This window comes from Pigmentiphaga litoralis, assembly GCF_013408655.1.
Classification (GTDB): Bacteria; Pseudomonadota; Gammaproteobacteria; order Burkholderiales; family Burkholderiaceae_B; genus Pigmentiphaga; species Pigmentiphaga litoralis_A.
In genome coordinates this window covers 1201299-1257943 of the sequence record NZ_JACCBP010000001.1, presented here as the reverse complement: position 1 = coordinate 1257943, position 56645 = coordinate 1201299, and the positions used below count along the sequence as shown (strand labels likewise).

The following is a 56645-nucleotide window of genomic DNA, read 5'->3' as shown; positions in this document are numbered from 1 at the left end:
AGCCGATGGCGGCGATGCCCAGCGCGGCGCCGGCGCGGCCTTGCTGCGCCATCTTGTAGCCGTCGATGGCCGTCACGACCGACGACGCTTCGCCGGGAATGTTGACAAGGATGGCCGTGGTCGACCCGCCGTATTGGGCGCCATAGTAGATGCCAGCCAGCATGATGATGGACGACGTGGGTTCCAGCGTGAGGCTGAAGGGCATCAGCATGGCCACGGTGGCGACGGGGCCCAGTCCGGGCAGTACACCGACCAGGGTGCCAAGCAGCACGCCGCAGAAGCAGTACAGAAGATTGACAGGATCGAGCGCGGCGCCCATCCCCATGGCGATGCCGCCGAAAACGTCAGTCATGGTTGGTCCGGCATCAAGGCACGGCAGAGGAAGAAGTGGCGCCGGACGACAGCAGGGAATCGAACAGGGCGGGCCAGAGCGGTGCGGCCACGCCCAGACCCCAGACGAACACACCGGCTGCCAGGGCGGTCAATCCGGCGGCGAGCAGCAAGGCGTCACGCACCTTGAACGATTCGCCCGCCAGGGTACTGACCAGCACCAGCACGGCCGTGGCGACAACGAGGCCCAGCGGCATCAGCAAGGCGGCGAACACCACCACGGCCAGCACGATGACGGCCAATGGCCTCAGGGGACCCAGATCAAGCGGCGTGGCCTTGGGACTCCAGCCACGCGCGGCCGATGCCAGGCCCAGCACCACCAGCAGGCCGGACAGCGCGCCCGGCACGAAGGCGGGGCCCATGCGTTCAGCGGTGCCGATGCGGTATTGACCCGAATACACCAGGAAGACCAGGCCGAGCACTGTGAAGAGGGCGCCCGCCCAGAATTCGCGCGTGCCGGTCACGCGTTGCAACGTAGTTGACATCGTCAATCAGTCCGGCCGGATGTTGGCTTTGCGGACGATGGCTTCGTTGCGGGTGGACTCCGCTTTGACCGACGCGCCGAAGTCAGTGAAGCGGGCTCCGCCCGGCTCGGCGCCGACGTTCGCAAGTTGTGCCTTGATGGCCGGGTCGGCCAGCGCGATGGCAAAGTCGTCGGCCAGCTTTTTCTGGATGGCAGTGGGTGTGCCGGCCTTCACATACAGGCCGGTCCAGACCGAGGACTGCGCGGCGTTCCTGTAGCCCAGCTCGGCCAGCGTAGGCCAGTCCGGCAGGTTGGCCAGGCGCTGGGTGCCCGTTACGCCAAGCACGCGCAGCGTGCCTGCCTTGACGTAGGGCAGCGCGGAGGAGATCGCCATGGCGCCAAGGACGACTTCACCTCCCGCGGCCGCGACGGAGGCGGGACCGCCACCCTTGTAGGGCACGTGCTTGAGGGAGATGCCGGCCTCGTCCGAGAACAGCTCCACCGCCAGATGGGGGTTGGACCCGTTGCCTGCGGTCGAGTAGCTGATCTTGCCGGGCGACGCTTTCGCAGCGGCGATGACATCGGGCAAGGTTTTGTATGGCGAGTTCGCGTTGATGGCCAGCACGATGGGATTGAGCGTGGTCTGGAAGACCGGCACGAAGTCCTTGTCGTAGCTGTAGGGCAGGTCATCCCGCACGAAGGGACTGATGGTGATCTCGCTGGCGGCGACCATCTGCAGGGTGTAGCCATCGGCCGGCGCGCGCGCGACCACACCTGACGCGATGATGCCCCCGCCGCCCGGGCGGTTCTCTACCTGGACCTGCTGGCCCCATTGTGCCGACAGGCGTTGCGCAAAGATGCGCGCGGCCACGTCCGCCACACCGCCTGCGGACCAGCCGACCACGATCTTGACGGGCTTGGTCGGATAGTTGGCGGGGGTGGCTGCGGTCTGCGCCTGCACGGCGCCACCGACGAGTGATGACAGGGTGGCGGCCAGCGTCGCCAGCACGAGAGGGTGTCGCATGGAATTCCTTTGATTGGCCTACGGCGATTGGCCTGCGTTGATTGCCTGAGTCGCGTTGCCCGGTGCCGGGCGCCGATGTCATCGGGGCATGCGTCGGCAGGGCGGGACCGCGATGGTAGCCAGCGCCAGCCCCGGATCAAAAGGAATCGATACGTGCTTGCTTATGCGTTTTCTGTGTTTGCCTACGGGGCTGGGCCTTGCTGTCAGGTGCGGTACGACGGCGCGTCTTCGTCCAGCAGGCGCAGCGTGGCCTGCCAGTCACGCTGGTTGACGTCGGGGTAGCCCAGCGCTTCGTGCTCGCTGGCGGCGGCTTCGGCAGCGGCATCGTCAATCACGATCAGATTGTCCAGCCCTGCAGACAAAGCAGCCACTTGCGCGCGACATGACGCTTCAAAAAAGTGGTGCTTCAGAAACGCTTCTGGAATGGTGCGACCGCCGATCAGCACGCCGTGATTGCGCATCACCAGGATCAGCTTGTTGCCGATCGCGTCGCGCATGGCGTCGCGCGTATCGACATGGAATTCAAAGCCGTTGAAGTCGTAATAGCCGACCCGATTGAAGAAGCGTACCGAATGCTGCGTCAGGGGCAGCAGACCCCACTTTTGCACGCTGACCGCCATATTGGCTGGCGTGTGGGTATGGAAGACCGCAGCCAGGTCCGGCCGGCTGGCCATCAGCCCGCCATGGATCACCAGCCCGCCGCGGCTGACCTTGCCTTCACCCGACAGTTTGATGCCGCCCAGGTCGTACTTGAGCAGGGACGACGCCGTGACTTCATTGAAAAACAGGTGTTCGCTTTTGATCAGGAATTGGCCGGGCTGGTCTGGCACGCGTGCCGACAGGTGGTTGTAGGTCAGGTCGGTGATACCGGCCAGGGCAAGTGCACGGTACGACGCCGCAAGTTCGACGCGCGCCTGCCATTCGGCGTGGCTGATTTCGGTAAGGTGGGTGGGGGGCACGGTGGCGGTGGTCATGGCGGCGTGGCAAAGGAAAGGTGCTGCATGCTAACCAGCGGCGGCGGCGTAACTAAGGACCGAATGCGTCATTGCTTATGCGTTTTGTGCCGCTTCGGACACGCGTGAGGCATGCGTCTGGGTCATTCCTGCGCACCAACTATGCATAGTCGAAATGCTTCGTTCAGGATCTCTGCGCGCCGGCCGACCATGCCGGATTCGACTGTTCGGGCTGCCTGTATTCATGACGCTCCTTGTTTCTCCGCATGTTGCGGCCGCGTTCCGCTCCCACATAAGGGAGCACGCCGGGCCCTTGTCCATTCACACGTCGTCGCTCGACGCGCCGCTGGCCCGTGACGACCTTGACCGGCTGGCAGTCGCCTACCTGTCGCTCGATGTGCTGCGCACCGCGCGCGGCAGTGCAGGGCCCCATGCCTTCGGCCACTTCGCCGGGCTGCTGCGAGCGGCACCGCGGCTGGCGTGGGTCCACACCGGCATTGCAGGGGCTGATCATCCGCTCTATGGCGAACTCATGGACCGTGGCGTCAAGGTCACCACCTCGTCGGGTGCCAATGCCGACGCCGTCGCGCACACCGCCATTGCCGGCATCCTGGCGCTCGCGCGCAACGTGCCGCAGTGGAACGCAACGCAGCAGGCGCGCGGCTGGTTGCCGCTGGACGGGCCGTTGACACCGCGCGACCTGCCGGGGCAGCACGCTGTCATCGTCGGCATGGGCCCGATCGGCCTGCGGGTGGCCGAGGTGCTGCGTGCCCTGGGCATGACTGTGTCGGGCGTGCGGCGCCATGCGGAGCCGCTTCAGGGATTCGAAGAGGTTGTCGGTTTCAACGAATTTGACCGGGTGGTTGCTGCGGCCGATTGGCTGGTCCTGACCTGCCCGCTGACAAGCTTGACATCTCGCCTGGTAGGTCGAGAGGTGTTCGACCGACTGCCTGCAGGCGCCCGGCTGATCAACGTGGGCCGGGGCGGCGTCGTTGACGAAGCGGCTTTGCTGGATGCCCTGCGGACAGGCCGCCTGGCCGGTGCCTATTCCGACGTGTTCGAGACCGAACCCCTGCCCGCCGATGCACCGCTGCGCGATGCGCCGAACCTAATCATCTCTTCGCATACCGCAGGCCGGTCATCGGGCGCCGAAGGCCGCGCGACACAGATCTTTCTGGACAACCTGCGGCGTTGGAGAAGAGCGGAACCGCTTGTGAACCTCGTCGCCCGTCCCGCCCACGCTTCAGGAACATGACATGACTTCCCCCTTGACCTCATCCACGATCCCCTCCATCAAACCGCTGTCTGCACGGCCTTCTGTCGTCTCTCCGGCGCCCCGTTCCGGCTCGACGTATCCGTCGGCGGCGCGTGCCTTGTCAACGTCGGCTGGCGCGTCATCGTTGCGCGAGCAGGTATCCGACGCCGAATGGCAAGCCCGGGTCGACCTTGCAGCGTGCTACCGGCTTGCCGTCCAATTCCGTTGGACGGACCACATCTACACGCACTTTTCGGCGCGCGTTCCGGGCGATGCGGATCACTTTCTGATCAATCCGTTTGGCTATACCTTCGACGAGGTCACCGCGTCGAATCTGGTCAAGGTCGACCTGGACGGCAACATCGTGACCGACATCGCCGGGGTGGGCATCAACAACGCTGGCTACATCATTCACAGCGCGATCCATGCCGGCAAGCCCGAGTACACATGTGTCCTGCACACCCATACGCCTGCAGGTATTGCCGTGTCTGCGCAGCGGGACGGCCTGCTGATGCTGTCGCAGCATGCGGCGCGTTTTTTCAATCGGGTGGCGTATCACGACTATGAAGGCTTTGCGGTGGATGTGGACGAGCGCCAGCGGCTGGTGGCCGACCTGGGCGATCACCGGGTCATGGTGCTGCGCAATCATGGTCTGCTTGCTGCCGGGACCAGCATTCCGGAAGCCTTCCAGGAGTTGCACTTCATTGAACGTGCGTGCGCCGCGCAACTGGCGGCGCAGTCCGCGGGCGTGCCGTTGCTGATCATCCCGGACACGCAGGCCGAAGAGGCTGCGCAGTTCATTGAAGGCAGCCGCCACAGTGGCCGTATCGAACGGCACTGGAACGCATTGATCAGGCAACTGGATCGCGAGACCACCGCGTATCGGGACTGATTGCAGCGGTCCCGGCGCGCGGCTGCATCCCGCGCCACGGCACGGGCGTGGCCATGCTCGTTACGGTCGCGCCAGCCCCAGGTTGCCGCGCAGCGTCGTCGACGCGTAGTCGCGGTGGAACAGGCCGCGGTCTTGCAGGACAGGGATGACGAGGTCGATGAAGTCCTGGAACGCGCCAGGAAAGTAGGGGGCCATGATGTTGAAGCCATCGGCCGCACCCTGCGTGAACCAACGCGCCAATTCGTCGGCAATACGCGTAGGTGAACCGACGATCAAATGGTGGCCGTTGCTTGCAGCCGTATGCCGGTACAGCTCACGTAGCGTCAGTCGCTTGCGGCGCGCCACCGACGACAGCAGTTCGATGCGGCTGCGAAAGCCATGCGTCTGGGGAAGCGTGTCGGGCAGGGGATCATCCGGGTGCAGGGCCGACAGGTCCACACCGAATCGATGACTCAACTGCGCAATACAGTTGTTGGTATCAATCAACGATTGCAGGTGGTCATGGCGTTCCTGCGCCTCGGCATCTGTCCGGCCCACGATGGGCATCACGCCCGGCATCACGAAGACGTTTTCCGGCAACCGGCCCTGCTGCGCAATGCCTTGTTTGACGCCCGCATAGAAGGCCTGTGCGTCGGCCAGTTCGGATTGCGCGGTAAAGATGATGTCGGCGATCCGGGTGGCAAGCGCCTGCCCCGGGCCTGATGATCCGGCCTGGATCATGACCGGATGGCCCTGCGGTGGCCGCGAGATATTCAGCGGACCGGCCACATCGAAATGTTGGCCGTGGTGGTCCAGCGCCCGCATTTTGGACGCATCCACATATCTGCCCGCCGCCTTGTCCCGCACCAGCGCGCGGTCATCCCACGTGTCCCACAAGCCCTTGACGACGTCCACGAATTCTTCGGCGCGTGCGTATCGCGCTTCGGGTGCCGGGTGTTCATGCATGCCGAAATTCGCGGCGTCATGCGTGCTGGCTGACGTCACCACATTCCATCCCGCGCGGCCGCCGCTGATGTGATCCAGCGACGCGAACTGCCGCGCGATGTGGAACGGCTGGCCATAGGTGGTGCTGGCCGTGGCGGCCAGGCCGATGTGCCGCGTGTGCACCGCCACCGCGCTCAGCAGTGTCAGCGGTTCAAGTCGCGCCAGCATGGATGGCGGTGTCTTGGCCGTTGCGCTCAGGCCATCGCCCAGAAACGCCAGATGGAACTTGCCGCGTTCGGCGCGTTGGCATAGGTCGGTCAGAAAGGCGATGTCTTCGGTGGCCGACACCGCATCGGGATGACGCCATCCTGCCACGTGGTAGCCCGCGGCATGAAGGAACAGGCCGAGCACCATGGAGCGCGGTGTGGACTGCGTTGTGGCATGCGGGGTTGAAAGCGATGCGCGCGGTGCATCATCACCGGAGGAGGAAGGGGATCGGGACATGCGCGATTCTGGCTCGCGCCGCCGGCGGTGTGAACGACGCTTGTCGCGCTTGCTTATGCGCTTGGTAGTGGCGTATGCATAGCCGGTTTTATTCGTTGGCGCGCGGCAGGCGCGCCGATACCTTGGGGACTTGTCTGCCCACCTATTGGAATCCGTCATGCTTGCCCGAACCTACCTGATCGCGTCCCTTGCCGTGTCGGCCGTGATTGCCATGCTGCCCCTCAAGGCATCTGCCGAGGCCGCCGCCGCGGCCTATCCCGCCAAGCCGATCCGGCTTGTGTTTCCGTGGACATCGGGCGGGTCGCTCAGCGACCTGACACGGTCGCTTGCCGATGGCCTGTCGCAGCGGCTCGGGCAACCGGTGGTCGTCGACTACAAGCCAGGCGCGTCATCCACCATTGCCGCCGGTCTGGTCGCCCGAGCGGCCCCCGACGGCTATACCCTGCTGATCGGCGGCAACCCCACCTACGCCATCAACCAGTTCACGCATCGCCACCTGCCGTACGATCCGGCCGTGGACCTGGCGCCCATCGCGCTGGTGGCATCCGCGCCGTTCTTTGTGATGACCGGCCCGTCGCTGCCCGTGTCCAACTTCAATGAGTTGCTGGCCTACGCACGATCGCATCCGGGCAAGCTGAGCTACGGCACCCCGGGCATCGGATCCGTCCCCCACTTATCGGTCGTGCGCTTTGCTGAGCAGGCCGGCCTGGACCTGGTGCACGTGCCCTACAACGGCCAGAGCCAATTCATGACCGACCTGATGGGCGGCCACATCGACTTGGTCTTCAGCGCTGCCGGATTCCAGTACATCCAGTCCGGCAAGGTGAACGGCCTGGCCGTCACCAGTACCCAACGCGTCGCGAGCGTACCGTCGATCCCCACCGTGGCCGAAGCCGGAGTCAAAGGATTCGATGCCGAAGTCTGGTGGGGCATCGCCGCACCCCGCGGCACGCCGCCCGCGATCGTTGACAAACTCAACGTTGCGATCAACACCATCATCGGCGATCCCGCCTTCAAGAAGCGCTTCGACGAAGCGGGCTACCGCTTCGAACCCGGCACCCCCGCCCAATTCGCCACCCGCATCCAGGGCGAAATCCCCGTCTGGCGCAACGTCGTCGCGCGCGCCAACCTGACCGGCGGGGAATAAGCAGAGCGCGCAAGGAAGTCATAAAGGGCGCACGCACCCGCCCGAACCAAGACACCGCAGATCGAGGGCACAGCAGATCGAGGGCACAGCAGATCGAGGGCACAGCAGATCGAGGGCACAGCAGATCGAGGGCACAGCAGATCGAGGGCACAGCGGATCGAGGGCACAGCGGATCGAGGGCACAGCGGATCGAGGGCACAGCGGATCGAGGGCACAGCAGATCGAGGGCACAGCGGATCGAGGGCACAGCGGATCCGGCTCCGCCGGTCCGCCAGTGCCGCCCCCTGGGGGGAGGCGCGCAGCGCCTAGGGGGGGGCTCTAAACTTACTCTTTTTCTACGCCTGCATCGGCCGCGACCTTCTGCCACCGCACGCCTTCCGCCCGCACGAACTCTGCGAACTCCGCCGGCGTTCCTGGGGCGGCGGCGACGTTGCCGGCTTTTTCGATGCGGTCCATGTAGTCGGGCTGCTTCGAGATCTTTGCCAGTTCCGTATTTAAGCGCGTCACGATCGCGGGCGGCAGGTTCGCGGGAGCGAACAGGCCGGTCCAGGCGTTCACGGTCAGCTTGGGCAGGCCCTGTTCCGCAAAGGTCGGCACGTCAGGCAAAGAGGCCGAGCGCTTCTCGCCCGTCGTCGACAGGGCAATCAGCTTGGCGCCCTTGACCGCGCCCAGTGTGTTCGGGATGGTCTCGACCATCATCTGCACCTGTCCGCCGAGCAGGTCGGGCATGGCCGCGCCGCCGCCCTTGTACGGCACGTGCGTGATGTCCAGGCGGCTTTCCGACTTGAAAAGTTCGCCTGCCAGATGCGAGATCGAGCCGATGCCGGCTGACGCGTAGGCCAGCTTGTTCGGGTTGGCCTTGGCATAGGCTTCCAACTCGCGCATGTTCTTGGCGGGCACGGACGGATTGATCACCAGCACCAGGGGGCCGTCTTGCAGGCGGCCGATGGCGGTGAAGTCCTTGTTCAGGTCGAAAGGCAGCGTTTTCTTCAGCGCCAGGTTGATGGCGTGGGTGCCGATGGTGCCGAACAGCAGCGTGTAGCCGTCCGCCGGGGCGCGCGCGACCTGCTCGGAAGCGATGATGCCGCCCGCGCCAGGCTTGTTTTCGACCACGATGGGCTGACCCAGTTGCTGCGACAGGGATTGGGCCATGCTGCGCGCCAGGATGTCGGACGAGCCGCCGGCCGCGAAGGGCACGACCAGCCGCACCGGGCGGTTGGGATAATCCTGGGCCGAAGCGGCTGGCGCGAAAGCGACGGCGAGCAACACACCGGCGATGGGGACCCACGTCGAGGTCAGGCGGGTCGAGGTCAAGCTGTTAGGTAATCCCATGGTGACTCACTCTGGCAGATGGTAGGAGATGCGTTGCAGCGACTTGTTTCGTATACGGTCCAGTGGTTTGCAGGCGACACATTATTGGTCGTGGTAACAGAGTGTCAAGCCATTTCGGGCCCGGCTGACGATCCACTGGCTGTTCCCGAGGTATGCCGATATTGCATCGATGGCAGCGGACGGTTATGGTGGCGCCTTGTCGGCGGAGTGGCGGAACATGGATTTCAAGCAGCTGGAGTATTTCGTACGTGTTGCGGAGCATGGCAGTTTCAGCCGGGCCGCGGCGGCGCTTGATACCGGCCAGCCTTTCCTGAGCCGGCAGGTGCGCCAGCTTGAAGTCGAATTGCGCAAGAATCTGTTCCACCGGCATGGCCGGGGCATTGTCCTGACCGATGCCGGCGAACAGTTCCTGGCGTTTGCCAAGAGCGTGCTGCAACAGTTCGAGGCCGCCAGCCAGGCGCTGAGCAAGGCCGAAGCCGACATTACCGGCCGGGTGGTGGTGGGTCTGCCGCCGTCGCTGGGACGCGTGCTGACCGTGCCGCTGGTGCGGGCCTTCAGCGCGCGCTTCCCGCAGGCGCGGCTGACGATCGTCGAAGCCTTGAGCACCTCACTGCATGAACGGCTGGTGGCCGACAAGATCGACGCCACGCTGGTGTACGACCCGGTCGCGTCGTCGCTGACGCAGGTGGAACGCCTGGTGACCGAACCGATGTGCCTGATCCTGCGCAAGTCGCCGGAAAACGCCGGGCTGAGCACGGTGTCGTTTTCGCAGCTTGCGGATCATTCCCTGATTTTTCCGTGCGAGCCGCACCCGCTGCGATCGCGGGTGGATGCCGAGGCAAGCCGTCAGGGTTTCGAGCTTGACGTCGCTTTCGAGATCGATGGCGTTGCGTCGATCGAGGCGCTGGTCGGCAACGGGCTGGGCGCCGCCGTCGTCCCGTACAACGTCTTGCGTGCAGGTTTGCACGCGTCGCAGCACGCCGACGAATTGCTGATCTGCCCCCTGGTCGATCCGATCATGAGTTCGACCATCTGCCTGGTGACCGCGAGCCGTCGTCCGCCCACGCTGCTGGCGACCAAGATGGTCGACATGCTGCGGCAGGTGGCGCTTGAGACGCTGGTGCTGCCCGACGACGCGCGGGAAGCCTGGCTGAACGAGGCCAAACGGGCATAAGTGTCGCTGGCGGGCGGCCCGGCGTGATTGCTATGCACCTTCTGCATATCAAGTAGTGGCTTCTGGCGTCTGGCGAAGCAGGGGTGGGGCGCGCATGATGTCGTCACTGAACGGTCATCGCGGGCCGCCTGTTACAGGCGGTGAACGCCAGCCGTTTGCCTTGCAGAGGAAACCATGTCCTATACCTCCATTACCGCCACGCCAATCTCCCCGCACATTGGCGCCGAGATCGGCAACGTCGATCTCACCCAGCCCCTGTCCGACCTGCAGCAGCGAGAACTGCACGATGCCTTCATCCGGTATCAGGTGGTGTTCTTCCGCGAACAGGAAATCAGCTTCGAAGACCAGATTCGTGTCGCCAGCTATTTTGGTCCGCTCGGCAAGCATGTCGGCAAGAACACGATCAGCAAGACGACGGATAACCCGCTGGTGCGGAAGTTCCATTACGACGAGACGTCCAAGCAGATCTCGGGCGAAAACTTCCATAGCGACCAGTCGTGTGCCGCGATCCCGCCGCTGGGCAGCATGCTGTACAACCACACGGTGCCGCCCGATGGCGGTGGCGACACGATGTTCGCCAGCATGTATGCGGCTTACGAAGCACTGTCGCCGCGCATGAAGGTGTACCTGGAAGGTCTGACAGCTACCCACGACGGTACGCGTGTGTTCGGTCCGGGAACCCCGATCAATTCGCATCCGGTGATCACGCGCCACCCGGTCAGCGGCAAGAAGCTGATCTATGTGAACACCGACTTCACATCGAAGATCAACGAGCTGTCGTCCAAGGAAAGCGACGCGATCCTGAAATTCCTGATCGATCACTGCAACCGCCCGGAGTGGACCTGCCGCTTCCGTTGGCGCAATCATTCGATCGCGTTCTGGGACAACCGCTGCACGCATCACAAGGCGATCTGGGATTACTGGCCCAACGTGCGCTCGGGTTTCCGGGTGCAGGTGGAGGGCACGGCGCCGCCGCTGGCGGGCTGAGGCTTCTCGCCCGGCCTGGGGGTACGAAACGGCGATGCTGCGCACTGCGTGGCATCGCCGTTTTTCATTTGCCACGCCCGGTTACGTCCGCCGCGTGTTTGTGACCTGACATTTACCTGACTTGTCGTAAGCTTCGCGTGACAATCTTATGAACCGGATCGCTGGGGTCGGGGTGCCCGGCAGGAGTGGCAAGGCATGTGGAATGAAATCTGGAACACGACCGTCGCGGAGTTTTCCGACCTGCACGACGTCGCCGAAATGACGCGGGTCTGCGTCAGGCTGCTGGTGGCGATGGTGCTGGGCGGCCTGCTCGGGTATGAACGGGAATTGCGCGGCACGGCGGCGGGGCTGCGCACGCATATGCTGGTGGCCGTGGGCGCCGCGCTGTTCGTGCTGGTGCCGCTGCAGGCGGGGACCCAGCTGGCTGACATGAGTCGCGTGTTGCAGGGCGTGATCGCCGGCATCGGCTTTCTGGGCGCGGGGGCCATCATCAAGCTGGGCGAGCAGCAGGTGCGCGGGGTGACCACGGCGGCCAGCATCTGGGCGACCGCGGCGATCGGTATTGCCGCGGGCATGGGGCGCGAAGCCACCGCCATTCTGAGTACGGTGTTTGCCCTGGTCATCCTGGCTGCCGTCCGCAAAGTGGCGCCCGATAAACGTTCGCCGCCGTTGGTGGAAGTGCCGAACGGCGCGCGCCCCGAGGACCGGTCTAGGCTGATGCCATGACCGGCGCGGCCAGGTCGCCGTCTTGCCGCGTCTGACCAGGGCGCGGGCCGATAACGGACCCGCGTCTATCCAGGCTAATGAAAATTGCGGCTTTCGGTATTGAGCTTGCCAAGCAGCCCCGACAGATCGACCAGCCGTTTCGCCACCAGGCTGCGGACGCCCTGGTGGCTTTGCCAGATGCCATAGACCCCCAACAATGACGACCCCAGCAGTTCCTTGCGCTGGGCGTCCACCAGGCTGGGCCAGACGATCACATTGACCGGCCCGGTTTCATCTTCCAGGGTGACGAAGATGGTGCCGTGGGCCGTGCCCGGCCGCTGGCGCACGGTCACGATGCCTGCGGCGCGGGCCAGCCTGCCGTCGGGGAACTGGTTCAGCCGGTCGGCTGCCATGAACCCGCGGGTGCCCAGATAGCCGCGCAGCAAGGCCAGCGGATGACGGTTCAGCGTCATTCGCAAGGACTGGTAGTCGGCCACGATCTCTTCGGATTCCGTCGGGGCGGGCAGGTCGGGGGCCGGTTCATGGACGCCGGCGTCGCGCAGCAGGCCCCGTTCGGGCACGCTGTCGACCGCTTCCCACAAGGCCGTGCGCCGGTGGCCCGAAAGCGCCTGCAGCGCATTGGCGGCGGCCAGCGCCTGCAGGCTATGCCGGTCCAGCCCGGCCCGGCGGCCCAGGTCGGTGGTGTCGGTGAACATGCGCTGCCGGCGCACATCCACAATGCGCCGGCCCACGGCTTCGGCCAGCCCCTGGATCTGATTGAGCCCGATCCGCACCGACGGCGGCTGCGTGGCGTTGTCGAGTTTGGCGTCCCAGTCGCTGATGCACACATCGACCGGCAGCACCTTGACCCCATGCCGCTTGGCGTCCTGCACCAGCTGGTAAGGGGAATAAAAGCCCATCGGCTGGCTGTTCAACAGCGCGGTCAGAAAGGCTTCGGGTTCATGGCATTTGAGCCACGAACTGACATACGCCAGTTGCGCGAAGCTGGACGCATGCGATTCCGGAAAGCCATATTCGCCAAACCCTTCGATCTGCCGGAAGATGGCCTCGGCAAAGTCCACGTCATACCCATTGCCCAGCATGCCCGCCATGAGTTTGGTGCGGTGCTTTTCGAGCCCGCCCTTGCGCTTCCAGGCTGCCATCGACCGGCGCAGCTGATCGGCTTCACCCGCCGTATAGCCGCCGGCCAGGATCGCGATCTGCATGACCTGTTCCTGGAAGATCGGCACGCCCAGGGTCCGGGCCAGGGCCTGCTCCACCTGCGGGCTGGGGTACTCGATCGGTTCCAGCCCCTGCCGGCGTTTAAGGTAGGGGTGGACCATGCCGCCCTGGATCGGGCCCGGCCGCACAATGGCCACTTCCACCACCAGGTCGTACAGCCGCCGTGGGCGCAGCCGGGGCAGCATGGTCATCTGCGCGCGAGATTCGATCTGGAACACGCCCATGGTGTCGGCGGCGCAGATCATGTCATAGGTGGCCGTGTCGTCGGCCGGGATCTGGTACATCTCGAGCACGCGGCCGCGCTGCTGCGACACCAGGTCGAGCGCGCGGCGGATGACCGTCAGCATGCCCAGCGCCAGCACGTCGACCTTGAGCAGGCCGACCGCATCCAGGTCGTCCTTGTCCCACTGCACCACGCTGCGGTCGGCCATGGTGGCGTTTTCGATCGGCACCAGCCGCGACAGCTTGCCGCGCGACATGACAAAGCCACCCGGGTGCTGCGACAGATGGCGCGGAAAGCCCATCAGCCTTTCCGACAAGGCGCCCCAGCGCTGCGCATGCAGCGATTCCGGATCGAAGCCACATTCCACGAACCGTTTGTTCAGGCCTGCCTTGCCGTCCCACCACTGGTGGGTCTTGGCCACCTGATCGACCACGGCCAGGTCGACGCCCAGCGCCTTGCCGACATCGCGCAACACGCTGCGCGGCCGATAGCTGATGACCACCGCCGTCAGCGCCGCCCGGTCACGTCCGTATTTGGCGTAGATGTACTGGATCACTTCTTCGCGCCGCTGGTGTTCGAAGTCCACGTCGATGTCGGGCGGCTCGGAACGTTCGCGGCTGATGAAGCGTTCGAACAGCAGTTCGCTTTCCATGGGCGAGACGGCCGTGATCCCCAGGCAGAAGCACACCGCCGAGTTGGCGGCCGACCCCCGGCCCTGGCACAGGATGCGGTGATTGCGGGCGAATTTGACGATGTCATACACCGTCAGGAAATAGGCTTCGTAATTGAGTTCGACGATCAGGTCGAGTTCACGCGTGAGCTGCGCCACCAGCTTGGGGGGCAGGGCCGGTCCGAAACGTTCGTGCGCGCCGGCCCAGGTTTCGCGGCGCAGATAGCTGCCGGGCGTTTCGCCGGGCGGCACCACTTCTTCCGGGTATTCGTACTTGAGTTCGTCGAGCGAAAACGTGCAGCTGTCGGCCACCTTCAGGGTTTCGGCCAGCACGTCCGGTTTGTACAGATTGGCAAGGTGCAGACGCGACCGCACGTGCTGCTCGGCATTCTGCGACAGCGCAAAGCCGCAGTCGGCCACCGGTTTGCCGAGCCGGATGGCGCACATCGTGTCGTGCAGGGGCTTGCGGGATCGCACGTGCATTTCGACCTGCCCGGTGGCCACGATGGGCAGGTCGTGCAGGGCGGCGATCTGTTCCACCACGGCGCGATGCCGGGTGTCTTGCGCGCGGTTCAGCAGGCACAGCCCGAGGCGGCAGCGCCCGGGAAACACGGCAGCTACCCACGCGGCCTGGGCCGACAGCGTGTCGGGATCGATGCCGTAGTCGACCGACAGGATGATCTGGCAATCGGGCAGCCCCCGCAGGTGTGCCAGGTCTGGCGGAGGCGACGTGAAGTCGTTGGCAATAACCAGGTAGCTGCCCTTGTCGGCGCGCGTGCGGGCCAGGGTGATCAGTTCGCACAGGTTGCCGTAGCCATTGCGGTTCTGGGCCAGCGCCACCAGCGACAACGCGGGCGTGCCGTCGGGCTTGGTCAGGGTGAACTGGCTGCCGACGATGAGCTTGATCGGTGTTTCGGGATCCTTGGCCTGCACATGCGCGCGCACGACACCGGCAAGCGAACATTCGTCGGTCACTGCCAATGCCGAATAGCCCAGGGCAGCCGCGCGCATGACCAGTTCTTCGGGGTGCGAGGCGCCGCGCAGGAACGAGAAATTCGACAGGCTCTGCAGCTCGGCATAGGCCGGCAGCATGGGCGTGAACAAGGAGGCCTGCGCGCTCATGCGAACAACCCGTGCAGGAACCAGCGGATGTCGTCGTCGACCCGTTCGCGGTAGATCCAGTAGCGGACCTGGTTATCGGATTCGGCAATGAAGTAGTCGCGCGAAGCCGGGGCGTCGTCCCACCAGCCGGTTTCGAGCCGGTCGGGACCGCGCAGCATCTTCAGGCGTGACCCGTACACGGGCCGGTGCTGCTGCATGACCAATGCAATCGGTTGTTCGAGCAGCCAGAAGGGCCGGTCGGCAGCAGGCGCCACGGGCGCCGGCCTGGCCTTGGGCTGCGGCGCCGGCTGCCAGCCATTGGCGATTTCCGGCCGGTGATCCGCCTTGGGCAGCGGCTGCAGTACCTTGTCGGCACCCAGGCGCGCCGTCAGCAATTCCAATAGCCGGTTGTGATCGGCGGGCGTGCCGCCCGGCTCGGGAAACAAGGATTCGGACGGCAGGGTACGCGCCGCGACGTCGGGCGCCGACAGGGTGACCGCGATCACGGGCGCCGTCAGCACCAGCTGCGCCAGTTTTTCTTTCAGCAGCCGCACCAGATGTTCGGGATGCCAGGCGGGTTCGGCCAGCGAGATCTGCAGCAGGGTCGGCGGGATGGCATGCCGGCCCCGTTCATGATCCAGGGCAAGTTCTATTCGCGCCACCGCCAGGTGCTGCGCGACCAGCCACCCCGTCATCTGCTGGATCAGGCGATGGGCAACGAACAGCACCGCATCGGCATGGTCGATCCGTTCGATCAGTTCCAGCTTGGCCTGGAAGGTGGAGGGCGCCACGACCCAGTCGAACAGTTCGGGCGCCGCGCCCATGGCCCGATCCAGCGCCACGCTGATGTCCTTGCCGCAGCGGCGTTGCAGGCCGGCCCGCGGCAATTTGGCCAGTGCACCCAGGGTGCGGCAGCCGATGCCTTCCAGCCAGTCCAGATGCGGCCGGGCGGGCGGCAGAAGGTGGCACGACAGGCCGTCCATGCGTCTGGCCAGGGACGGTTGGCGCAGCATGCGTCGATGGCCGCGGCGCGGCGCGCGCGCCATGAGCCAGGCCCCCTGCGCGGTGGGCGCCATGCCCAGCTGCGCATGGAAACCCAGCAGCGCCATGGACTGCCGGATGCGCCGGCAGATGCCCCGCGGCCCGCCAAAGGCGAGCAGGCTGGCGCTGACATCGAGCAGCAGGCTGTCGTCGGCGGCCATGGCCACTTCGGGGGTGTACTGCAGCAGGCACAAGGCGATGTCGTTCAGGGCCGACGCTTCGCGCACCGGGTCGCGGTCGAGCAGCGTGGCTTCGGGCGCGATCGTGGACACGCCGCCCCGGCGCATGCCGGGACGCACCCCCATGGCGGCGGCGGACGGCGTCATGGCGCGCACCTTGTCGTGGTCGAGGATCACCTGCCCGTGGGCAGGCGACTCAGACCAGCTCGGGCACAACACGTCGAGGCTGAGGCGCGTCAGGTACACGCTGATCCACAAGCGCATCGTCGGACTCGATAGAGGATGTGACCGGCAGGCCAGGGACCGCCGGGGTGGCCGCCGTTGCAAGAACCGGGGTGGCAGGAACCGGGGTGGCAGGAACCGTGGCCGGCGCCTTGACGCCGAAGCTGGGCGCGCCCAGAGTCACGAACAGGGGCCGGTCGTGGCTGGGGCCGCGGCGCTTGACGATGTCGATCCGCACCTGATCCCCCGCGGGTTGCAGCAGCAGGCGCAAGGGAGAGGGCGACGCGTCCTGGGCGACCTTGGCGGGGCGGAACAGAAAGAAGAGGGTGTCGGCGGACTGGGCGGCCAGGTGCAGGCGGCGCAGCGATTCGGGACGGATCTGCGGTTGCCAATAGAGCAGGGCGCCGCAACTGCCGTTCTTGAGCACCTGTTCGGCCGCCCACAAGGCATCGGCCGTGCGGTCGGGCTTGAGCCACAGCAATTGCGACGACGACAGCCCCCACGCGCTCCAGCTGGCGACCTGGGGAATGAAGGGCGGCTGCAGCAGCACAATGCGCCGCTGCGGCGGCAGGGTATTGAGCACCGGCTGCAGCAGCCGCAGTTCGCCAATGCCCGGTTGCGAAACGAGCAGGTCGACCAGGGTACCCATGGGCCAGCCGCCGCCCGGCAGTTCGGCCGACAGGGCGTCATGCCCGGTGGGCAGGCAGGGCTGCCCGGACCGCGCCAGTTGCGAACCGCGCCACAAGGACGGGTGCAGGCTTTCGGGGGACGGCGCCGCGGGCGACGGCGCGGGCTGCAACGGCGCGGGCTGCGGCGGTGCTGCCTGCACCGAGGCCGGCTGTCCCTGAGGCGATTGCGGCGCAGGCGTGAGCGGTAACTGCAACGATGGCGACGCTGCGGCAGGCCGCAAGGCAGCCCCCCGGCTGGAGGCACCCGGGCGGACGGACGGCGGGTGTGCAAGAATCTGCATGACGGGCTCCAACCAAGAAAAGACTGTACAAATATACAGTGTTTCGCGGCGGGCCGGCAATGTGGTTCTGTAAGAGATGCTCAAGCCTGAGTCCGTTTGTTATCGGTGCCTTGCCATCCTTTCGCCAGGGTGCATGAGGTTGCTAAGATGCGTTGCGCCCCCTGATTCCCTACCTTCCCAATGTCTGGAGATCCCAAATGACCCTCAACGTCGCCGTTCTTGTCGGCAGCCTGCGCAAAGGCTCCTACACCCGCATGCTGGCCCACGCCCTGGCTGACGTGGCTCCAGACACCCTGAAGCTGTCCATTGTCGAGATCGGCGATTTGCCGCTCTACAACGAAGACCTGGACGGCGATGCGGCGCCCGCGGCATGGACCCGGTTCCGCAAGGAAGTGCAGGCAGCCGACGCCGTCATGTTCCTGACGCCGGAATACAACCGCTCGGTGCCGGCCGCGCTCAAGAACGCCATCGACGTGGGCTCGCGGCCTTACGGCGGCAGTTCCTGGAGTGGCCGTCCGGGCGCCGTGATCAGCTGCTCGCCGGGCGGCATCGGCGGCTTCGGCGCCAACCACCATCTGCGCCAGTCGCTGGTCTTTCTGGACGTGCCCGTCATGCAGCAACCCGAAGCCTACCTGGGCGGCGTCAACAAGTTCTTTGACGACCAGGGCAAGGTCACCAACGAAGACACCCGCAAGTTCCTGACGACGATCATGACAACCTTCGCCAAGTGGGCCGAGACCAACCGCAAGCGTTGAGTCGTCGGCGCTGACAGGGGGAGACCGCATGATCCGATCCGAAACCGTGCACGGCAGGCTGGGCGCAGGCCTGGCCGGCCTGGCGCTCAGCGTCGGCCTGGCCGATGCGTCCGCCCAGGCGCCGCCTGCGCCGGCCGTCCCCCTGTACCAGGAATCCAAGGACTGGATCCTGGCATGCGACAACACCCGGTTCTGCGAAGCCAAGGGTTTCAGCGACGCCGAGTCGGCCGCCATGCGGATCTCGCGCGGCGCAGGCCCGACGGGCACCCTGACCGTCGAGATCGATGTACCAGATACCGCCGAATCGCCCGATGTCACGGCCTTCCGGCTTGACGGACGGCGGCTCGACCTGAAAACCATTGCCTGGGCGCCCGATGACGCGACCGGCCTGGGCCAGGCCACCCTGGTCACGGCCGACGACGATTCCGCCTACCGCCTGCTGCGCCGCATCCGCGATGGGCGGGTGCTCAGTTTGGGCGACACCCGAAGCGCGCCCGCCGTGCCCTTGCATGGTCTGTCCACCGCGCTCAAGGTCATGGACGACGTCCAGTCCCGCTCCGGCAACGAAACGGCCTTGACCCAGCCGGGCCATGGCGGCGCCGCGGCGCTGGCCGCCGCACCCGCCGCGCCCGCCCTGCGCGGTGCGCCACCGCCGCCCGCCATTCCCGCTGCCGAGGCGCGAGCGTTGGCCGCCGGTGTCCGCCAGGCCATGCGCGGCGGCGACGCGCTGGCCGCCTGCGATGCCCGCGCGCCCAGCGACATTGCCGTCGCACTGACCAGTACCGAAGCCCTGGTGATGGCGGAATGCGCCCGCGCGTCCTACCAGAGCAGCTACGTGGTCTTTCGTGTGCCGCGCGCCGACCCGGCTGCGGCGCAGGTGGTGACGCTGGCCCTGCCACCCGGTCTCGAAGCCGGGGCGCCAGCGCGTTCGCCAGCACCGTCTGTCGTAATGGCTGGGCCTGCTTCCGGGGGGGCATCTCCATCCGGGGCTGCCTCGTCTTCTGGCGCTGCACCTTCCTCAACTAACGCAGCCAGGACAGGCAACACAGCCGCCGGCGCCACCCTGCAACTGGCCAACGCGACCTCCGACCGGATGCAGGCGGTCCCCGTCGCCCTGGCTCCCACGGCGTCCGCCGACCCGGTAGGCCGCATGACCGAGCCTACCTACAACCCCCGCACCGCCACGCTGGCATCCGTATCGAAAGGGCGGGGACTGGCCGATTGCGGCATTCGTGCCGAATGGCGGTTCGACGGGCAGGAATTCATGCCGTCGGCGTATCGCCAGCAGATCCGCTGCGGCGGCGGCGCGCCCGGAGACTGGCCGACACTGTGGCGTACCCGGTGATCTGAGTCCGCCACGGCCGCCTGTCTGCGTTGCCTGGCCGACGCTGCCAGTCCCCTTAGCCCGAGGCCTGACCCGTTCCCCGACGCCTGACTCGTTGCCCGACGCCTGACCCGTTTCCGACCTCATCTTCCGACCCGTCATGCTCTATTTGCCCCCACCTGTCCGGCGGCGTGTCGAATCCCTGGCCGCCAATCTGCTGCAACCGTCCGACGGCCCGCAGGTCGATTTTGCGGCGCCAGCGGGCGAACCCGCACTGGTCACCCCGGACTCGGTCTCGTGGCAGGTTTTCAAGAACCCCGCCACGCTGTTCATCGGCGGCGTAGCGGCGGTGATCCTGGAACTGGCGGAACCCCGGGTGCGCACGGGAGTGTGGGAACACACTTCCTTCCGTCAGCAGCCGATGGCGCGCCTGCAACGCACCGGACTGGCCGCCATGATGACCGTCTACGGCGCCCGCACGCAGACCGAAAAAATGATCGCCCACGTAGTGCGCCTGCACGGCGCGGTCCAGGGCGTCACGCCCGCTGGCACGCCTTACCGGGCCACCGATACCGACCTGCTCGACTGGGTGCAGGCCACGGCCAGCTTCGGGTTCCTGAATGCGTACCACGTGTATGCGCGGGCACTCACTCCCGGCGATCGCGATCGTTTCTATGCTGAAGGCGCTGCGGCCGCAAGACTCTATGGCGCCACGGGCGCGCCGATGTCGGAGGCCGAGCAGCAGGCGCAATTCGCCGCCATGGCGCCGCGCCTGGAAGCTTCCCCCATCGTGCAGGAATTCCTCACCATCATTGCGCGGGTGCCGGTGCTGCCGACGCCCTTGCGACGCCTGCAGTCCGTGATGGTGCGCGCCGCGATCGACCTCGTGCCGGCAACCATCCGGCAGACCTTGCAGCTGGAATCGACCGGTGGGCTCACGGCTGGGCAACGGTGGCTGGTGACCCGCGCCGCCCGGGCCGCGGATCGCCTGCCCTTACGCTCCGGCCCCGCTGTGCAGTCCTGCCGGCGCCTGGGCCTGCCCGACGACTATCTGTACCGCCGCCGTCAGGCCCGCAGCGCCCCATAGGCCGGTCCGAACCGGTACTGGCTGGTGCCGCTGCGTTTCGCTTCGTACATGGCAATGTCGGCCGTGCGCAGCAGGCTGGACGGGGATGCGTCGCTACCCGCTTCATAAATGGCAATGCCTGCGCTGGCGCTCATGTTGATCTGATGCGCGCCCAGCACGATAGGCACGCCCAGGGCCGACAGCAACGTGCCGGCCAGCGCGCTCAGGTTCTCCTTGTCCACCAGGCCTTCGGCCACCAGCACGAATTCGTCACCCGCGAGCCGGAAGACCTGGCTGCCTTCGCCGGCCCGGTCACGCAGACGGCGGGCGACTTCCTTCAGCACCATGTCGCCTTGCTCATGACCCAGGGTGTCGTTGACGGCCTTGAAGCCGTCCAGATCCAGGAACACCACGGCCACCGATCCACCGGTCGCATCGGCGCGCGACAGGGCTTGTGGCAGGTGTTCCTGAAAGGCGCGCCGGTTGGGCACGCCGGTCAGCACGTCTTCACGGGCTTCGACTTCGCGCGCCAGTTCGCGCACGTGCCGCTCGGTCACGTCGTGCGCCATGCAGTAGTAGCCTGCCAACCGGTTGTCGACCGCGTTCGGAATCAGGGTCACGGCGGTGTACGACGTCGACCCGTCCGCCATGGGCTGCGCGATCTCCAGCGACACACGGTCATCGTCACCCACGGCGGCCAGGGCCTGACGGATCTGCTGCGTGGCGGCAGGATCCATGACGTCTTCGATCGGATGGCCGATCAATCGCTGCGGATCCTTGCCCAACATCGACCGGTGCTTTTCGTTGGCATATTGATAGCGCAGGTCGGCATCGAAGTACGCCACCAGCGCCGGCACGTTGTCACTCACCATCCGCAGCTGGTCGTTGGCGTGCTGCAGTTCGCGGGTGCGCGCTTCAATGCGGCTTTCCAGGCTCTGCTGCAAGGCCAGCAAGGCAGCCTGCGCTTCGACGCGTTGCTGGATGTCGTCAACGATGGAAATGAAATACAGCGCCGTCCCGTCGACCGACCGGCGGGCGGCCACTGTCAGGTTGACCCAGATCACTTCGCCCGTCTTGCGGATATAACGCTTGTCGATCGTGTAGCGATCCACGTCGCCGCGCACCAGTTCCTGCAGACGATCCAGGTCGATATCGAGATCACCCGGATGCGTGATGTCCTGGAAGGTCAGATGCGCCAGTTCTTCGTGGCCATAGCCCACGATGCGGCACAACGAATCGTTCACCTCGATCCACCTGCCATCCAGTCCGATCAATGCAATGCCGACCGCCGCGCCTTCGAATACCGAACGGAATCGCGCTTCGCCATCCAGGTCGCGCAAGGCGGAGATGTCCCCCCGACGGCTGTCGATCAGGGCTTCCCGTTGATGCAGTTCGTGGCTGACCAGCAGCGCGGCCTGGCTCAGACAGCCAATGTCCGCTTCGTCGAACTCACGGGGTTCCCAGCCCACCGCGCACACGGTGCCCAGCGCCAATCCTTTCAGGCTGCGGATCGCGACGCCCGCATAACTGCGAATGCCAGGCGTGCCGGTCACCAGCGGGTTGTCAAAGAAGCGATCATCGATCAGCGTGTCGGGAACCACCAGGGGCGGGTCCTGCACGATGCAATGCGCGCAGAAGGCGCTTTGCCGGTCGAACTGGCGGATGTCGAAGCCATAGCTGGACTTGAACCATTGGCGATCACGGTCGACCAGCGACACCAGCACGACAGGCACACGCAGTGCCTGCGCGGCCAGACTCGTGATCAGGTCAAACACTGGTTCACGCGGCGTGTCGAGAATGTCGAGCGCGTGCAGCAGCGCCAACCGGTCTTCTTCATTGGGCGCAAGGGGCGCAATCAGCATGGTTCTAGGGCCTGGTGCTACGGGAATACCGGCATCGTACGCCGATGCCCCGCGCTGCGCAGCCCCGGCGTCACCCCTAGAGATCCGTGCCGCAGAAGCGTTCGGTGGCGGCCGGCTGGCTTACGAACGGATTGCCCGACCCCTGGATTTTCCAGATGCGCTGTTCACGTTCGCGCTCCCACGCATCCACCGGATAGGCCTTGGCCCACGTACAGAACAGGCGGCGTTCCTGGTCGCTCATGCGTAGCCGATAGGTGGTGTGCATATACATCTGGATGCGGGCGATACGGCCGCGCACCACTTGCCGCGGTTGCACGCGCCGATGCTTGAAGTCCACTACCGTACGGCATTGGCCGTACATGGGCGTGGGGTTGTTGTCCCACACATTGAAGCCGAAGTTGGACCGGTCACCGTTCACTTCGCCAATGGCCGGAACCAGATTGACCAGGTCCCCCTCGGCCTTGCCATAGATCGGATCCGTGGCGGCGCAGTGCTTGCGGCCGCCTTGCTGCCAGCATTGGCGCTGGTGGCCGATGTTCCAGGCGGGCACCACGTGTTCCCATTCCAGGCGCGATGCGCGCGACGCGTTCTTGCGGGGCTTGAAGCCGCAGGACTTCGCATCGATGGTCTTGCCTTTGTAGTTGCAGCCGCAATAGAAGTCCTGTTCCAGGTTGGCATACAGCCGGGGCAGGACCTGCTTGGCGTGCTTGAAGTCGCGGGGACCGACAGCGGTAGGGCGGGTGACGAGGGGAGCGGCGTGAGCAGGTAAAGCGGTCAACACCGAAAGCAGAAAAAGGAAAGACAGTCGCATGGGGCGGCATTGTATCGGGACCGTCATGCTACGTAGGCGATAATGGGAGGCTGACCTAGACATTTTTTTTAAAGGAAGGCATGTTCCAGGCATTACAGCTCCGTCTCTCTCCCTTTTTCTCTGAACCCTGGGCGCGCATCAGCGCCGCCATGGTGGCACTGGTCCTGGTAGCCGCTCTGGCTTACGTGATCGTCCACCGCGTCGTGCAGCGCGTCATGCGCGAACTGTTGACCCGCCTGTCATTGGGCAACTGGGACGACGCCCTGACCCGTCACGGCTTCTACAAGCGGCTTGCGCAGATGGCGCCGCCCGTGGTCTTCCAGTTCGGCATTCTTGCCGTGCCCGACCTGACAATCGCCGCCACTGAAGTGCTCCGCAATCTTGCCCTGGCGGCCACGCTGCTGTTCGGCATGCTGATGCTGTCGGCGGCCATGAACGCGGCCAACGACGCCTTCGCGACATCGACCCGCGCGCACACCCGGTCGATCAAGGGCTACCTGCAGCTGAGCAAGATCGTGTTGTGGGCCTTTGGCACCATCGTGATCGTTGCCACCGTCATCGATCGGTCGCCCTTGCTCCTGTTGTCCGGCCTGGGCGCCATGTCGGCCGTGCTGCTGCTGGTGTTCAAGGACACCTTGCTGTCCTTCGTGGCCAGCGTGCAACTGACATCGAACGACATGCTGCGCGTGGGCGACTGGATCGAGATGCCGCAGGTGGGCGCCGATGGTTTCGTGATCGACATTGCGCTGCATACGGTCAAGGTCGAAAACTGGGACAAGACCATCACCACCATCCCGACCTACCGGCTGTTTTCGGACAGCTTCCGTAATTGGCGGACCATGTTCACGTCAGGCGGACGGCGCATCAAACGTACGATCCGGCTGGACGCGGGCAGCGTGCGATTCCTGCGCGATGGCGAGATGGAACAGTTGCGGCGCTTTCGCCTGCTGGGCGAGTATCTCGACCAGAAACAGAAGGCCATCACCGAAGCCAACCAGGAACTGGGCGAGCCCGGCCATGATCCGGTCAACCAGCGGCGCCTGACCAACCTCGGTACTTTCCGCGCCTATACCGAGGCTTATCTGAAGCAGCACCCCGGCATCAACACCAGCATGATCCTGATGGTGCGCATGCTGGAACCGGGCGACAAGGGCATTCCGATCGAGCTGTACTGCTTCACGGCCAGCACGGCATGGGTGAGCTACGAACAGGTGCAGGGCGACATCTTCGATCACCTGCTGGCGATCCTGCCCGAGCTGGGTTTGCGGCTGTACCAATCGCCCGCGGGCAACGACCTGGTGACGGCGTTTGCGGACCGGTCGGCATCGCCGTCCATGCATGCGCGGGTGGAAGACCGGCAGGAACGCCTGGCCGGCTGAACCCGGGTCCGATCAGCCTGCCGCGGCCAGCACGTCGCGCGCGGCGGGCAGCGGCAATTCGCGGATTACGCCCGTGACGGCGCCCGTGCGTTTGGCGTGCTCCAGCCCTTCATTGGCCAGCGCGTCGGCGCGTTCGTTGCCGGCATGGCCGTTGTGGCCACGCACCCATCGGAAGCTGACCTTGTGACGCTGCGCGGCATCGATCAGCGTCTTCCAGAGCTCAGGATTCTTCACGTCCTTCCAGTTCTTCTTGACCCAGCCATGGCGCCACTCGGTCATGCCCTTCACCACGTACTGCGAGTCCGTGTAGACGACGATGTCGGTCGGCTCCAAGACCCAGCGCAGGGCTTCGATCGCCGCCGTGAGTTCCATGCGGTTGTTGGTCGTGTCGGGTGCTCCGCCATAGATTTCGACGGCCTTGTCAGGCGTCTGGATCCACGCGCCCCATCCCCCCGGACCGCCCGGGTTGCCACGGCATGCGCCATCGCAATAGATGGCCACGCCCGACGTGGGCGCATCGGTTGATGGCGGGGGCGCATCGGGCACGGCAGCCGGCTGCTCGGTCATCCACGCTTCAAACGGCGACAGGTCGGCCACGTCCTTGACGTACCACTTTTTTTGCGCGGGATTCCAGCGGGCGCCGAGCGCCTTGGCTTGGTCTTTCTCGGCAAACGGGACTTTCAACCAGACGATCATGGCAATTCGCTTTGGAGCAGGAGGGACCTCAGGGGTCGGAACCTTAAGGGCCGGGGCAGGGCGGTGTCAAGCCGGCAATCGGGGATAGCGCCGGGGCACATCGCCCGATTTTGTGCTAGGCCTGTTACGCAGTATCCACAGTGCCCTTTTTTTGTTCGATGTGTTTTGGAGGCCCATTTCATGCGGCTTGCGCGAGCGGTTGAGCCAGCTGTCCCCAAGCTTGTCCACAGGATATGGGGATAACTTTGTCACAGTTTCAAAACGGGTGTTGACGACCCGATGGCGTCCGGCCCAGGCGGCGGGAAACGCAGCGCCTGGCTGACGGCGCTGGCGCAGAACATGACGCGCTCGCCGATGGTCAGCCGTTCGTCGTCGGACAAATGCGGCCGCGCGAGGGTCAGGCTCAGGCTGCCCAGGCAGTTGCCCGCGCCATCCAGGATAGGTGCTGCGACCCCGGTCACGCCCGGCGTGACCTGGCCGCTGGATATCGTGCATCGCGTGCGCCGCAGGCGTGCCAGCAGTGTCTTGACGTCGGCCAGCGTGTGACCCAGGCCCGCATCCACGAAGGCCTCGGGTTGTTCGGCATACAGCCGCGTCACGGTCCGCGTGGGGGTGTAGGCCAGGATGATGCGCGACGCGGCGCCCTTCAACAGCGGCCGCGCATAGCCGCGTTCGTAATGGCTGTGGAAGGCATCGGTGCCAGCTTCCTGGTGCACGCACAAGACCTTGTCCTGATACCGGCGGCAGAGCAGGGCGATACCGGGCACTGCACGCACCAGGTCCTGCATGACCGGGCGGCTTGCGGTGATCAGCGGATCGCGCAGGCGCATGGCGTGATCGAGCTCGGCCACGCGGGGTCCCAACGTGTAGCCCAGTTCAGGCAAGGACGTGATCAACCCGGCCTCGGCCAGCACTTTCAGGTAGCGGTACAAGGTGCTGCGCGGCAAGCCTGAGCGCGCCAGCAAGGCGTCGGCATCAAGGCCGCCAGCGGCTTCGACGATGTCGATCAACGACAGCATTTTTTCCAGGCTGTTCATGGCGCAAGATCGTGATGGCACGGTATCCGGCAACTGCCATGTGTCGTACTGCACTGTGTCATATCGGCGTGCGCAGCGGCTGCCCGGCAGCCTGCCGTTCGGCGTTATCCAGGAAGGACGCCACGGTCGCCGCGATCGCTTCCGGCGACGCGCCCGCCACATGCGGCGTCAGCACCACGTTGTGCAGACCGATCAGGTCGGCCGGCGCATCGGGCTCGCTTTCGTACACGTCCAGACCCGCCCCCGCGATCGCGCCATCCCGCAAGGCTTGGGCCATGGCAGCGGTATCGACCACACTGCCACGCGCGATGTTGACCAGGTAGCCGCGCGGCCCCAGGGCCTGCAAGACGTCGGCGTTGACGATGTGCCGCGTGTCCGCGCCACCCGGCGTGGCCACGATCAGCATGTCGGCCCACTGCGCCAGCGCCGTTGCAGAATCAAAGTAGGTGTGGTCGACATCCGGAAGCTGACGCCGGTTGTGATAGCCGATGGCAAGATCAAAGCCCGCTGCGCGCCGCGCGATCTGCCGGCCTATCGTGCCCAGCCCGATGATGCCAAGGCGCTTGCCGTAAATGCTTGCCGGCGGTGGAAGACCTTCGCGCCAGCCGCCTTCACGCACGCGCTGATCCAGCCGCGGAATCTGCCTAGTCACCGCAAGCAAGAGTCCCATTGCATGATCGGCCACGCACGCATCATTCGCCCCCGCGCCGTTGGCCAGCGCAATGCCCCGCGCGCGTGCCGCGTCCACATCCAGCCGCTCGTAGCCCGCGCCCAATGCGCAAATGAACGCGAGCCTGGGCATCGCATCCATCTCGTCCGCCGTCAGTCCACGTGCGCCGATGGTCAACACGATATCGATGTCGTTGCCGTGGGTCGCAATGGCCTCGGCCTGCTGCGACGTGTCGGGCACATAGATGACGTCAAGCTTCGCTTCGATCTCGGCCAGATGCGTGGCCGAAAATCGGTGAAGGACAAGGCAACGGCGGCGGGGCATCGTCACTGGCATTCCATCATGGGCATTCCAACGTGGGGGGCAGCAGGATTCAGGGTTGAACATGCCAATAAAAAAAGCACCTGGCCCGCTAGGACACAAGTGCTTTTTTCTTCGGCTGCAGTGGCATGTCCTGGCAAAAGTTTTGCTGAACACATACCGCCTGCGGCCTGTCATTCTGGCTCCCCGACCTGGACTCGAACCAGGGACCTGCGGATTAACAGTCCGTCGCTCTACCGACTGAGCTATCAGGGAATTGAGACCGCAACTATAGCAGAAATTTTGGCTGTGTCAAAATGACGGCATGCATTTTTAGCAGGCGCTGCATGCCCGTATACACCCTGGCCGACATCGCTACCCACCGCGAAGAGATCCGCAAAAGCCGGTTCATTGCCCAAGCCGCGCCGGTCACCACGCCCGACGCCGCCATGGCCTTCATCGCCGCGCATTCGGATGCCACGGCCAACCATAACTGCTGGGCCTGGCGCATCGGATCGGCCTACCGTTTTCACGATGCCGGCGAACCGGGCGGCACCGCCGGCCGCCCCATCCTGGCGGCCATCGAAGGTCAGGAATGCGATCGGGTCGTGGTCGTCGTCACGCGCTGGTTCGGCGGCATCCTGCTTGGCGCGGGCGGACTCATGCGCGCATACGGCGGCTGCGCGGCAACCTGCCTGCGGCTGGCCACCAAGGTTGCCATCGTCGACCAGATCGTGTTGACCCTGGCCTGCACCTTTGCCGAGATGCCCGTGCTGCGCGCGCGGCTGCGTGAGCATGCGGCGGAACTGGAAGCGGAAAATTTCACGGGTGAAGGCGCCGTGTGGCAAGTGCGCCTGCCGCGTGAACGGGCGGCCACATGGGCGGCGATGGTGAGCGATCTGACGCGCGGTCGGGTGCAACTGGCGGAGCAGATCAAGCGCGCGACCTAGCCAGTGCGGCGGACATAACGCGTCGGCATCAGCACTTGTACCGCACTCGTACCCGCATTCGTCATTGCGCAATCACCGCAGCGCTTCATTCCGCGCGCGTCTTGCCCACCAGATCACGATGTGTCAGGTATAGCCGCAGATCAAATTCCAGCTGCGCGTACCCCGGCTGCATGCTGTCGCAGAGCCGATAGAACGCCTTGTTGTGATCATGCTCTTTCAGGTGCGCCAGTTCGTGTACGGCGATCATCCGCAAGAATTCGGGCGGGCCTTCCTTGAATACCGACGCCACCCTGATTTCTTTCTTGGCCTTGAGCTTGCCGCCTTGCACGCGAGATATCGCGGTGTGCAAACCAAGCGCCCGATGGATTACATCCAGCTTGCTGTCATAGGCCACCTTGTGGACCGGCGGCGCGCTGCGCAAATAGGTCGTCTTCAGGTCCAGCACATATTCGTACAAGGCCTTGTCGGTCTGGATTGCGTGCCGTTCCGGATACTTTTTTTGCAGGTAATCCCCCAGCCGATTCTGCTCGATCAACTGACGCACCTGGTCCAGCAATTCAGGCGAATACGAAGCGAGATATTTCATGGGCGGGCTCGGCAGAAGGCGCGAAGGGACACGATCAGGCAGCCGGTCGCGCAGCATCGGCGGCCGCGCCCAGCCGCCACAAGGACGTCACTTCCACCGACCGCGCGGCATGCAGCGGGTCGTCCGGATCACTCGCCTTGCCATGCTGCGGCCGGGTGTCGATGCGTCCCAGCACGGTCAGTCCGGCATCGGCAATCCAGCCGTCCAATTCGGCGCGCGACCGCAGCCCCAGATGTTCAGCCAGGTCGGACAGAATCAGCCAGCCTTCGCCCCCGGCCGTCAGATGCGCCCGCAGCCCGGCCAGAAAGCCGCGCAACATCCGGCTTTCGGGGTCATAGACGGCATATTCGATCGGCGAACTTGGCCGCGCCGGCACCCACGGCGGATTGCAGACAATCAGCGGCGCCTGGCCGGCGGGGAACAGGTCGGCCTCGACCACGTCCACCTGCGCCGCCAACCCCAGCCGCGTCAGATTCTCGGTTGCGCACGCCAACGCCCGCGCATCCTGATCGGTCGCGACGACCCGCTGCACCCCACGCCGCGCCAACACCGCCGCCAGCACGCCCGTGCCCGTCCCGATATCGAACGCCAGCGTCGTGGACGGCAGCGGCGCCCGATCGACCAGCTGGATATATTCGCCGCGCACTGGCGCGAACACGCCATACCAGGGGTGGATCCGATCGCCCAGCGCCGCAATCGGCACGCCTTTCTTGCGCCATTCGTGCGCGCCGACCAGGCCCAGCACTTCGCGCATGGACACCACCGACGGCTGCCCATCCGGCTCGCCATACGCCTCGCGACACGCCAGCCGCACGTCCGGCGCACGCCGCAGCGGAATCCCGTAATCGCCATCCATGGGCAACAGCAACATGCCCAAGGTGCGCGCCCGCTGCCCCTGGGCCTGACGATGCGCATGAAACGCATCCGCTGGCGACCCCGCCACTTTCTTGCGCGGCTTCCGGTCGATGCGCCGGCCCATGGCCTGCAGCAACTGCCGCGCGTTCTGAAAGTCCCCGCGCCACAACAAGGCCGTGCCTTCACACGCCAACCGGTACGCCGTATCCGCTGGCGTCGTGTCGTCCGCCACCACCACCCGCTTGGGCGGCACATTCCCCGCCTCGGACCGCCACCGCGCGGTATGCGCTTCGTCGGATTCCTGCCAGATGAGGGTGGGTGAGGAGGCGTGCATGGAGTTTGGGTGGGGGTGTGGCTTTGAGAGGGGGGATTTTACGGGATGATGGGGGAAGGGGTGGGGGGTGCGGAAGATTTGCTGGTTGGGAGCCCGGCCGCCGCGGGGAGTCGCATTGCAAGGCCGAGCTCGCTGGGTCCCGGCCTACGCCGGGCCTGGGCTTAGCAAAGCCTCGCAATGCGACTCCCCGCACCGTCCCTGCCGCTCGCTACCGCATCGGCTGGACAAGGTCGCACCGCCAAGTTGGGTGGGGTAGGGGGAATTTAAGGGGCGGTGGGGCTTGCGGAAGAGTTGCTGGTTGGGAGCCCGCCGTCCCTGCCTCTCGCTACCGCATCGGCTGGACACGGTCGCACTACAAAACAAATGCCAGCGCCAAGACGCTCCCAGACGCAAGGAGGTTTGCACCAAAAAAGGCCGGCGTGGGTAGTTGGGTTGGGGGGAATTGCTTGCGCCGGGCTGGGAAGCTGAATCGGGGAGGTAAGGGCGCGCCTGTTTGAGCGGCATGCTTATCGACTGTCCGGGGGACAGTCGATGCCGCGAGTTTGCGCGTCCGCCCCGATTCGGCTTCCCGGCACGGGGGACCGGCGAAGGCCGGGCCCCAGCAAGCTCTGACCCCCAACCCAACTACCCACGGCGGCCGCGCAAAAACCCCCCACCCCAGCAAGAACCCAACACGCACCAAGAAAAAACGCCAGCAAGAACTAAATCAAAGCCGCCAACTTCCGAACCTTCCGCGTCAACGCCCCCGTAGGACTCACCAACTCATCAAGAATCGTAAAATGATTCAACCCAGGCAAACACGCAATATGCCCCGGCAAATGCGCCCGCGCCGCCTCGAACACCTCCGACTGGCGCTGCAGTTCCGGCAACTCCGCCCCGCCATACGCCAACACCAGCGACTTCGGACTCAACGGCAAATGCAGCGGACTCAGTGCCCGTTCATCCGCCGGCGTCAGCCCCAACTTGTCATTCAGATAATTCATCCGCACCGGCTCAAGATCATAAATGCCACTGATCGCCAGTGCGCTGTGCACCCCCGGCTCATCCAGGCACATCGCCGCCAGATGCCCCCCCGCCGACCATCCCGACACGATCATATGTTCCGCATCGCCCCCAAACGTCGGCGCATGATCCCCCAGCCACGCCACCGCCCGCCGGCACTCGTCCACAATCTGCGCCAGCGTCGCGTCCGGCGCCAGGGTGTAGCCCACCATCGCCACATGCATCCCGTGCGCCAACGGCCCGGCCGCCAGTGCACTGAACGTATCCTTGTGGCGCATCTGCCAATAGCCGCCATGGATGAAAACCAGCAGCGGACCCGGCCGGCCCGACGCAAAGTAGTCGATCCGGTTGCGCGGCGCCGGGCCGTAGGCCAGGTTCAGGTAATCCGGATAGGCGGCGCGCAGTTCCGCGCTGCGCCGGTCCAGATCGGCCATCAGCACACTGCTGTTCGCCACGCCCTTGCTGTTGTCATACGCCGCGTCCAGCTGCGCCCGCGTCATTCCCCGGTAGATCGCGCTCATGACGTCACCCCGGCCGGCACCGCAACGCCGGCTTGCACCACCACCGGCGCCTTCGACGCCACATGGCTGCTCAGGCGCTGCGTAATGCTGCGCCTGACGTCATTGAAGCCCGGTTCGGACACCTCACGCGGCCGCGGCAGCAGCAGGGGAATGTCCTCTTCGATGCGGCCCGGTCCGGCTGTCATGACGACCACCCGGTCGGACATCAGCACCGCTTCTTCGACGGCATGCGTCACGAACACCACCGTCACTTTCGTCCGTGCCCAGATCTCCAGCAAGTCCTGTTGCAGCTTTTCGCGCGTCAGCGCATCCAGCGCGCCGAAGGGCTCGTCCATCAACAGCACTTCGCAATCATTGGCCAGCACGCGCGCGATGGCCACGCGCTGCTTCATCCCACCCGACAACTGGCCCGGGTAGTAATCGGCAAAGGCCGACAGGCCCACCATGTCGGTGTAATGCGCGGCGATCTCGTCCAGTTTTGCCTTGGGCAGATGCCGCTGTTTGGGGCCGAAGCCGATATTTTCTTTCACGGTCAGCCACGGGAACAGGCCGTAGTCCTGGAAGACCATGCCTCGTTCCGGGCCGGGGCCGGTAATCGGTGCGCCATACATGCTGACCTTGCCCGACGAGGTCGTCTCGAAGCCGGCCATGATGCGCAGCAGGGTGGACTTGCCGCAGCCAGAGGCCCCGATCAGGCACACGAATTCCCCCTTGTCGATGCGCAGGTCGACCGAGGCCAGGGCTTGCACGGTCTTGCCGCCGACCGAAAAACGTTTGCTCACGCCCTCGATGGAAAGAATGGGCAGGGGCTTTCTGCGGAGGTCGCTGTCAGACATGATGTTGCGGACTCCATTTGAGCAATCGGTTGTTCACCATCACCAGCACACGGTCGGTCAGGAAGCCGGCCAGGCCGATCACGATCATGCCGGCAATCACCAGGTCAGTTCGCGACAGCATGCGCCCGTCCATGATCACCGCGCCCAGGCCTTCGGGCACGCCAGTCATTTCGCCGACCACGATCAGGATCCACGCAAAGCCGTGGCCCAGCCGCAGGCCGTTCAGGATCGACGGCAAGGCCGCCGGCAGCACCACCTGGCGGAACATGGCCGGGCCACTGCAGCCCAGCATGGCCGACGCTTCGAACAGGCGGTGGTCCACGGCGCGCACCCCGAAAGTCGTGTTGAAGACGATCGGGTAGAACGCGCCCAGGAACACCAGGAAGATCGCGGCGTTCGGGCCCAGGCCGAAAAAGATCATCGACAGGGGCAGCCAGGCCGTGACCGGCACCGGCCGTAGCAACTGCAGGGTGGGGTCGACCACGTCCCGCACGAGCTTGATGCGGCCGATCAGCAGGCCCAGTGGAATGCCCACCAGCGCCGCCGCAAAGAAGCCGCCATAGACCCGCGTGACCGACTTCCACACATGCAGCGGCAGCGTTTCGCTGAAGGCGTCGTCGTAGACCCCGCCCACCGTGAAGTCGACCAGCATGCGCGCCACGTCATAGGGCAACGGGATCAACTGCGTGCGCGTCAGCCGGACCGCCAGGTCCCAGGCAATCAGCAGGCCCAGCGGCAACAGCCACGGCGTCACGACACGCCGCAGCGTGCCGGCCGCCGTCCGCCGGGTGCCGGTATCGGCCGCCTCGTTGCTGTCGGGCAGGGGCAGGGCGGCGCCTGCGGGTGGGGTCGGAAGGCTGGCCATTATTTCGTCGCCGCGACCTGCTGGATAAAGGTCGTATCAATGAACGTGGCATAGTTCGGCAGCTGTCGGATCTGCTTTTTGTCCAGCATCTGCGCGCCGTAATACTTGGCGCGCGTGGTCCAGTCGTCGTCGATCTTCCAGGTCAGTTCCACGTTGGGCGCGGCCACTTCCACGACCTTGGCCGGAATGCCCAGTTTGGCGGACGACATCTCGATGAATGCGCTGCGGTTCGACATCGCGTATTCGGTGGCCTTGCGGTGGATGTCCAGAAAGACCTTGATCAGTTCCGGCTTGGCCTTGACGGTATCCGCATGCGTCGTCATGACCATGTTCACCGACCCGGTCGGCGTGTTGTACGGGAATTCGATCACCTTGCCGACGCCGCGGCCCACGCTGATCGACGGGCCCGGTTCCGCGCCCACGTACGCGTCGATGTCGCCGCGTTCCATGGCCGTCGGCATTTCGCTGAACGACAGGCGCACCGACTGCACGTCCTTGATCGTCATGCCTTCCTGCTTCAATCGATCCAGGAAGACCACTTCCTGCGTCGAGCCTGGCAGGATCCCGATCTTCTTGCCCTTGAGCGTCTTGACCGAATTGGCCGGCGCATCGGCCCGGCCCACGATCGCCATGCCGCGATTGCACTGCGCGCCAATGATCACGACGGGCTCGCCCGCTGCGCCGCCCAGGGTGGCAGCCGCCAGTCCGAACGCGCCAAAGTCCACGGACTTGGTCACCACGGCGTTCTTGCCATCGGTGGGCGTCTCGAACGGGACCACCTCGATCTTGTAGCCGGCGGGCGTGAACTTCTCATAGAAGTAGGGGGTGATCGCGTGGATCAGCTTGAGCGTGCCGACCCGTATGACCTGGTCGGCGGCGGCGGCGGGAGCGGCCCAGGCCACGGAGGCGCAAGCGGTGGCGATAAGTGCGGCAATGAAGGTTCTGCGGTGGGGCACGTTGCATCCTCGGTCGGAACACGTCACGGCGACGTTCCCGTATCTTGCAAGCGGTGTGCCAGGCAGGCTGGGGGTGTTCCTGGTGATAGCAGGCACTTCTGGGCAGACAAGCGCACGTCTATGGTGCGCAGCAGGCAGGCAGCCGTTCCCTTGCGCGGAACGGCGGTCCAAAGCGGTGCCTGGGGGCGGTCCATGCTGGGGCATGCCGGTGCGTGCGCCAGGAAAAGGGGCGCACCCGGCTGCTACTATGACGCACACCTTTCGTCCCGCAGACCCTATAGACACAGGAGCGTCATGCCTTTACCCGTTACCCGCCGCCGCGTGTTGCGCACCGCTCTGGCGGCCACGCTGCTTCCGTCGCTGGCCGCGCTGGCCGCATGTGCCAAGAAGGTCGAATACCACGGCATCGACCTGTCGCAGGCCACCTTTGCCACCGACTTCAAGCTGAAGGACCCGGCGGGCAAGGAACGGACGCTGGCCGACTTCCCGAACAAGGTCGTGATGGTGTTTTTCGGATTCACGCAGTGTCCGGACGTGTGTCCGACGGCATTGGCGCGCGCGGTCGAGATGCGCGGGATCATGGGCGCCGATGCCGACAAGGTGCAGGTGGTGTTCATCACCATCGACCCGGAGCGCGATACGCCCGAGATTCTGAAGGCCTATACCGAAGCCTTTGACCCGACCTTCCTGGGCCTGCGCGGCGACCTGGCCGAAACCAAGGCTACCGCCGACGCGTTCAAGGTGTTCTATCAGAAGGTGCCCACGGGCAGCTCCTACACCATGGACCACACGTCATTGACCTACGTGTTCGACCAGAAGGGCAAGCTGCGCCTGGCGCTGCGCCACGACCAGAGCGCGCAAGAATGCGCGTCGGACATCAAGACACTGATGGAAACGGCGTAAAAAGTTGGAGTTCTACGTGGTGCCTTGAAGGCATGCGACGGCGGGGCAGGCAGGCAGCCATCGGCCCGCCGCCGTATACCTCAGCCCTGTACCTCAGCCCCGTCCCACCATCCGTTTCAGCCCCAGCCACTGCTGGGCAAAGAATCCCTGGCCGTACTCGCGGCCGCCTTCTTCCGGCAGCTGGTCGCGAATGCCGGTGGCTTCGTAGTTGCCACCAAAGTGCGCCGTGCCAAACAGAATGTCCCAGATCGGGAACAGCACCGCGAAGTTATGCCCGCCCAGGCGGCGGCCGCGCGATTCGTGGCCCAGCCCGATGGCGTGATGCAGACGGTGAAAACGTGGCCCCACGATCAGCTTTTCGCCGATGCGGCCAAAGCTCACGCGCACATTGGCATGCGAAAAGCTTTCGATCAGGTTGCTGATCGCAACGATCGCCACGAACTGGCCGGGCGCCACGCCAATCAGTTGCGAGGCAATCACCAGCATCGTGTCGTGCAGCAGGTCTTCGAGCAGATGGTTGCGGTCATCGCTCCACATCGTCATCTGGCGCTGGCTGTGGTGCACCGAATGCAGCGCCCACAGCCACCGGTAGCTGTGCACCGCGCGGTGGAACAGATAGCCCAGCAGATCGAACAGCAACAGGTACAGCAGCAGGCTGGCGATCGGGCCATCGGTCACGCCGGGCCACAGTTGATCCAGCTGGAATGACGACAGCCCCATGACGTGCAGGCTGCCGAACATCGCATTCCACAACGGGTCGATAGCAAAGAACAGGGCAACGCGGAAGATGCCCAGCCGGTGGATGACCGTGTAGATCATGTCGAGACGGATGCCGCGGTGGTCGGTCACCTGTTCCACGGGCTTCCAGCGCTGCATGGGTGCGATCACCGCGATCAGCACCACGATCTGGATCACGCCCACCAGCAGCCACATCGTGGCGTCAAAGGCGTCTTCGACAAGATTGCCCATGCCCATGGCAAACAGCAGGGGCTGGATGGCCGCTTCGAACAGCCATTGCTGGGCGGCGGAAAAAAGGTCAGTGATCGTGTCCATCGTCAACCGTTTGTCTTGAGCCACTCCCGATAGGCGGGATGGGTTTTCAGCGTGGCAAAACAGAAGCCCTTGTTCTTCAGGCCGACAATCAGGGGCTCGAGCACAGCAGGTGCCCAGGGGTCCTGACGCGACCAGATGCCCAGGTGCGCCAACAGGATATCGCCCGGCCGGATGCGCTGCAGCGCGCGGTCCAGCAGGGCTTTGTTCGGATAGGCCTTGCTGGGCAACTCGTCTCCGAGAAAGCCCGCTTCGGCCCAGCCGACATGGCTGTAGCCGCAGCTTTTGGCCGCCGCCAGCAGCGCGGGCGACTGCTTGCCACCCGGCGCACGGAACAGCGGACTCAGTTTCTGGCCGGTCATCGCCTTGAAGCGCGTCGCGACCTTGTCCAGCTCGGCGCAATATTCCGCCGATGTCCACTGGCGGGTCTGCCCGGCATTCGGGCCGGCGCTCGGCTTCATGCGAAAGGTGCCGCCGGCCTGGTCGGCCAGCCAGTACACGTGGTCGTAGGTGTGCGACCCGAACAGGTGGCCTTCGGCCGCGCGCGCCTTCCACCACGGCGCCCACTGGTCATCCAGGCTGCCGCCCTCGGTCTGGGTGCGTTCGTTCGCCAGAAAGAACGTCACTTTCACGTCGTTGCGCTTCAGCACGTCGGCGATCAGGGGCGCGACGCCCATGTGCCCGGTGTCGAAGGTCAGGTAGACGGGCTTGTCGCAGTCGGCCGCAAACGCCGTGCTGGCGACCAGGCCCGTCGCGGCCAGGGCCAGACTGACCCGTCTAACGGAGCGGAACATGATCCAGCGTCCAGACGCCGTGCGGCGAACGGCCCACGTTCACCTGGCGCACCACTTTCTTGGTGTCCAGGTCGATCACGGTCAATTTCTTGGCCCAGCGCGATGTCACCAGCAGCGTCTTGCCGTCGGCCAGCACGTCCATGCAATCCGGGCCACCCGGGGCATGGAAGGTGTCGACCACCGTCTGCGTCTGCATGTCGATGCGGCTGATGCTGTTGGCCACGCGATTGCTGACGAACACGTGACGCTTGTCGCCCTGCGCCCGGAACGCATGCGCGCCGGCGGCCGTCTGGATCTTCTTGACGAGCTTGGCGGGCGACACGGTCAGGTCATAGACCTCGACAAAGCTGTCACCGGTCAGGGCCAGGAACAGGAACTTGTCATCGGGGGACACGAACAGGTCGGCGGGCATCTTGCCCACCGGGATCGTCCACTTGGGCGTCTGCGTAGCCAGGTCGATCGCGATCATCTGGTCGCTATCCTGCAGGGACACATACGCCGTCGTGCTTTTGCTGTCGGTGTTGATGTGGCTGGGTGTCTTGCCGGCCGGCACGCGCTTGGCCAGCTTCAGATCGAAGCCGCCCGTCGGCAGCGGCTGCCACCGGTAAATGTCGATATGGTCCAGGCGGTTCGCGGCGGTAATGAACCACTTCATGTCCGGCGAAAAGCGCAGGTGATACGGGTCGACGATGCCGGTAATGGTGCGCTGGAACTTGCCCGTGCGCGGGTCGACCAGCGTCAGCGAATCGCTCGACGCATTGGCAACGATCACCGACTTTTCGTCGGGCGTCAGGTACAGGTGATGCGGTTCCTTGCCTGTCGGGATGCGCCCGGTTTCCTGATAGGTGACCGGGTCGATCAGGCTCAGGTTCGCATCCAGCGAATTCAGGACAATGATGGGGGCGGTGGGAGCGGGCTTGGTCGCCGCGGCAGCGGCAGGAGCAGGGACGGCGGCAGGGGCGGCGGCAAACGCGTTCAGCGCGAAGGCGACACTGCCGAGCAGGGCAAAACGGGCAAGGTGCAGGCGTATCAACGTAACTCTCGAAGAACAGGGAATCTGACTGTCGCCGCGATTGTTGCACACGCGACTGACGAAAACCTTGCACCTTTCCAACACTCGCACGTAAAAACGGCGAAACCCGCGTGGTTGCTGGGTTTCGCCGGGTTCGGGCGTTACAAAATACCTGCCGTTCAGTGGTGCTGGTGACCCCCGGCTGCTGCTTTGCCCTGGGTATTGAAGTTGATGGCCTCCACCTTGAAATCGACCTTCACTTCGCCCGCCTTTTCAAAGACCAGCGTGGCCGGAAAGGAGCTGCCCTGTTTCAGGGGGGCCTTCAGCTGCATGAACATGATGTGATAGCCGCCCGGTGCAAATTCCACTGTCTTGCCCGCCGGCACGGCCACGCCGTCGACCTGCCGCATGCGCATGATGTTGTCTGTCGTTTCCATGGTGTGGATTTCGGCCGTGGCCGACACGTCGGACCGCACAGCCAGCAGCTTGTCGTCCTTGCCGTGGTTGTCCAGCTTCAGGAAGCCGCCGCCAGCCGGCTGGCCGGGCACGGTCGCGCGGGCCCAGGGATGGCCGATGTCGATCTCGCCAGCCTTGTAGCCGTGGGCGAAGGCGGAGGTGGTCAGGGTGCCCAGAAGCAGGGCGGTCAGGGTAAAGGTACGCAGCGTCATGATGATCCTGGATGTGTCGAGAGCGGGCAGGCGGTCAAGCCTGCGTGGCAGCGCAAAGGTCGTGGAAGACTCGTAGCGAGTCGCTTACCCCTGGGCTGGCGGGCCTCTGGACAGGAAGGACAGCAGGACCACGCCGGGCGCCGGTACGTCGACAGCCCGTTGCGCAAGCAGGTAGGACAACGTGCGGGCGGTCGCCGCAAGCTCCGGTGCTGGGGGCAGCACGGCGGCCATGGCCCCCGCGATACAGAGCGGGCACATTGCCGCGGTGGTGTCGTGCGACGGTGCAGGCGCGTCTTGCAGCAGGCTTTCCAGCGGCGATCCGGGCGACAGGCAAAATGCGGCCGGAATCGTGGTTCCCGCTGCCTGGCCTTGCGTCAGACCACCCCCTGACATCGCATGCGCGGCCGGCAGCAGCACGTGCATCAGCGCGGCAAGCAGTGCCAGCCAGGCCACGCGACGAACGGACGGGAGGGTCGTCAAGGCGATCTGCGGGATGCTGGTTTCCGGGCCGCTGCCGGAATCAGAAGCTTTCGGTCGACGTGAACAGGCCGACGCGCAGGCCTTCGGCCGTGTAGATCTCGCGGCCATCCACGCTCATCGACCCGTCGGCAATGCCCAGTACCAGCGAACGGTTGATCGTGCGCTTGATGTCGATCCGGTACGTGACTTTCTTGGCGGTCGGCAGCACCTGGCCAACGAACTTCACTTCACCGGATCCCAGCGCGCGGCCGCGCCCGGGATTGCCTTGCCAGCCCAGGTAGAAGCCCAGCAGCTGCCACATCGCATCCAGGCCCAGGCAGCCCGGCATGACGGGGTCGCCTTCGAAGTGGCAGGCAAAGAACCAGAGGTCAGGCGTGATATCGAGCTCGGCGACGATCTCGCCCTTGCCGTGCTTGCCGCCCTGGTCCGAGATGTGGACGATGCGGTCGATCATCAGCATGTTGCCGGCGGGCAGTTGCGCATTGCCCGGGCCGAACAACTCGCCGCGGCTGCAGCTCAACAGTTCTTCGGTGGAGTAGGCGCTTTGTTTGAGATGAGGCATGAAGAAGTCTGGTAATGGAAAAAGTGGCCGCCGGGGCGGTCGCAGGCAAGGATGATAACCGGAGTGGCATGCCGGTCGCCTTGGGGCTGACCCGCGGACCCGCATGGCGCCAGGGGAATCGGGTCGCCAAAATAAAAAAACAGGAGCCCGTTGGAGCTCCTGTTTCGTGTACTGCCTGCAGTTTACCCCGGACCTGACGGGCAGGCCGGCGGGGCAGGGACCGCATTAATCCATCAGGTCAGCCGGGACCTTGCCGCCATTGGCGGCAAGCTTGTTCATGACCTGCTTGTGCAGCCAGATATTCATGGCGGCCGAATCCGACGTGTCGCCGGAATAGTGCAGTTCCTGGGCCAGTTCCTTGCGCGATTGCAGGCTGCTGTCCAGTTGCAGGAGTTTGAGCAGATCGACGATCGACGTGCGCCAGTTCAGCTTTTCACCTGCCTGTTGCGCCTTGCCGTCCAGAATGGATTCCACGTCCACTTGCGACATGGCGGCCGGGGCGGCTGCGGTGCCCGGTGCGGGCGAGCCCACCGGCGCCGAACCTACGGGCGGGGTGCCTGCCGGGGCGGCGCCGTCGGCTGGATTGTCAGCTGCGTGCGACGAAGGAAAAATCTTGCTGAAGATGTTGCTCAGAATACCCATGGCTTGCCTCTGTGTTCTAGGTGGAATGATTCGGGAAACGTCGATCGCCAACTTGGTGGATGCGAGTCGACCTGCGTTCACCGAAACAGTAGGGCAAGGGCAAGCGGATGGGTGTGTGGATGTATTACGGATGGAAAGCCTAGCGTACAGACGCCAGAAACGTTACAGGCGTCGGAAGAATATCGACACCAGGAACATCGTCAATGCCAGGACCATCTTCGACGGCACGAACAAACCCGACGCCGGAAACAATTCCCACGGCCGAATACAGTTCCAAGGCGGCAATTCCCACGGCCCAATTCCCGCGGCCACAATCCCCATGGCCACAATTCCCACGGCCCAATTCCCACGGCCAAAAACAAAAAAACCGGGCATCACCCTAAGGTGACACCCGGTTCTCTTTATTCTGGCTCCCCGACCTGGACTCGAACCAGGGACCTGCGGATTAACAGTCCGTCGCTCTACCGACTGAGCTATCAGGGAATTGCTTGGCAGCGCTGCATTTCAGGTTCAAACTGCTGAAAACGATTTGCTTGAAGCGAGCCCGTTATTCTATATCAATAAAAAGCGGGTTTGCAAGCGGCTGCCATTTTCAAATCAAATTATTTGAGGACGGCGGCAATACCATCGGCCACGGCGTCGATATTGCGCGAGTTCAGCGCAGCCACGCAGATGCGGCCCGTGCCAATGGCATACACCGCGTGTTCTTCGCGCAGGCGATCCACCTGGTCGGCGGTCAGGCCCGAGTACGAGAACATGCCGCGCTGCTTCAACACGAAGTCGAAGTTGCGTTCGACGCCTCGGTCTTTCAGCTTCTGCACCAGCGCCTTGCGCATGTCGCGAATACGATCGCGCATGCCGGCCAGTTCGGTTTCCCATTCGGCGCGCAGCTCGGGCTGACCCAGCACGTGGGCCACGACCGTGCCGCCGTGAGTGGGCGGGTTGGAATAGTTGGTGCGGATCACACGTTTCAACTGGCTCAGCACGCGCGCGCTTTCTTCGCGATTGGCGGCGACCAGGGTCAACGCGCCCACGCGTTCGCCATACAGCGAAAACGACTTCGAAAACGACGAGCTGATCAGGAAGGTTAGGTTGGCGTCGGCAAACAGACGCACCGCGGCAGCGTCGGCGTCGATGCCATCACCAAAACCTTGGTAGGCGATGTCCAGGAACGGGACCAGACCGGTTTCCTTCACCGCGGCCACGACTTGATGCCACTGGTCCACCGTCAGGTCGACCCCCGTCGGATTGTGGCAGCACGCGTGCAGAACGACCACGGTGTTGGCCGGGTAGCTGCGCAGCGCGGCGAGCATGCCGTCAAAATCCACGCCATGGGTGGCGGCATCGTAATAGGGGTAGTTGACGACTTCGAAACCGGCGCCTTCGAACAGTGCGCGATGGTTTTCCCAGCTGGGATTGCTGATGGCGACCTTGGCGCCCGGCAGCAGGCGCTTCAGGAAATCGGCGCCGACTTTCAGCGCGCCGGTGCCGCCCAGGCTCTGCGCCGTCAATGCACGGCCTTCGGCGATCAGGGGCGAATCCGCACCCAGCAACAGCTTCTGCACCAGCTGGTTGTAGGCCACGATGCCTTCGATCGGCAGATACCCGCGCGCCGCAGCCGCTTCGATGCGCGCCAGTTCCGCTTTGCGGACCGCGCCCAGAAGGGGAATCTTCCCTTCGTCGTTGTAGTACACGCCAACGCCAAGGTTCACCTTGTTGCTACGGGTGTCAGCATTGAATTGTTCCGTCAGCCCGAGGATAGGGTCGCGGGGAGCCAGTTCTACGGCGGCGAAGAGCGAGGTCATGTAAAGCGTCCGTTGCGCGTGGGGTTGTCGTTGAAGAGTGCTACAGGGATAATGGCGGGTTGGTCGTCAGCCGGGAAAGCACGGTGCCGGCACTTGAAAGTGGCGGCTTCGGGCCCAAGTTCCATTAAAGCCAGTCGGAATGAGCGAAGCTCGGGACAGGCCAGGTAAAGCTGGGGTCAGGCCGAGTAAAGCCTGAGTAGCCCGATAAAGCCTGAGCAGCCCGAGTAAGCCCGATCCAAGCTCGCAAAAGCTTGAAACCCGATCCAATCTGTTGGCGGTCCGGGTTCGACGCCGATGATGACATTCGGCACTACCGTTTCCAGTCCGCTTTTCCGTCCGTTTTCCATCTGTTCGGCCGCATGGCATCGATCCGTTGCAGGGACATCAGTCCTGTAGATCCAGTACCTGTACATCTACTACCTGTACATCCAGTACTGATGGATCCGATGCCTTGCTTTCCGACGCATTCACCCTCTGGCTCACGCGGTCGGGGAACTCCCACCCGTTTTTCCTGCCGAAGTTTTCCAGATGAAACAAGAGTCTAGCATGCAGCCTGTGTCGCTCGAGAAAGCAAACGCCCTCGTTGAAGCCGGTTTTGACGTCGCCGAACCGCTGCCCGAGGCGCTTCCCGGCGCCGCTTCGGATGGCACGGGCTTTGAGCCCGGCTTTGTCACGTACGACGGCAGTCCCTTCCAGTTGTACCAACCGTACCGGCCGGCCGGCGATCAGCCGACCGCGATCGATGGCCTGTGCCAGGGCATCGAAGATGGCCTCGTCTACCAGACCCTGCTGGGCGTGACGGGGTCGGGCAAGACCTACACCATGGCCAACGTGATTGCCCGCATGGGCAAGCCGGCGCTGGTGCTCGCGCCGAACAAGACGCTGGCCGCGCAGCTGTACGCCGAAATGCGTGAGTTCTTTCCGCGCAATGCCGTCGAATATTTCGTCTCGTACTACGACTATTACCAGCCTGAAGCGTACGTGCCCACCCGCGATCTGTTCATCGAAAAGGACTCGTCGATCAACGAGCACATCGAACAGATGCGGCTGTCCGCCACCAAAAGCCTGCTGGAACGGCGCGACACCATCATCGTGGCCAGCGTGTCGTGCATCTACGGTATCGGCAACCCGAGTGACTACCACTCGATGGTCATGCTGCTGCGCACCGGCGACAAGCTCGGGCAGCGCGAGATCATCGGCCGCCTGGTGGCCATGCAGTACACCCGCAACGACACCGACTTCACGCGCGGCGCCTTCCGGGTACGCGGTGAACTGATCGACATCTTTCCGGCGGAACACGCCGAACTGGCGCTGCGCGTCACGCTGTTCGACGACGAGATCGAGACCCTGGAACTGTTCGATCCCCTGACCGGCCGCGTGCGCCAGAAGATTCCGCGCTTCACGGTGTTTCCCGGGTCGCACTATGTGACCCCGCGCGCCACGGTCGTGAACGCGATCGAAACGATCAAGGCCGAGCTGCGCGAACGCTCCAAGCAATTCGTGGACGCCGGCCAGCTGATCGAAGCGCAGCGCATTGAACAGCGGACCCGGTTCGACCTCGAAATGCTGCAGGAACTGGGTTTCTGCAAGGGGATCGAGAACTACTCGCGCCATATGTCCGGGGCACGGCCGGGCGATCCGCCCCCCACGCTGATCGACTATCTGCCGCAAGACGCCCTGATGATCATTGACGAAAGTCACGTCACGATCGGGCAGGTGGGCGCCATGTACAAGGGCGACCGGTCGCGCAAGGAAACCTTGGTCAACTACGGTTTCCGGCTGCCGTCCGCGATGGACAACCGGCCGCTCAAGTTCGAAGAGTTTGAAGGCAAGATGCGCCAGACGATTTTTGTCTCGGCGACGCCGTCCAACTACGAAAAAGAGCACGCCGACAATGTAGTGGAACAGGTGGTGCGGCCGACCGGCCTGGTTGACCCGGTGGTGGAAGTGCGTCCGGCCTTGAACCAGGTCGACGACGTGCTTGGCGAGATCCATGCGCGGGTCGCCCAGGGCGATCGTGTGCTCATCACCACGCTGACCAAACGGATGGCGGAAGACCTGACGGACTTTCTGGGTGAGCACGGCGTCAAGGTGCGCTACCTGCACTCGGACATCGACACCGTGGAACGCGTCGAAATCCTGCGCGATCTGCGCCTGGGTACCTTCGACGTGCTGGTGGGCATCAACTTGCTGCGAGAGGGCCTGGACATTCCGGAGGTGTCCCTGGTGGCGATCCTGGACGCCGACAAGGAAGGCTTCCTGCGGTCGGAACGCAGTTTGATACAGACCATCGGCCGGGCCGCGCGTAACCTCAACGGCCGCGCGATCCTGTACGCGGATCGGATGACCGATTCGATGGAGCGCGCGATCGGCGAGACCCAGCGCCGGCGGGAAAAGCAGATTCTGTTCAACACCGAACACGGCATCGTGCCGCGTGGGGTGAAGAAGGAAGTGCGGGATCTGATCGACGGCGTATACGCGCCGAACGGCGACCAGGAGGCCTTGAAACTGTCGGTGGAAGCCGCCAAGTTCGAAGCCATGGGCGAAAAGCAGATCAGCAAGGAAATCAAGCGTCTTGAGAAAGCCATGCTCGAGCATGCCCGCAACCTGGAATTCGAAAAGGCGGCCCAGGCGCGTGACCAGCTGATGACGCTCAAGCAGCGGTTGTTCGGGGCGTCCGGCACGCAGGCGGATGCCGAGGCCATGGGTAGCGCGGCTTCCTGATCGGGCCGCCGGCAAGGCTTGGGACCCCTGGTCTGATTCGTGCTGAGAGGCTCGCCAAACCGATGTTGCGACGCAGGTCGGTGGTGCACCATAACGGTGCAATTGGACTAGGCGGAATTCGTACACGGCATGTACCACACTTGTGCATGGGACGATGGAAAATAGCTATTTCATCGATAAATATTGCGCAAGTGTTTGATTTTCAAAGAATTTTCATCGCTTCGGCGTTTTGCACGCTTTTAAAAAAAGCTTGAACTGAGCGGGGTTTTCCCGCACACTTTCGGACATGATGACGAAGGTACTCTTTGTGTGCATGGGCAACATCTGCCGCTCGCCGAGCGCAGAGGGCGTGTTTCGCCGTTTGGTGAAAGATGCCGGTCTTTCAGACGTTGTCCGAATCGAATCGGCCAGCACCCACGCTTTCCACATCGGAGAGCCGCCTGATGCACGGGCGCAAGCTGCAGCCCGCAAACGCGGTTACGACATTACGGATTTTCGTGCGCGACAGATTCGCCCCGACGACTTCCGCGAATTCGACATGATCCTGGCGATGGATTGGGACAACCTGGCGCTGTTGCAGCAGCAGGCTCCAAAGCAGTATCAGCACAAGCTGATGCTGTTGATGCGCTTCGCCAATGAATACGAAGAAGCAACCGTTCCCGATCCGTACTACGGCGGGCCGGAAGGCTTTGCGAAGGTGCTCGATTATATCGAAGACGCCTGCCAGGGCCTGCTTGAAGTCGTTCGCAAGCGCGCAACCCAGTATCAGGCTGCCTGATCGGGCTTGATTGCGCCCTTACTGTCCCAGTGTTTCAACCTGCGCAGGTTTCTCTGCCTGTCTCAAGGCAGCGCGATCCCTTGCCAGGTTGCCCTCAACACCGCGTATCGACGCGGTGTTTTTACGTCCGGCCCACGGTCTGCGGCGCTCTCCAGCCCATCGATTCACGTAATCCCTAGCAAATCGTTCGGGAATTAGGTATACTTGACCAAATCGTTAGGGATTGGTGCTTTCAACAGGTTCCCGGTCCCAGCGCGCGAAGGATAGACTTCAGGGGTCCTGGATGCGACTTACCACCAAAGGGCGTTTCGCCGTCACGGCAATGATCGACCTGGCCTTGCGCCAGCACAGCGGGCCAGTCACCTTGTCCGCGATCAGCCAACGGCAGAACATCTCTCTCTCTTACCTCGAACAGCTGTTCGGGAAGCTGCGCCGGCATGAGCTGGTCGACAGTATGCGCGGGCCGGGCGGCGGATACTCCCTTGCCAAGCTGGCGCGCCACGTCACCGTTGCCGACATCATTTTCGCCGTGGACGAACCGCTCGACGCGACCGACTGCGGCGGCAAGCAGGACTGTACCCGCGGCAATGATGGCAAATCGGGCAAGTGCATGACCCATGAACTCTGGGCCACGCTCAATCGCAAGATGGTGGAGTACCTCGACTCCGTGTCGCTGCAGGATCTGGTTGATCAGCAGCGCATGCGCGAGTTGCACGAGGCAAACGCGGCCAAGTCCGTGCTGCTCGATCGCCGCACCGGCGCTCCCACCGAATCAACTGCCGCGCTGTAAGCGCACTCCGGCCACGCAGGCCAGGGTTACGTAATAAGGTAAAGACGTCATGATCAAAACACCGGTATATCTCGATTACTCCGCAACGACGCCCGTGGACCCCCGTGTGGTCGACGCCATGGTGCCTTGGCTGTACGAACACTTCGGCAACCCTGCCTCGCGCAGCCATTCGATCGGCTGGGAAGCAGAACAGGCCGTGGAAAACGCACGCAAGCAGGTGGCCGACCTCGCCAATGCCGATCCGCGCGAAATCGTCTGGACGTCGGGCGCCACCGAATCGATCAACCTCGCCCTGAAGGGCGCGGCGCATTTCTACAAAGAGCGTGGCAAGCACATCATCACGCTCAAGACCGAGCACAAGGCGACGCTGGATACCTGTCGCGAACTGGAACGCCAGGGTTTCGAGGTCACCTACCTCGACGTGCAGGAAAACGGTCTGATGGATATCGAGTCGTTCAAGGCCGCACTGCGTCCCGATACGGTCCTGGTGTCCATCCTGTTCGTGAACAATGAAATCGGCGTGATCCAGGATGTCGCCCAGATCGGCGAGATCTGCCGCAGCAAGGGCATCGTGTTCCACGTCGACGCGGCGCAGGCTTCGGGCAAGGTCCAGATTGACCTGCAGACGCTCAAGGTCGACCTGATGTCGTTCTGCGCCCATAAAACATACGGTCCGAAGGGCATTGGCGCGCTGTATATCCGCCGCAAGCCGCGTATCCGTATCGAAGCGCAGATCCACGGTGGTGGCCATGAACGCGGGTTCCGTTCGGGCACGCTGGCCACGCACCAGATCGTCGGCATGGGCGAATGTTTCCGTCTGGCCAAGGAAGAAATGGCCATCGACAGCGACCGGGTCCGCATGTTGCGGGACCGTCTGTGGGCCGGCCTGTCGACCATTGAAGAGGTCTACCTCAATGGCGACATGGAACAGCGCGTTCCGCACAACCTGAACGTCAGCTTCAATTATGTCGAGGGCGAGTCGCTCATCATGGCCGTGAAAGACATCGCGGTGTCGAGCGGTTCGGCCTGCACGTCCGCCAGTCTGGAGCCGTCGTACGTGTTGCGTGCCCTGGGCCGCAGCGACGAACTGGCGCATAGCTCGATCCGTTTCACGATCGGCCGTTTCACCACGGTCGAAGACATCGATTTCACCATCGAATTGCTGCGCAGCAAGGTCGGCAAGTTGCGCGAAATGTCGCCCCTCTGGGAAATGGCCCAGGAAGGCATCGACCTCAATTCGGTGCAGTGGGCTGCACACTGATCTAGGAGATTCATCATGGCATATAGCGAAAAAGTCATCGATCACTACGAAAACCCCCGCAACGTCGGTGGTTTCGAGAAGGGCGACAGCTCGGTCGGCACCGGCATGGTCGGCGCGCCCGCCTGTGGCGACGTCATGAAGTTGCAGATCAAGGTCAACGAAGCCGGCATCATCGAAGATGCCAAGTTCAAGACCTACGGCTGCGGTTCGGCCATTGCTTCCAGCTCGCTCGTGACCGAGTGGGTCAAGGGCAAGACGCTGGACCAGGCGATGGAGATCCGCAACACGCACATCGCGCAGGAACTGGCCTTGCCGCCGGTCAAGATCCACTGCTCGATCCTGGCCGAAGACGCCATCAAGGCGGCGGTCGACGATTACCGTACCAAGCACGGTACGAACTGATAGGTGAGGAAGCCATGTCGGTATTGCTGACCGAAAGCGCAGCCCGTCACGTAAGCCGTTATCTGCAGAAACGCGGCAAGGGCATCGGGCTGCGGCTGGGCGTGCGTACCACCGGGTGCTCAGGCCTGGCCTACAAGCTCGAGTATGTGGATGAAAGCGCGCCCGAAGACCAGGTCTTCGAAAGCCAGGGTGTGAAGGTGTTTGTCGACCCCAAAAGCATGCCGTATCTGGCAGGCGTGGAACTCGACTACACCCGGGAAGGCCTGAACGAAGGGTTCAAGTTCAACAACCCGAACGAAAAGGCATCCTGCGGCTGCGGCGAGTCGTTCACGGTCTGATGCAGACAGATCCGGATCACTTCGAGTTGCTGGGCGTGCCCGCCACCTTTGCGTTGGACCGCGCCGCACTCGACGCCGCCTGGCGCGACGTGCAGGCCCGGGTGCATCCCGACCGCCACGCTTCGGGCACCGCGCAGGAACGGCGGGTCGCCATGCAGTGGGCGTCGCGCGCCAATGAGGCCTACCGCACGCTGCGGTCGCCCTTGTCCCGCGCGCGCTACTTGTGCGAGCGCGCCGGCGTCGACCTGCAGGTCGAGACCAACACTGCCATGTCCACCGGGTTTCTGATGCAGCAGATGGAGTGGCGCGAGGCCCTGGACGATGCACGCGCTTCGCGCAAGCAGGACGCTTTGGACCACCTAGCCGCCGAACTGGCCGCCGAACGCGATACCATGGCTCGTCGAGTGGGCGAATTGCTGGATGTCGAGCACGACTACACGACTGCCGCCGCGCGGGTGCGCGAGTGGATGTTCATAGAAAAATTCTCCGAAGAGATCGATGCAGTTGCCGATGCTCTTGCGGATTCACACTGAGAAGAACGTAAACGCATGGCGCTTTTGCAGATAGCCGAACCTGGCATGTCCGAAGCCCCCCACCAGCGCAGGCTGGCGGTGGGCATTGACCTTGGGACCACCAACTCGCTCGTGGCCTCGGTACGCAATGGCGTGGCCGAAGTGTTGCGCGACGAGGCGGGCGAGGCCCTGCTGCCTTCTGCCGTGCGCTATCTGCCTGACGGCGCCGTGCAGATCGGACGCAAGGCGCTGGCTGCGCAAACGATCGACCCGCACAACACGCTGGTGTCGGTCAAACGGTTCATGGGCCGCGGCCTGGCCGACGCGCAAAAGCTGAATGTGCCGTATGACTTTATTGACGCGCCGGGCATGGTCAGGATCCGCACGGTGCAGGGCGATAAAAGCCCGGTCGAAGTGTCGGCGCAGATCCTGGCCAAGCTGCGCCAGCAGGGCGAAGACGTGCTTGGCGACGATCTGGTTGGCGCCGTGATTACCGTGCCTGCCTACTTTGACGACTCGCAGCGCCAGGCCACGAAAGATGCGGCCAAACTTGCGGGCCTGAACGTCTTGCGGCTGCTGAACGAGCCTACCGCTGCGGCGATCGCCTACGGGTTGGATAACGCCGCCGAGGGCTTGTACGCCGTCTATGACCTGGGTGGCGGCACGTTCGATATTTCGGTGCTCCGGCTGTCGCAAGGCGTGTTCGAAGTGATCGCAACGGGCGGCGACACCGCGCTGGGTGGCGACGATTTCGACGCGGCCATTGTGACGTGGATGTCCGAAAACTGGCATCTGACCGCCCTGATTCCCGAAGACCAGCGCGCCTTGCTGGTGGCGGCCCGGACCCTGCGTGAAGCCTTGTCGTCGGCGGACCAGGCCGACATCAGCCTGACCCTGTCCACCGGCTATTCGCTGGCGGTGCAACTGACCCGCGAGCGCTTCGAAGCCCTGGCCCAGCCGCTGGTGGCACGCACCCTGACCAGCGCCAAACGCGCCTTGCGCGATGCCGACCTGACCGTGGCCGACGTGAAGGGCGTGGTCATGGTGGGCGGCGCAACGCGCATGCCCATCGTGCAGCAAAAAGTAGGCGAACTGTTCGGCACGACGCCGTTGACCAATCTCGACCCGGACCAGGTCGTTGCGCTGGGCGCCGCCATGCAGGCGAACCTGCTGGCAGGCAACCGCGCGGCTGGCGACGAATGGCTGTTGCTGGACGTGATTCCTTTGTCGCTCGGGCTTGAGACCATGGGTGGGCTGGTGGAACGTGTCATCGCACGCAACAGCACCATTCCCGTCGCCCGCGCACAGGAATTCACGACGTTCAAGGACGGCCAGACCGCCATGGCGATCCATGTGCTGCAAGGCGAACGCGAACTGGTGGCGGATTGCCGCTCACTGGGCCGCTTCGAACTGCGGGGCATTCCTCCGATGGTGGCTGGCGCGGCACGGATCCGCGTGACCTTCCAGGTCGATGCCGACGGACTGCTGGGCGTCACCGCGCGCGAACTGAGCGCAGGCGTGGAAGCCTCGATTTCCGTCAAGCCGTCGTACGGCCTGAGCGATGACGAAGTCGCCGCCATGCTTGCCGATGGCATGAACGGCGCCGATACCGACATGCAGGCGCGCAGTCTGCGTGAACAGCAGGTCGAGGCGATGCGCCTGGTGGAATCGGTGCGCGCGGCCTTGGCCGCCGATGCCGATCTGCTCGACGCCGACTCGGTGGCCACCATCCACACGCGTCTGGATGAAGCCGAGCAGGCCTCGCGCGAAGGCGACAGCGATGCCGTCCGCGCCGCGGTCGACGCGCTGTCCGCCAGTACCGAAGATTTTGCCGCCCGCCGCATGGATCGCAGCATCCGCGCCGCGTTGGCGGGCCGTCGTATCGACGAAGTCGTCTGATTTGCCCATTTCCAGGTTTTTTTGATCATGCCCAAGTTAACGGTGCTTCCGCATCCCCAGCTCTGCCCACAAGGCGCCGTCCTTGAGGCGCCCCAGGGCGTCTCGATCTGCCGCCTGCTGCTCGACAACCATATCGAGCTCGAGCACGCCTGTGAGCTTTCCTGCGCCTGCACCACCTGCCATGTCATCGTGAAGGAAGGGTTTTCTTCACTGCCCGAAGCCACCGACAGTGAAGAAGACATGCTCGACAAGGCCTGGGGCCTGACGTCCACGTCGCGGCTGTCGTGCCAAGCCGTCGTGCAGGACGCCGACCTGACCATCGAGATCCCCAAGTACACGATCAATCACGCGAGCGAAAACCACTGACATGCTCTGGTCCGATACTTTTGAGATTGCGGCGGCATTGGTCGAGCAGCATCCCGATGTCGAACCGCAGTTCGTGCGATTTACCGATCTTCATCGCTGGGTCACGGAACTTCCGGGTTTTGCCGATGATCCCACCCGGTCGAACGAAGGCATTCTTGAAGCGATCCAGATGGCCTGGATCGACGAAATCTAGCGCTTTCCCGTCACAACACGCCGGGGAAGCGTCATTGAGCTTCAACTGCGTGGGCTGCGTGTCCACCGTCAACACGCGTGGGGAGCGCCATGACTTTCAGATTGCGGGATAGACGACGACGCCGATCCGGACCCGTACGGACCACCGGTGCGATGGCCCCGACCCTGGCATTGGCTTTGACCGTGGTCCTGGCCGGCTGCGCGCCGGCGATCTCGCTCAAGGAAGATCCGCCTGCCCGTTCGCCGCACGCGACAACCACGACACAAGCATCCATCCAGGACCCGGCCAGGGCGTCTGGCAAGGTCTACTACGCCACCAGCACGGCGGCCACGCCGCCCGACTACGCCGCCGCCGCGCGTGATGCGGCGGCCCGTGATGCGACGTCTGCCGCGGTCGCCTTTCCCGTGGCCGAACCCGGGGTCGACTCGCCCGTGGCGCCTGCGCCCCAGTGGAATCCCGATGCCGACGGCGGGGTGGCCGATGCCTGGGGCAGCCAACGCTACGGCCGGTCCACCGCCATGCGCAAGTCCGACTTCGAATTCGAACAGAAGCTGGACGACACCTGGTCGATCAAGCAGTCCCTGCGCTACGGCCGCCCCAGCACCGAGCAGGGCAATGGCCTGACGCCCGAGTCCTTGCGCGCGTCCGACGACGGCTTGCTGCCCGGCCTGGGAACGTTCAACCTCGGCACGCACGCCATGGGGAAGTTCACCACCGTCCGCCTGCAGCACCAGTTCAAATTCGGCTTTGATTATCTGAAGGCTCGAGATATCTACGAGACGCGGGTCGCGCTCGCGCCCTCACTGGATATTTTCGACCCGGCCTACGGCGCTGCGGTGGGTGGTCCCCGCGCCGTGGCCCAGGCCTATGCCGAAAAGCGTCAGCTGGGTCTGTTCGTGCAGGATCAGGTCACGTTGGACAAATGGACCATGTCGCTGGTCGGCCGGCGGGATCAGCTGACCAATCGCACGATCGACCTGGGCGCGAATACGTCGGATGCGGTGCTGCTGAACAACGAAACCGTCAGCGGCCGCATCGGCCTCAAGTACCAGTTCGACAACGGCCTGGCGCCGTACATGAACTACTCGAACACGTACGCGCCCGTGGGCGGCAGCGAATTCACGTCGACGGCCAGCCAGCAGTACGAAACGGGTGTGCGGTACGTGCCGGATATTTTCGGCAAGGTCACGACGCTGTCGGCGTTCAACCAGATCCAGAACAACTCGCAAACCACCGACACCGGCGGCGGGTGCGGGCTGGCGGGCTGCCAGGCCTGGGCGGAATTGCGCGTGCGCGGCGCCGCCGTCGAAAGCAAGCTGCAGCCCTTGCCAAACCTGCGCGTGGTCGCCGCCTACATGGTCACCAATTCGTCGGTCATGAATACGTCCGACGACGCCTACAGCGCCATGCTGGCCAACCGTTTCCCGACCGTGAGCGAACAGCAGGTGTCGGTACGCGCCAAGTATGCGGTGGACCGCGGCAGCTTTGCCGGGCTGTCTCTGGATGGCCGGGTAGGGCACACGGGCGCAAGCTATGGCTATGCCGGCCGGTCCAGCGACATCGCGCCGTCCTACATGCTGGTTGATGCCGGGGTGAATTACGACTTTGGCCGCTTGTATTCCGAGCTGAAAGGTCTGCAGTTCCGCGCCAGCGCAAGCAATCTGCTGGACAAGGGCTACGTGGCCTACTGCTATACCGATAGCTGCTCGGTGGGGGCGGGGCGGTCGGTGTCGGCGATCGTGAATTACCAGATGCCGTGGCCGTGACCGTGATGTGAACGCGCCGTCATCGGCCAGCAAAAAGGGGTGTCTGCCTGGTCAGGCTGACACCCCTTTTTTTCGCCTCTTTTGTCGCGATCAGTCCTCGCGGCGCATGTGCGGGAACAGGATCACGTCACGAATGCTGGCGCTGTCGGTGATCAGCATGACCAGGCGGTCGATGCCGATACCGCAGCCGGCGGTGGGGGGCATGCCGTATTCCAGCGCGCGGATGTAGTCGGCGTCGAAGTACATGGCTTCTTCGTCGCCGGCGTCCTTGGCTTCCACCTGCTTGCGGAAGCGGTCGGCCTGGTCTTCGGCATCATTCAGCTCCGAGAAGCCATTGCCGATTTCGCGGCCCATCATGAACAGTTCGAAGCGTTCCGTGACGCCCGGGCGATCGTCCGAACCGCGAGCCAGCGGCGAGACTTCAACCGGGTAGTCGATGATGTAGGTGGGGCTCCACAGCTTGGACTCGGCCGTCTCTTCGAACAGGGCGAGCTGCAGGGCGCCGATGCCGGCACGGGCCAGTTGCGGGCCTTCCACGTGGGCGCCCAGCTTCTTCAGTTCGGCGCGCAGGAAGCTTTCGTCCGCCAGCTGTTCATCGGTATAGCCTTCGGCGTACTTCTGGATCGCACCGGTGATGGTCAGGCGATCGAAGGGCTGGGCCAGGTCAATTTCGCGGCCCTGGTACATCAGGGTCGCGCTGCCGGTCACGTCGATGGCGACCTGGCGCAGCAGGCCTTCGGTAAAGTCCATCAGCCAGGTGTAATTGCCGTAGGCCGCGTAGAACTCCATCATCGTGAATTCAGGATTGTGACGCGGGCTGACGCCCTCGTTGCGGAAGTTGCGGTTCAGTTCGAAGACGCGTTCGAACCCCCCCACGATCAGCCGCTTCAGGTACAGCTCGGGTGCGATGCGCAGGAACATTTCCATGTCCAGCGCATTGTGATGGGTCGTGAACGGCTTGGCCGACGCGCCGCCGGGAATGGCATGCAGCATAGGCGTTTCGACTTCCAGGAAGCCGGTGTCGATCATGTATTTGCGGATCGAGGCAACCACCTTGCTGCGGCCGATGAAGGTCGCCCGTGTGGACTCGGTCATGATCAGGTCGACATAACGCTGGCGATAGCGCATTTCCTGGTCGGCGATGCCGTGGAACTTGTCGGGCAGCGGACGCAGCGACTTGGTCAGCAGGCGCAGTTCGACCGCGTGGATCGACAGTTCGCCCTTGTTTGTCTTGAAAACATTGCCGCGCACGGCCACGATGTCGCCAATGTCCCAGTGCTTGAAAGCGTCGTAGATTTCGGGGCCGACGCTTTCCTTGCTCAGGTAGATCTGGATGCGGCCGGTGGCGTCCTGCAACGTGATGAAGCTGGCTTTGCCCATGACGCGCTTGAGCATCAGGCGGCCGGCCACGCTGGCGGTCACGGCAAGCGCTTCGAGCGCTTCCTTTTCCTTGTCGTCGTAGGCGGCGTGCAGCGGTGCGGCGCGGTCGGCGGGCACGAAGTCGTTCGGGAAGGCGGGGCCCGCTTCGCGCAGACGCGCGAGCTTGGCGCGCCGTTCCGCGACGATCTGGTTTTCGTCCTGGGGGACGGGCTCGGGGGCGGTTGGCCGGGTATCGGTCATGGTGGGCTTGAGTCAGTAATTACGGATGTCGTCGATCTCGGTCTGGCCGAAATCGTCGCGTTCCAGGTAGGCGACGATGCGGGCGGCCACGTCGTCGGGCGACGACAGCTGGCCGGTGGCATGCATCGCCTTGAAATTGTCGAGCGCGGGAAAGGCCTCGGGCTGGCTGGCCCGGATCCGCGCCTGCATGGGGGTGTCGATCACGCCAGGCGCCAACGACACGATGCGCACGCCGGTGTCGCCCTGTTCGAGCTTGACGCTGCGCGTGTACATGTCGATGGCCGCCTTGGTCGAACAGTAGACACTCCAGCCGGCCATCGGCTTGCGTCCGGCGCCCGACGAAATGTTCAGCACGCGGCGATCGGCACGCAGACCCGCCGTCGCCGCAATGAAGCGCGAGGTCAGCAGCATGGGCGCCGCGACGTTGAGTGCCAGCGCCTGGGCGATATCGTCCTGGCGCAGCGTGCCCGACGGGCCGATGGGATCGACCGTGCCGGCGTTGTTGATCAGACAGTACCGGTCGGCATTGCGTGGCAAGGTTGCGAACAGGCGGTCGATGGCTCGCGTGGTTTCGGCGGCATCGGTCAGGTCGGCCGGATGCTGCTGGACCACGGTGCCATTGGCCGCGGCATGCGCGTCGAGCTTGGTGTGCTTGTGGCGCGAGAGGGTGGCAAGGTGGGTGCCGGGGCGGCATAAGGCCAGCGCCAGCGCGGCGCCGAGGCCCCGCGACGCGCCGGTCAGGATGACGAGGGTGCCGCCCGTGGCACCGTAGGTCGCGGTCCTCACACGCCGTGCTTCAGGCTGGCCTGGATGAAAGGATCCAGATCGCCGTCGAGCACCTTCTGCGTGTTCGAGATTTCGACGTTGGTACGCAGGTCCTTGATCCGGCTCTGGTCGAGCACGTAGGAACGGATCTGATGACCCCAGCCCACATCGGTCTTGGAATCTTCCAGCTTCTGCTGTTCGGCCATGCGCTTGCGCATTTCGAGTTCGAACAGGCGCGACTTCAACATCTGCATGGCTTCGGCGCGGTTGCGGTGCTGCGACCGGTCGCTCTGGCACTGCACGACGATGCCGGTCGGAATGTGCGTCATCCGCACCGCCGAATCGGTCTTGTTGATGTGCTGACCGCCGGCGCCCGACGCGCGGAAGGTGTCGACGCGCAGGTCGGCCGGATTCACTTCGATCTCGAAGGAATCATCGATCTCGGGATACACGAACACGCTGGCAAACGACGTGTGGCGGCCGCCCGACGAGTCGAAGGGGCTTTTGCGGACCAGGCGGTGCACGCCGGTTTCGGTGCGCAGGTAGCCGAACGCGTATTCGCCTTCCATCTTGATGGTGGCGGACTTGATCCCGGCGACTTCGCCTTCGGACTCTTCCATGACTTCGGTCTTGAAGCCCTTGCGCTCGGCGTACTTGAGGTACTGGCGCAGCAGAATGGACGCCCAGTCCTGCGCTTCGGTACCACCGGCGCCCGACTGGATGTCGACGAAACAGTTCAGCGGATCCGCCGGATTGTTGAACATGCGGCGGAATTCCAGGCCTTCGACTTTGGCTTGCAGCGCGGCGGTATCGGATTCGATCGATGCGAGCGTGTCGAAGTCGTCATCGCCACGGGCCATCTCGAACAGCTCACTGGCGTCGGCCAGGCCGGTCGTCAGTTCACGGATCGTGTCGACAATGGTTTCCAGGGACTTTTTTTCGCGGCCCAGTTCCTGGGCGTGCTTGGGGTCATTCCAGACTTCCGCGCTTTCCAGCTCGGCGTTTACAACGTGCAGGCGTTCATCTTTGACATCGTAGTCAAAGATACCTCCGGAGATCCTGAGTGCGCGCACTCAGGTCCTGCAGTCGTGCTTCGAGCTGGTTCAGGCGTT

The 56645-nt window shown here is 64.3% G+C and carries 54 protein-coding genes and 2 tRNA genes (2 of these 56 cut by a window edge); 23 read left to right on the top strand and 33 right to left on the bottom strand.

What is annotated here, in order from left to right:
* The 4 genes from HD883_RS05590 to HD883_RS05575 all read right to left on the bottom strand — a co-directional run.
* Positions 1-352, bottom strand: partial view of a tripartite tricarboxylate transporter permease gene (locus tag HD883_RS05590; protein ID WP_179587443.1) — the beginning only. It extends 1157 nt beyond the left edge of the window; the window shows 352 of its 1509 coding nt (coding positions 1-352); the start codon lies at positions 350-352; the stop codon falls past the left edge of the window.
* 13 nt (positions 353-365) lie between these two features.
* Positions 366-875: a tripartite tricarboxylate transporter TctB family protein gene (locus tag HD883_RS05585; RefSeq protein ID WP_179587444.1), complete on the bottom strand. Its 510-nt coding sequence runs from the start codon at positions 873-875 to the stop codon at positions 366-368.
* Between the two features lie 6 nt (positions 876-881).
* Positions 882-1877 (bottom strand): Bug family tripartite tricarboxylate transporter substrate binding protein, encoded by a 996-nt coding sequence (locus tag HD883_RS05580; RefSeq protein WP_179587445.1) that lies wholly within the window; start codon positions 1875-1877, stop codon positions 882-884.
* Positions 1878-2080: 203 nt separating this feature from the next.
* On the bottom strand, positions 2081-2851 hold the full coding sequence (locus HD883_RS05575; protein ID WP_179587446.1) for a class II aldolase/adducin family protein: 771 nt from the start codon (positions 2849-2851) through the stop codon (positions 2081-2083).
* A gap of 223 nt (positions 2852-3074) precedes the next feature.
* Between HD883_RS05575 and HD883_RS05570 the strand changes: the two genes are divergently transcribed.
* Positions 3075-4085 carry a D-2-hydroxyacid dehydrogenase gene (locus tag HD883_RS05570; RefSeq protein ID WP_179587447.1) on the top strand — a complete coding sequence of 337 codons (1011 nt, stop codon included), beginning with the start codon at positions 3075-3077 and terminating at the stop codon, positions 4083-4085.
* A gap of 1 nt (position 4086) precedes the next feature.
* Positions 4087-4977: a class II aldolase/adducin family protein gene (locus HD883_RS05565; RefSeq protein ID WP_179587448.1), complete on the top strand. Its 891-nt coding sequence runs from the start codon at positions 4087-4089 to the stop codon at positions 4975-4977.
* A 60-nt stretch (positions 4978-5037) separates the two neighbouring features.
* Here HD883_RS05565 and HD883_RS05560 read toward each other — a convergent pair whose 3' ends face one another.
* Positions 5038-6405, bottom strand: a complete 1368-nt coding sequence (locus HD883_RS05560) for an LLM class flavin-dependent oxidoreductase (protein WP_179587449.1) — start codon at positions 6403-6405, stop codon at positions 5038-5040.
* A 157-nt stretch (positions 6406-6562) separates the two neighbouring features.
* On the opposite strand from HD883_RS05560, the gene HD883_RS05555 reads away from it, so the two are divergent.
* Positions 6563-7552 carry a Bug family tripartite tricarboxylate transporter substrate binding protein gene (locus tag HD883_RS05555; protein WP_179587450.1) on the top strand — a complete coding sequence of 330 codons (990 nt, stop codon included), beginning with the start codon at positions 6563-6565 and terminating at the stop codon, positions 7550-7552.
* 324 nt (positions 7553-7876) lie between these two features.
* Here the strand turns inward: HD883_RS05555 and HD883_RS05550 are convergent, their stop codons facing one another.
* A complete protein-coding gene (locus HD883_RS05550) occupies positions 7877-8866 on the bottom strand; it encodes a Bug family tripartite tricarboxylate transporter substrate binding protein (protein ID WP_257022004.1) in 990 nt (329 codons plus the stop codon).
* 235 nt (positions 8867-9101) lie between these two features.
* Here HD883_RS05550 and HD883_RS05545 point away from each other — a divergent pair, with 235 nt between their 5' ends.
* The 3 genes from HD883_RS05545 to HD883_RS05535 all read left to right on the top strand — a co-directional run bounded on the left by HD883_RS05545 (position 9102) and on the right by HD883_RS05535 (position 11771).
* Positions 9102-10058 carry a LysR family transcriptional regulator gene (locus HD883_RS05545; RefSeq protein ID WP_179587452.1) on the top strand — a complete coding sequence of 319 codons (957 nt, stop codon included), beginning with the start codon at positions 9102-9104 and terminating at the stop codon, positions 10056-10058.
* Between the two features lie 174 nt (positions 10059-10232).
* The gene (locus HD883_RS05540; RefSeq protein ID WP_179587453.1) at positions 10233-11045 is read left to right on the top strand and encodes a TauD/TfdA dioxygenase family protein; all 813 of its coding nucleotides are present in this window, start codon (positions 10233-10235) and stop codon (positions 11043-11045) included.
* Between the two features lie 195 nt (positions 11046-11240).
* Complete coding sequence (locus HD883_RS05535; protein WP_179587454.1) at positions 11241-11771, top strand: MgtC/SapB family protein; 531 nt, start codon at positions 11241-11243, stop codon at positions 11769-11771.
* Positions 11772-11845: 74 nt separating this feature from the next.
* Here the strand turns inward: HD883_RS05535 and HD883_RS05530 are convergent, their stop codons facing one another.
* The 3 genes from HD883_RS05530 to imuA are packed head-to-tail and all read right to left on the bottom strand — an operon-like array spanning position 11846 to position 17227.
* Entirely contained in the window at positions 11846-15007 is a 3162-nt protein-coding gene (locus HD883_RS05530) for an error-prone DNA polymerase (protein WP_179587455.1), read from the bottom strand.
* Positions 15004-16470, bottom strand: coding sequence for a Y-family DNA polymerase (locus tag HD883_RS05525; RefSeq protein ID WP_179587456.1), 1467 nt, complete (start codon positions 16468-16470; stop codon positions 15004-15006). The genes HD883_RS05530 and HD883_RS05525 overlap by 4 nt, the downstream gene beginning before the upstream one ends.
* On the bottom strand, positions 16403-17227 hold the full coding sequence (gene imuA, locus HD883_RS05520; RefSeq protein WP_373563423.1) for a translesion DNA synthesis-associated protein ImuA: 825 nt from the start codon (positions 17225-17227) through the stop codon (positions 16403-16405). Before imuA ends, HD883_RS05525 begins: the two co-directional genes overlap by 68 nt.
* 368 nt (positions 17228-17595) lie before the next feature.
* Between imuA and HD883_RS05515 the strand changes: the two genes are divergently transcribed.
* From HD883_RS05515 to HD883_RS05505, 3 genes are all read left to right on the top strand, one after another.
* On the top strand, positions 17596-18153 hold the full coding sequence (locus tag HD883_RS05515; RefSeq protein ID WP_179587458.1) for an NADPH-dependent FMN reductase: 558 nt from the start codon (positions 17596-17598) through the stop codon (positions 18151-18153).
* A gap of 28 nt (positions 18154-18181) precedes the next feature.
* On the top strand, positions 18182-19498 hold the full coding sequence (locus HD883_RS05510; RefSeq protein ID WP_179587459.1) for a DUF1176 domain-containing protein: 1317 nt from the start codon (positions 18182-18184) through the stop codon (positions 19496-19498).
* A gap of 139 nt (positions 19499-19637) precedes the next feature.
* Positions 19638-20564, top strand: coding sequence for an oxygenase MpaB family protein (locus tag HD883_RS05505; RefSeq protein WP_179587460.1), 927 nt, complete (start codon positions 19638-19640; stop codon positions 20562-20564).
* Here HD883_RS05505 and HD883_RS05500 read toward each other — a convergent pair.
* Positions 20543-22405: a diguanylate cyclase domain-containing protein gene (locus tag HD883_RS05500; protein WP_179587461.1), complete on the bottom strand. Its 1863-nt coding sequence runs from the start codon at positions 22403-22405 to the stop codon at positions 20543-20545. The two genes, HD883_RS05505 and HD883_RS05500, sit on opposite strands and share 22 nt — an antisense overlap.
* Before the next feature lie 76 nt (positions 22406-22481).
* A complete protein-coding gene (locus tag HD883_RS05495) occupies positions 22482-23216 on the bottom strand; it encodes an endonuclease (protein ID WP_179587462.1) in 735 nt (244 codons plus the stop codon).
* A 149-nt stretch (positions 23217-23365) separates the two neighbouring features.
* On the opposite strand from HD883_RS05495, the gene HD883_RS05490 reads away from it, so the two are divergent.
* Entirely contained in the window at positions 23366-24595 is a 1230-nt protein-coding gene (locus HD883_RS05490) for a mechanosensitive ion channel family protein (protein ID WP_257022002.1), read from the top strand.
* A gap of 12 nt (positions 24596-24607) precedes the next feature.
* Here HD883_RS05490 and rnhA read toward each other — a convergent pair whose 3' ends face one another.
* The 4 genes from rnhA to HD883_RS05470 all read right to left on the bottom strand — a co-directional run bounded on the left by rnhA (position 24608) and on the right by HD883_RS05470 (position 27574).
* On the bottom strand, positions 24608-25291 hold the full coding sequence (rnhA, locus tag HD883_RS05485) for a ribonuclease HI (RefSeq protein ID WP_306455897.1): 684 nt from the start codon (positions 25289-25291) through the stop codon (positions 24608-24610).
* A 248-nt stretch (positions 25292-25539) separates the two neighbouring features.
* On the bottom strand, positions 25540-26328 hold the full coding sequence (locus HD883_RS05480) for an IclR family transcriptional regulator (protein WP_179587464.1): 789 nt from the start codon (positions 26326-26328) through the stop codon (positions 25540-25542).
* A 58-nt stretch (positions 26329-26386) separates the two neighbouring features.
* Entirely contained in the window at positions 26387-27322 is a 936-nt protein-coding gene (locus HD883_RS05475; protein WP_179587465.1) for a 2-hydroxyacid dehydrogenase, read from the bottom strand.
* Between the two features lie 176 nt (positions 27323-27498).
* Positions 27499-27574, bottom strand: a tRNA-Asn gene (locus HD883_RS05470).
* Positions 27575-27645: 71 nt separating this feature from the next.
* On the opposite strand from HD883_RS05470, the gene HD883_RS05465 reads away from it, so the two are divergent.
* Positions 27646-28248 (top strand): IMPACT family protein, encoded by a 603-nt coding sequence (locus HD883_RS05465; protein ID WP_179587466.1) that lies wholly within the window; start codon positions 27646-27648, stop codon positions 28246-28248.
* 85 nt (positions 28249-28333) lie between these two features.
* Here the strand turns inward: HD883_RS05465 and HD883_RS05460 are convergent, their stop codons facing one another.
* The 6 genes from HD883_RS05460 to HD883_RS05435 all read right to left on the bottom strand — a co-directional run bounded on the left by HD883_RS05460 (position 28334) and on the right by HD883_RS05435 (position 34203).
* A complete protein-coding gene (locus HD883_RS05460) occupies positions 28334-28834 on the bottom strand; it encodes a YgjP-like metallopeptidase domain-containing protein (protein WP_218863223.1) in 501 nt (166 codons plus the stop codon).
* A 34-nt stretch (positions 28835-28868) separates the two neighbouring features.
* Entirely contained in the window at positions 28869-30023 is a 1155-nt protein-coding gene (locus HD883_RS05455; protein ID WP_179587468.1) for a methyltransferase, read from the bottom strand.
* 701 nt (positions 30024-30724) lie between these two features.
* Positions 30725-31459: an alpha/beta hydrolase gene (locus tag HD883_RS05450; protein WP_257022001.1), complete on the bottom strand. Its 735-nt coding sequence runs from the start codon at positions 31457-31459 to the stop codon at positions 30725-30727.
* Positions 31460-31542: 83 nt separating this feature from the next.
* On the bottom strand, positions 31543-32382 hold the full coding sequence (locus HD883_RS05445) for an ABC transporter ATP-binding protein (RefSeq protein WP_179587470.1): 840 nt from the start codon (positions 32380-32382) through the stop codon (positions 31543-31545).
* Entirely contained in the window at positions 32375-33247 is an 873-nt protein-coding gene (locus HD883_RS05440; RefSeq protein WP_179587471.1) for an ABC transporter permease, read from the bottom strand. Before HD883_RS05440 ends, HD883_RS05445 begins: the two co-directional genes overlap by 8 nt.
* The gene (locus HD883_RS05435) at positions 33247-34203 is read right to left on the bottom strand and encodes an ABC transporter substrate-binding protein (RefSeq protein ID WP_373563316.1); all 957 of its coding nucleotides are present in this window, start codon (positions 34201-34203) and stop codon (positions 33247-33249) included. Before HD883_RS05435 ends, HD883_RS05440 begins: the two co-directional genes overlap by 1 nt.
* Before the next feature lie 294 nt (positions 34204-34497).
* Between HD883_RS05435 and HD883_RS05430 the strand changes: the two genes are divergently transcribed.
* On the top strand, positions 34498-35106 hold the full coding sequence (locus tag HD883_RS05430; RefSeq protein WP_179587473.1) for an SCO family protein: 609 nt from the start codon (positions 34498-34500) through the stop codon (positions 35104-35106).
* A gap of 93 nt (positions 35107-35199) precedes the next feature.
* Here the strand turns inward: HD883_RS05430 and HD883_RS05425 are convergent, their stop codons facing one another.
* From HD883_RS05425 to HD883_RS05385, 9 genes are all read right to left on the bottom strand, one after another.
* Positions 35200-36159, bottom strand: a complete 960-nt coding sequence (locus HD883_RS05425; protein ID WP_179587474.1) for a sterol desaturase family protein — start codon at positions 36157-36159, stop codon at positions 35200-35202.
* Between the two features lie 2 nt (positions 36160-36161).
* Positions 36162-36950, bottom strand: a complete 789-nt coding sequence (locus tag HD883_RS05420; protein ID WP_179587475.1) for a polysaccharide deacetylase family protein — start codon at positions 36948-36950, stop codon at positions 36162-36164.
* Positions 36934-37974: a YncE family protein gene (locus HD883_RS05415; RefSeq protein WP_179588719.1), complete on the bottom strand. Its 1041-nt coding sequence runs from the start codon at positions 37972-37974 to the stop codon at positions 36934-36936. Before HD883_RS05415 ends, HD883_RS05420 begins: the two co-directional genes overlap by 17 nt.
* 167 nt (positions 37975-38141) lie before the next feature.
* A complete protein-coding gene (locus tag HD883_RS05410) occupies positions 38142-38630 on the bottom strand; it encodes a copper chaperone PCu(A)C (protein WP_179587476.1) in 489 nt (162 codons plus the stop codon).
* A gap of 84 nt (positions 38631-38714) precedes the next feature.
* Positions 38715-39110, bottom strand: a complete 396-nt coding sequence (locus HD883_RS05405) for a DUF2946 family protein (protein ID WP_179587477.1) — start codon at positions 39108-39110, stop codon at positions 38715-38717.
* Between the two features lie 40 nt (positions 39111-39150).
* Positions 39151-39672, bottom strand: a complete 522-nt coding sequence (gene fabA, locus HD883_RS05400; RefSeq protein ID WP_179587478.1) for a 3-hydroxyacyl-[acyl-carrier-protein] dehydratase FabA — start codon at positions 39670-39672, stop codon at positions 39151-39153.
* Between the two features lie 225 nt (positions 39673-39897).
* Positions 39898-40314: a DUF3597 domain-containing protein gene (locus HD883_RS05395; protein ID WP_179587479.1), complete on the bottom strand. Its 417-nt coding sequence runs from the start codon at positions 40312-40314 to the stop codon at positions 39898-39900.
* Positions 40315-40721: 407 nt separating this feature from the next.
* Positions 40722-40797 (bottom strand) — tRNA-Asn (locus tag HD883_RS05390).
* Between the two features lie 119 nt (positions 40798-40916).
* Positions 40917-42119 (bottom strand): amino acid aminotransferase, encoded by a 1203-nt coding sequence (locus HD883_RS05385; protein WP_179587480.1) that lies wholly within the window; start codon positions 42117-42119, stop codon positions 40917-40919.
* 546 nt (positions 42120-42665) lie between these two features.
* Here HD883_RS05385 and uvrB point away from each other — a divergent pair.
* The 11 genes from uvrB (at position 42666) to HD883_RS05330 (ending at position 53148) form a co-directional block, all read left to right on the top strand.
* Positions 42666-44843, top strand: a complete 2178-nt coding sequence (uvrB, locus tag HD883_RS05380) for an excinuclease ABC subunit UvrB (protein ID WP_179587481.1) — start codon at positions 42666-42668, stop codon at positions 44841-44843.
* 286 nt (positions 44844-45129) lie between these two features.
* Positions 45130-45621, top strand: coding sequence for a low molecular weight protein-tyrosine-phosphatase (locus tag HD883_RS05375; RefSeq protein ID WP_179587482.1), 492 nt, complete (start codon positions 45130-45132; stop codon positions 45619-45621).
* A gap of 283 nt (positions 45622-45904) precedes the next feature.
* Positions 45905-46411 (top strand): Fe-S cluster assembly transcription factor, encoded by a 507-nt coding sequence (locus HD883_RS05370; RefSeq protein WP_179587483.1) that lies wholly within the window; start codon positions 45905-45907, stop codon positions 46409-46411.
* Positions 46412-46460: 49 nt separating this feature from the next.
* Positions 46461-47672, top strand: coding sequence for an IscS subfamily cysteine desulfurase (locus HD883_RS05365; protein WP_179587484.1), 1212 nt, complete (start codon positions 46461-46463; stop codon positions 47670-47672).
* A gap of 15 nt (positions 47673-47687) precedes the next feature.
* A complete protein-coding gene (gene iscU / locus HD883_RS05360; protein WP_179587485.1) occupies positions 47688-48074 on the top strand; it encodes a Fe-S cluster assembly scaffold IscU in 387 nt (128 codons plus the stop codon).
* Positions 48075-48088: 14 nt separating this feature from the next.
* Positions 48089-48412 carry an iron-sulfur cluster assembly protein IscA gene (gene iscA, locus HD883_RS05355; RefSeq protein WP_179587486.1) on the top strand — a complete coding sequence of 108 codons (324 nt, stop codon included), beginning with the start codon at positions 48089-48091 and terminating at the stop codon, positions 48410-48412.
* Positions 48412-48945 (top strand): Fe-S protein assembly co-chaperone HscB, encoded by a 534-nt coding sequence (gene hscB, locus HD883_RS05350; RefSeq protein ID WP_179587487.1) that lies wholly within the window; start codon positions 48412-48414, stop codon positions 48943-48945. Before iscA ends, hscB begins: the two co-directional genes overlap by 1 nt.
* A gap of 15 nt (positions 48946-48960) precedes the next feature.
* Positions 48961-50823, top strand: coding sequence for a Fe-S protein assembly chaperone HscA (gene hscA / locus HD883_RS05345; RefSeq protein ID WP_179587488.1), 1863 nt, complete (start codon positions 48961-48963; stop codon positions 50821-50823).
* A gap of 27 nt (positions 50824-50850) precedes the next feature.
* Complete coding sequence (fdx, locus tag HD883_RS05340; protein ID WP_179587489.1) at positions 50851-51189, top strand: ISC system 2Fe-2S type ferredoxin; 339 nt, start codon at positions 50851-50853, stop codon at positions 51187-51189.
* Position 51190: 1 nt separating this feature from the next.
* Positions 51191-51382, top strand: a complete 192-nt coding sequence (gene iscX, locus HD883_RS05335) for a Fe-S cluster assembly protein IscX (RefSeq protein ID WP_179587490.1) — start codon at positions 51191-51193, stop codon at positions 51380-51382.
* A gap of 152 nt (positions 51383-51534) precedes the next feature.
* On the top strand, positions 51535-53148 hold the full coding sequence (locus HD883_RS05330; protein WP_179587491.1) for a TonB-dependent siderophore receptor: 1614 nt from the start codon (positions 51535-51537) through the stop codon (positions 53146-53148).
* Between the two features lie 90 nt (positions 53149-53238).
* On the opposite strand, the gene lysS is transcribed toward HD883_RS05330, so the two are convergent.
* From lysS to prfB, 3 genes are all read right to left on the bottom strand, one after another.
* Positions 53239-54768, bottom strand: a complete 1530-nt coding sequence (gene lysS / locus HD883_RS05325) for a lysine--tRNA ligase (protein WP_179587492.1) — start codon at positions 54766-54768, stop codon at positions 53239-53241.
* Positions 54769-54780: 12 nt separating this feature from the next.
* Positions 54781-55554, bottom strand: coding sequence for an SDR family oxidoreductase (locus HD883_RS05320; protein ID WP_179587493.1), 774 nt, complete (start codon positions 55552-55554; stop codon positions 54781-54783).
* A protein-coding gene (prfB, locus tag HD883_RS05315; RefSeq protein ID WP_179587494.1) for a peptide chain release factor 2 occupies positions 55551-56645 on the bottom strand; the annotation gives its coding sequence in 2 pieces (ribosomal slippage) (positions 55551-56573 and positions 56575-56645; 1104 coding nt in all); it runs 10 nt beyond the window's last position. The genes HD883_RS05320 and prfB overlap by 4 nt, the downstream gene beginning before the upstream one ends.

What these genes read in the sequence shown, in the direction of transcription:
- HD883_RS05460 (WP_218863223.1), bottom strand. Translation starts at nt 28,834, where the DNA reads ATGAAATATCTCGCTTCGTATTCGCCTGAATTGCTGGACCAGGTGCGT.
- hscB (WP_179587487.1), top strand. Translation starts at nt 48,412, where the DNA reads ATGCAGACAGATCCGGATCACTTCGAGTTGCTGGGCGTGCCCGCCACC.
- HD883_RS05465 (WP_179587466.1), top strand. Translation starts at nt 27,646, where the DNA reads ATGCCCGTATACACCCTGGCCGACATCGCTACCCACCGCGAAGAGATC.
- HD883_RS05490 (WP_257022002.1), top strand. Translation starts at nt 23,366, where the DNA reads ATGGTGGCACTGGTCCTGGTAGCCGCTCTGGCTTACGTGATCGTCCAC.
- HD883_RS05525 (WP_179587456.1), bottom strand. Translation starts at nt 16,470, where the DNA reads ATGCGCTTGTGGATCAGCGTGTACCTGACGCGCCTCAGCCTCGACGTG.
- fdx (WP_179587489.1), top strand. Translation starts at nt 50,851, where the DNA reads ATGCCCAAGTTAACGGTGCTTCCGCATCCCCAGCTCTGCCCACAAGGC.
- HD883_RS05500 (WP_179587461.1), bottom strand. Translation starts at nt 22,405, where the DNA reads ATGCTGATTGCGCCCCTTGCGCCCAATGAAGAAGACCGGTTGGCGCTG.
- uvrB (WP_179587481.1), top strand. Translation starts at nt 42,666, where the DNA reads ATGCAGCCTGTGTCGCTCGAGAAAGCAAACGCCCTCGTTGAAGCCGGT.
- HD883_RS05425 (WP_179587474.1), bottom strand. Translation starts at nt 36,159, where the DNA reads ATGGACACGATCACTGACCTTTTTTCCGCCGCCCAGCAATGGCTGTTC.
- HD883_RS05475 (WP_179587465.1), bottom strand. Translation starts at nt 27,322, where the DNA reads ATGCCCCGCCGCCGTTGCCTTGTCCTTCACCGATTTTCGGCCACGCAT.
- HD883_RS05445 (WP_179587470.1), bottom strand. Translation starts at nt 32,382, where the DNA reads ATGTCTGACAGCGACCTCCGCAGAAAGCCCCTGCCCATTCTTTCCATC.
- HD883_RS05330 (WP_179587491.1), top strand. Translation starts at nt 51,535, where the DNA reads ATGGCCCCGACCCTGGCATTGGCTTTGACCGTGGTCCTGGCCGGCTGC.
- rnhA (WP_306455897.1), bottom strand. Translation starts at nt 25,291, where the DNA reads ATGATCGTCTGGTTGAAAGTCCCGTTTGCCGAGAAAGACCAAGCCAAG.
- HD883_RS05420 (WP_179587475.1), bottom strand. Translation starts at nt 36,950, where the DNA reads ATGTTCCGCTCCGTTAGACGGGTCAGTCTGGCCCTGGCCGCGACGGGC.
- HD883_RS05575 (WP_179587446.1), bottom strand. Translation starts at nt 2,851, where the DNA reads ATGACCACCGCCACCGTGCCCCCCACCCACCTTACCGAAATCAGCCAC.
- HD883_RS05555 (WP_179587450.1), top strand. Translation starts at nt 6,563, where the DNA reads ATGCTTGCCCGAACCTACCTGATCGCGTCCCTTGCCGTGTCGGCCGTG.
- HD883_RS05545 (WP_179587452.1), top strand. Translation starts at nt 9,102, where the DNA reads ATGGATTTCAAGCAGCTGGAGTATTTCGTACGTGTTGCGGAGCATGGC.
- HD883_RS05570 (WP_179587447.1), top strand. Translation starts at nt 3,075, where the DNA reads ATGACGCTCCTTGTTTCTCCGCATGTTGCGGCCGCGTTCCGCTCCCAC.
- HD883_RS05560 (WP_179587449.1), bottom strand. Translation starts at nt 6,405, where the DNA reads ATGTCCCGATCCCCTTCCTCCTCCGGTGATGATGCACCGCGCGCATCG.
- fabA (WP_179587478.1), bottom strand. Translation starts at nt 39,672, where the DNA reads ATGCCTCATCTCAAACAAAGCGCCTACTCCACCGAAGAACTGTTGAGC.
- HD883_RS05395 (WP_179587479.1), bottom strand. Translation starts at nt 40,314, where the DNA reads ATGGGTATTCTGAGCAACATCTTCAGCAAGATTTTTCCTTCGTCGCAC.
- lysS (WP_179587492.1), bottom strand. Translation starts at nt 54,768, where the DNA reads ATGACCGATACCCGGCCAACCGCCCCCGAGCCCGTCCCCCAGGACGAA.
- HD883_RS05410 (WP_179587476.1), bottom strand. Translation starts at nt 38,630, where the DNA reads ATGACGCTGCGTACCTTTACCCTGACCGCCCTGCTTCTGGGCACCCTG.
- HD883_RS05495 (WP_179587462.1), bottom strand. Translation starts at nt 23,216, where the DNA reads ATGCGACTGTCTTTCCTTTTTCTGCTTTCGGTGTTGACCGCTTTACCT.
- HD883_RS05530 (WP_179587455.1), bottom strand. Translation starts at nt 15,007, where the DNA reads ATGAGCGCGCAGGCCTCCTTGTTCACGCCCATGCTGCCGGCCTATGCC.
- HD883_RS05515 (WP_179587458.1), top strand. Translation starts at nt 17,596, where the DNA reads ATGACCCTCAACGTCGCCGTTCTTGTCGGCAGCCTGCGCAAAGGCTCC.
- HD883_RS05440 (WP_179587471.1), bottom strand. Translation starts at nt 33,247, where the DNA reads ATGGCCAGCCTTCCGACCCCACCCGCAGGCGCCGCCCTGCCCCTGCCC.
- HD883_RS05535 (WP_179587454.1), top strand. Translation starts at nt 11,241, where the DNA reads ATGTGGAATGAAATCTGGAACACGACCGTCGCGGAGTTTTCCGACCTG.
- iscU (WP_179587485.1), top strand. Translation starts at nt 47,688, where the DNA reads ATGGCATATAGCGAAAAAGTCATCGATCACTACGAAAACCCCCGCAAC.
- HD883_RS05365 (WP_179587484.1), top strand. Translation starts at nt 46,461, where the DNA reads ATGATCAAAACACCGGTATATCTCGATTACTCCGCAACGACGCCCGTG.
- hscA (WP_179587488.1), top strand. Translation starts at nt 48,961, where the DNA reads ATGGCGCTTTTGCAGATAGCCGAACCTGGCATGTCCGAAGCCCCCCAC.
- HD883_RS05375 (WP_179587482.1), top strand. Translation starts at nt 45,130, where the DNA reads ATGATGACGAAGGTACTCTTTGTGTGCATGGGCAACATCTGCCGCTCG.
- HD883_RS05585 (WP_179587444.1), bottom strand. Translation starts at nt 875, where the DNA reads ATGTCAACTACGTTGCAACGCGTGACCGGCACGCGCGAATTCTGGGCG.
- HD883_RS05455 (WP_179587468.1), bottom strand. Translation starts at nt 30,023, where the DNA reads ATGCACGCCTCCTCACCCACCCTCATCTGGCAGGAATCCGACGAAGCG.
- HD883_RS05450 (WP_257022001.1), bottom strand. Translation starts at nt 31,459, where the DNA reads ATGGCCGATCTGGACCGGCGCAGCGCGGAACTGCGCGCCGCCTATCCG.
- HD883_RS05385 (WP_179587480.1), bottom strand. Translation starts at nt 42,119, where the DNA reads ATGACCTCGCTCTTCGCCGCCGTAGAACTGGCTCCCCGCGACCCTATC.
- HD883_RS05510 (WP_179587459.1), top strand. Translation starts at nt 18,182, where the DNA reads ATGATCCGATCCGAAACCGTGCACGGCAGGCTGGGCGCAGGCCTGGCC.
- HD883_RS05505 (WP_179587460.1), top strand. Translation starts at nt 19,638, where the DNA reads ATGCTCTATTTGCCCCCACCTGTCCGGCGGCGTGTCGAATCCCTGGCC.
- iscX (WP_179587490.1), top strand. Translation starts at nt 51,191, where the DNA reads ATGCTCTGGTCCGATACTTTTGAGATTGCGGCGGCATTGGTCGAGCAG.
- HD883_RS05540 (WP_179587453.1), top strand. Translation starts at nt 10,233, where the DNA reads ATGTCCTATACCTCCATTACCGCCACGCCAATCTCCCCGCACATTGGC.
- iscA (WP_179587486.1), top strand. Translation starts at nt 48,089, where the DNA reads ATGTCGGTATTGCTGACCGAAAGCGCAGCCCGTCACGTAAGCCGTTAT.
- HD883_RS05565 (WP_179587448.1), top strand. Translation starts at nt 4,087, where the DNA reads ATGACTTCCCCCTTGACCTCATCCACGATCCCCTCCATCAAACCGCTG.
- HD883_RS05370 (WP_179587483.1), top strand. Translation starts at nt 45,905, where the DNA reads ATGCGACTTACCACCAAAGGGCGTTTCGCCGTCACGGCAATGATCGAC.
- HD883_RS05480 (WP_179587464.1), bottom strand. Translation starts at nt 26,328, where the DNA reads ATGAACAGCCTGGAAAAAATGCTGTCGTTGATCGACATCGTCGAAGCC.
- HD883_RS05580 (WP_179587445.1), bottom strand. Translation starts at nt 1,877, where the DNA reads ATGCGACACCCTCTCGTGCTGGCGACGCTGGCCGCCACCCTGTCATCA.
- HD883_RS05430 (WP_179587473.1), top strand. Translation starts at nt 34,498, where the DNA reads ATGCCTTTACCCGTTACCCGCCGCCGCGTGTTGCGCACCGCTCTGGCG.